Raw genomic sequence first — 57,240 nt, forward strand, 5'->3', positions numbered from 1 at the left:
CCGCCCCCCACCGCCACCCGCCCCGTCACCCGCCCCGGCTCCCGTACCCGGGCCAGCGCACGGCGGGCGCCGAGCGTCTCGAAGACCGCCGCGGCCTCCGCCCGCAGCCGTCGGTCCGCCTCCTCCACCCCGGCCCTGGTCCCCGCCCCGACGGCCACCGCCACCGCCTGGGCCTTGGCCCGCGCCGCCCAGTACGGCTGCCGCGCCCGGCCGTACAGACCGGCCGCCGCCAGGTGGTGGGCCCGGGCGCCCTCCGGGTCACCGCGGGCCGAGCCCAGCGAGGCGAGCGCCGACTGCGCCATCGCCCGCCAGGCCGAGCTGTCGAACCGGGCGGCCACCCGCTGCGCCGCCTCGGCGTGCTCGGCCGCGCCGTCCGCGTTCCCCAGCGCCGCGAACGCCTCCGCCGCCACCGGGTGGAGCAGCGCCGTACAGCTCGGGCACTCGCCGTGCCGGGCCGCGTACACCGCGGCGGACCGCGCCGCACGGACGGCCTCGCCCGGCTCGCCGCGCTCGACGGCGTCCAGCGCGGCAGTCGCGTAGAGCCGTCCGAAGGCGTGCCGGGAGAGCGGGAAGACGGCGGCCGCGGCCATGCCCTGCCGCAGGTGGCCGGCCACCTCGGCGCTGTCGCCGCGCCCGGCCGCGTGTTCGGCGAGCCGCTGCCAGGGCAGTGCGTCGGCGCGGCCGCCGATCTCCTCGTAGAGGTGGGCGCTGCGTTCGAGGCAGCCGGGCGCCTCGTCCCAGTGGCCGCGCAGCAGCAGCGACTCCCCGAGCAGACACCAGGCGAAGGCCTCCGCCCGTCGCGCACCGCGGGCGATCGCCAGGTCGAGGGTGTGCCGGGCGTACTCCTCGACGCTGTCGCTCAGGCCGTCCCCATAGAGGTGGTACTCGCCGAGGCAGCAGTGGATGTCGAAGGTCCGGGCCAGCCGCACGTCGTCGTCGGCGGTGGCTCCGAGCCGGTCGATCTCGCGCCGCAGGCCCTCCCGCCAGTCGCCCCGGGAGTGGTGGACGACGGCGAGCGTCTCGTGGACGGCGGCCAGGTCGTCGGCGGTGCCGTGTTCCCCGACGAGGGTCATTCCGGCCTCGGCCGCCTGCTGGGCCTCCGCGTAACGGCCGGACGCCCGGAGCCAGTTGGCGCGCAGGCCGAGCAGCCGGCCGGTCTCGGCCGGATCGCCGCCGGCTTCGGCGAGCGCCGTCCCGGCGGCTTCCAGGTGGGGTTCGGCACCGGCCGCCGACTCGCCGGCGAGGTGGGCGGTGGCCGCCTTGCGGTGCAGCCGCGCGGCCCGCAGGCCGGTGCCGTCGGCCGCCCGCCCGGTGAGGACGCCCGGCGAGGCGGGCAGGTCCACCACGGCCGGGGCGAGGGCGGAGCCGTACGCGGCGGCGGCGCCCACGGTGTCGCCGGCCAGCATCCGGAGGTCTCCGACGTGTTCCCAGAGTTCGCCGGTGAGTTCGGCCCGGACATCGCCGCCGGTCCTGACCTGTTCCCGGAGTCGTCGGGCGGCGGGCCCGGGGCGCTCGCGGCCCGGGGCGCGTTCCAGTGCGGCGGCCAGCCGGTCGTACTCGCGCAGCGCCTCGTGCCGTCGCCCGGCCAGCGCGTGCACCCGCATCAGCGCGAGGGAGGCGTCCTCGTGCAGCGGGTCGGCGGCCACGGCCCGGCGCAGCGCCGCCGCGGCGCCGTCCAGGTCGGCGTGTGCCTCGCGCAGGCTGCCGAGCTCGACCAGGAGTGCCAGGTACTCGGCGTGCAGGGCCTGTTCGCGCTCGGCCGCCCACTCCTCGTAGCGGTCCTCGGGCAGCAGGTCGCCGCCGTACCGGGCGACGGCCCGCTCGTACGCGTCGGGGTCCCGGCTGCGGCGGGCGTGCAGCGCGGCCTGCTCGAACTCCTGGACGTCGACCCCCAGCGGGCCGCCGTGCAGGGCGAGGCTCTCGCCCGACTCCAGGTAGCGCCGGTGGCCGGCCCGGTCCGGGTCGAGGGTGTGCCGGGCCTCGTGCAGGGCCTCGCGCAGCTGCTCGGCACCGGCCTCGGGCGGCAGTTCGGGCCAGAGCGCGGCGAGCACCTCTCCGTGGTGCAGCCGCTGGCCGGGGGCGAGCGCGAGCACCTCGACCAGGTTCCGGGACTTCCGCAGGCGCCACGCCTCGGCGGCGATCTCGCGCGGGCCCACCCGTACCCGGAAACCGCCGAGGAGACGGATACGCAGTTCGAGCATGCGCCGGACGCCTTCCGTGCGGACACTACGAACCTACGTCGGCAACGCCCCACGGGCGAGTCCGGGCGCGGCACCACCGCCGGAGCACCGCACGTCAGGCCCCCACATGTCAGGCCCCGCGCGTCACTTCCCGCACGTGACTCCCCCGCGCGCCGGCCTCGGCCGCACACCACCGGGTCACGCCATCGCGTCACGCCATCGCGTCACGCCACCGGGTCACGCCGCCGGATCACGTAACCGTGTCACGGAACCGCTTCACTCCGCCGGATCACGTAACCGCTTCACGCCGCCGCGTCACGTCACGGCGTCACGCCTCGGACAGCGCCGACGTCCCGAACTCGCGCACCGCGTCGGCCACGATGGCGTCCAGGCTGGCGTGGTGGGCGCCCCGCCAGTACGCCTGGCCGCATTCGGTGCACTGCGCGAACGCGTCGTACGAGCGCTCGGTGCCGTCCCGGAGCTGGTCCTGCACCGTCGACTTGGTGACGGAGCGCAGCACACCGTTGCAGGTGGTGCACCGGCTCCAGGGGGCGAGCGGCGGCGCGAACCGGGACAGGACGTCCCGCAGCTGTTCGGCGGGCCGGTGGCTGTAGACGTAGGCGCCGGCCCAGAGTTCGCGGCGCCGCAGCAGGCCGCGGTCGCGCGAGAGCATGACGCGCTGTTCGGCGGCCGAGCGGGCGGCGAGCGCGGCGTCGCCGATGTCCGGGTTCTCGTAGGCGGCGTCGATGCCCAGCAGCCGCAGTCGGCGCGTCAGCGTGCCGAGGTGGACGTCGAGCAGGAACCGGACGGGGGCGGCCGCGGGCTGCGGCCTGGGTACCGCCTCCACCGAGATCCGCTCGCCACCGGCGGGGGCGTACCCGACGCCCACCGGCCGACCGTCCGCGACCAGGGCGCCGACCTCGGTGAGCGGGACGCCGAGCGACTCGACCACGTGCCCGAGCGTCGAGGCACCGTCGGTTCGCAGCGCCGTGGGCGCCCCCCGCCGCGCCGAGGCGACGAAGAGGTGCAGCTCGGGGGCGAAGCTGAGCCAGATCTCCGGTCTCTCCACCCGGCCAGCATGCCAGCGGGCGGCCGCCGGCGGCCAGCGCTTTTCCCGCCGTCGGTCAGGCCGCCGGTCGGTCCGCCGGCCCCCGTCGGCACACGGGAGGCCGCCGTCCGGCGGTCCAGCGGTCCAGCGGTCCGGCGCGGTCAGGCGTGCGGCGCCCAGAAGGCGACCAGGCGGCCGGCACCGTGCTCGACGCTCTTCCAGGAGCCGGTGAAGGTGAGCACCGCGACGGCGGAGGTGGGGAAGCCGGAGCGGTTCATCCTGGCGAGCAGATCGCCGTCGGCCTCGCCGGCGAGGGCGTCGGCCAGGGCGTGGGCGCCCGGGTTGTGGCCGACGAGGACGACGTCGGCCACCTCGTCGGACACCTCGTTGAGCAGGGCGATGATTTCGCCGAGGCTCGCCTCGTAGAGCCGGTCCTCGAAGACGCTCCTGGGCCGCTGGGGCAGCTCGGGGACCATCAGCTTCCAGGTCTCCCGGGTCCGGACCGCCGTGGAGACGAGTGCGAGGTCGGGCTCGATGCCCGCACCGGCCAGCCAACGGCCGGCGACGGGTGCGTCCTTGCGGCCCTGGTCGGCCAGCGGGCGCTCGTGGTCGTCGACGTCGCTCCACTCGGCCTTGGCGTGCCGGACCACGACGATCCTACGGGTCGGTTCGGCGCTCACGACGGTCTCCTCTTCGTACGGGGATCGATACCCGGCCGACGCTACCCACCGGGTCTTCCCGTCACCGGCACGACAGCCGCCCCTCACCCGAAGAGGTGAGGGGCGGCGGGCGGCAGGATCAGCGGAAGGTGCGGAGCCGGAGGCTGTTGCCGACCACGAAGACCGAGGAGAAGGCCATCGCCGCCCCCGCGATCATCGGGTTGAGCAGCCCGGCGGCGGCCAGGGGCAGGGCGGCGACGTTGTAGCCGAAGGCCCAGAAGAGGTTGCCCTTGATGGTGGCCAGGGTCCGGCGGGAGAGCCGGATGGCGTCGGCGGCGGCCAGCAGGTCGCCCCGGACGAGGGTGAGGTCGCCGGCCTCAATGGCGGCGTCGGTGCCGGTGCCCATGGCCAGGCCCAGGTCGGCCTGGGCGAGGGCGGCCGCGTCGTTGACGCCGTCACCGACCATGGCGACGACCCGGCCCTCGGCCTGGAGGCGCTGCACGGTGGCGACCTTGTCCTGCGGCAGCACCTCGGCGATCACGTCCTCCGGCCTGATGCCGACCTCGGCCGCCACGGTCGCGGCCACGGCGGCGTTGTCGCCGGTGAGCAGCATCGGGGTCAGTCCGAGGCCGCGCAGCCGGGCGATGGCCTCGGCGCTGGTGGGCTTGACGGCGTCGGCGACCTCCAGCACGGCCCGGGCCTCGCCGTCCCAGCCGACGGCGATGGCGGTCCGTCCCGCGGCCTCGGCACGGCGCTTGGCCTCGGCCAGCGGCGCCGACAGGTACTGCGACCAGTCGGCGAGCAGCTGCTCGCGGCCGACCAGCACCGCGTGTCCGTCCACGACGCCTTGGACGCCGAGTCCGGGGACGTTCTCGAAGCCCTCCACGGCGGGCAGCTCGCCCGCCTTCCGGGCAGCGGTGGCGACGGCGCGGGCGATCGGGTGCTCGGAGGCGTGCTCCAGGGCGCCGGCCAGGCGCAGCGCCTCGGCCTCGGTGACGCCCTCGGCGGCGTGGACGGCGAGCAGGGTCATCTGGCCGGTGGTGACGGTGCCGGTCTTGTCCAGGACGATGGTGTCCACCCGGCGGGTCGACTCCAGGACCTCGGGGCCCTTGATCAGGATGCCGAGCTGGGCGCCACGCCCGGTGCCGACCAGCAGTGCGGTCGGGGTGGCCAGGCCGAGTGCGCACGGGCAGGCGATGATCAGCACGGCGACGGCGGCGGTGAAGGCGGCGGCCCAGCCCTCGCCGGTGCCGAGCCAGTAGCCGAGGGTGGCCAGGGCCAGGGTGATGACGATCGGCACGAAGACGGCGGAGATCCGGTCGGCCAGCCGCTGGGCGGCGGCCTTGCCGTTCTGGGCGTCCTCCACCAGCTTGGCCATCCGGGCCAGTTGGGTGTCGGCACCGACCCGGGTGGCGCGGACGACGAGCCGGCCGCCGGCGTTGACGGTGGCGCCGGTGACGGAGTCGCCGACGGCGACCTCGACCGGCACGGACTCGCCGGTCAGCATCGACGCGTCCACGGCGGAGGCGCCCTGCTCGATCACTCCGTCGGTGGCGATCTTCTCGCCGGGGCGGACCACGAACAGCTCGCCGACGGCGAGTTCGGCGGTCGGGATGCGGACCTCGGCGCCGCCGCGCAGCACGGTGACGTCCTTGGCGCCGAGTTCGAGCAGCGCCTTCAGCGCGGCGCCGGCGGTGCGCTTGGACCGCGCCTCGAAGTAGCGGCCGGCCAGGATGAACGCGGTGACGCCGGCCGCGGCCTCCAGGTAGATGTTGGACGAGCCGTCGCTGCGGGCGATGGTGAACTCGAAGCCGTGCCGCATCCCTGGCATTCCGGCGTTGCCGAGGAACAGGGCCCAGAGCGACCAGAGGAACGCGGCGCCGGTGCCGAGCGAGACCAGGGTGTCCATGGTCGCCGCGCCGTGCCGGGCGTTGGTCCAGGCGGCCCGGTGGAACGGCCAGGCGGCGTAGGTGACGACGGGCGCGGCCAGGGTGAGCGAGAGCCACTGCCAGTTGTCGAACTGGAGGGCCGGCACCATGGCCATCGCGATGACGGGGACGGCGAGGGCCAGCGCGGTGATCAGCCGCTGCCGCAGCGGGGCGAGTTCGTCCGCCTCGGCGGCCCCGGCCGCGGCGCCGGCGGGCTCGGTGGCGGCGGGGCGGGGCAGGACGGCGGTGTAGCCGGTGGCCTCGACGGTGGCGATCAGGTCCGCCACCTCGACGCCGTCCACCACGACGACCTTGGCCTTCTCGGTGGCGTAGTTGACGGTGGCCTCGACCCCGTCCATGCGGTTGAGCTTCTTCTCGATCCGGGCGGCGCACGAGGCGCAGGTCATGCCGCCGATCTGGAGTTCCACCTCGGTGGAGGCGAGTGCCTGGGTGGTCATCTGGGCTCCTCGTGGGTCGTGGATCAGAGTGGTTCAGGTCCGGCCCTGGCCTTCCGGGCCTGCTCCCGGCCGGGCTCCGGGATACCCCCCAGGGGTTTTCCGGACCCCGGCGGCCGGGGCGGGCGGCGGGCTCAGGCGCGGCCGGTCAGCTCGTAGCCCGCGTCGTCGATCGCGGCGCGCAGGGCCGCCTCGTCCGGCTCGGCCTCGGCCGAGACGGTGACCAGGCCGGCCTGGACGTCGACGCTCACGGCGGTGACGCCGGCCAGGGCGGAAACCGCCTTGCCGACCGCCTGCTCGCAGTGGCCGCAGGTCATCCCGGCGACCGCGTAGACGGTGGTGACGGCGGCAGCGGGCGCCTCGACCGTGGCGGTGGTGGAGCAGGTGCCGTTCTCGGAGCAGCAGGACATGGGATTCCTCCGGTGGTAGCAGTGCCGTTGCTCGATACCCAGTGGGGGTATCGGTCGGTGCGTAGTTCCTTTATACCCCTGGGGGGTATCACTGGCAACCCCCGCCGACCGGCGCGAACCTTCCGCACCAAGTACTCCCCAGGGGTACCTACGGGGAGAGTCGATCCCGCTTGACGCAATACCCCCTAGGGGTATCTACTGCAGGCATCGAAGCGCCCACCCGACAACCGGAGGAGGCCCGCATGGCCGGCTACCACGACGACAAGGACCAGGTAATGCGCAGGCTGCGCCGCATCGAGGGCCAGGTGCGCGGGCTCCAGCGGATGGTCGACGCCGACGACTACTGCATCGACGTCCTCACCCAGGTCTCGGCGACCACCAAGGCCCTCCAGTCGGTCGCCTTGCAACTGCTGGACAGTCACCTCGGCCACTGCGTCCAGGACGCCATCGCCCGGGGCGGCGGCGAGGCCGACGCCAAGGTCGCCGAGGCCTCGAACGCCATCGCCCGCCTGATGCGCGCCTGAGCACCGCCCGCCCGGCGCCGCACGCCCCCCCGGTCAATCCCGGCCAATCCCCGCCACGCCCCCGCACACGGCCGCACCCACGCCCGCTCCCGAAGGAGCTCCGCCATGAACACCGCACTGAAGATCGCCGCCTTCGCCACCGGCCTCACCACCGCGTTCGGCGCCGCGTACGGGGTCGGCCACGCCACCGGTACCGGCCCGGCACCGCGCCCGGCCGCGGCCGCCCACACCGGCCACACCGGCCACGCCGCGGAGGCCCCAGCCGGGGCCGAGGCTGCGGGCGACCACCTGCCCGGCGGTCTCCAGGTCTCCGAACGCGGCTACACGCTCAGCCTCGACAGCCCCTTCGTGACCGCCGGCGCCCCGACCGACCTGCGGTTCCGCATCCTCGGCGCGGACGGCCGCCCGGTCACCGACTACCGCCCGGAGCACGAGAAGGAGCTGCACCTGATCGTCGCCCCGCGCGACCTCGCCACCTTCCAGCACCTGCACCCGACGCGGGCCGCCGACGGCACCTGGAGCGCGGCGACCGCCCTGCCGGCCGCGGGCGAGTACCGGGTCTTCGCCGACTTCACCCCGGCCGGCGCCGCCGAGGGGCTCACCCTCGGCACCGACCTCCACGCGGCCGGCGACCTGCGCCCCGCGCCCCTGCCGGAGACCGGACGCAGCGTCGCCGTCGACGGCTACACCGTCACCCTCGGCGGCGACCTCACCCCCGGCCGGCCCGCCCGGCTCACCCTCACCGTCACCAAGGACGGCCGGCCGGTCACCGACCTCCAGCCCTACCTCGGCGCCTACGGCCACCTGGTCGCCCTGCGCGCCGGAGACCTCGCCTACCTCCACGTCCACCCGGAGAGCACGACGCCCGGGCCGGAGGTCGCCTTCACCGCGACCGCGCCCAGCCCGGGCGCCTACCGTCTCTTCCTCGACTTCAAGCACGGGGACACCGTCCGCACGGCGGCCTTCACCGTCGCCACCGGGGACGGCGCCGCCCCGGCCACCGCAGCCCCGTCGACGGCTGCGGCCCCGTCGACGACCGCAGCCCCGTCGACCGCTCCGGAGGGGGCTCACCAGCACTGAACGACCGGAGCACCTGGGCCGGAGGCGCCTCCGCCGGGACACCTCTGCCGGGGGCGCCTCCGCCGAGAAACCTCCGCCGGGACACCTCTGCCGGGTGAGCGGCTTCACCCGGAGCGGCTCACCCGAAGCGCTTCAGCAGCTCCTCGACGTACTCCTCCAGCCGCCCGGCGAGGAGCGCGGGGGTCAGGTCGGTCCGGCCGAGCTCGCGCCAGCTCACCCCCACCTTCTCCGCGTCGGGGGCGAAGGCGAGGGCGTCGAGCAGGCGCCAGTACAGGTGGTCGGCCGGCTCCACCGCGAGGTCCCCGCCGGCCTCCAGGTAACGGCCGGCGAACGCCATCCCGGCCGGCACGCCGTACAGCAGGGCCAACGCGGTGGAGCAGTGCGCGACGTCCAGGTCGGCGGGGCCCCAGGAGGTCTCCACCCAGTCCACCACACCGGTGATCCGCAGCTCGCCCGTACTCCCGCCGCCGCTGAACAGCACGTTGCCCGGGTGGTAGTCCCGGTGCAGGAAGCGGCCCGGGAACGACGGCGGCGGGCGGCGGATCACCTCCACCGCCCGCTCCCACACCTCCGGACGCGCGCTCCCCGCCGGGCGCCGCACGCCCTCCGGGGTCACCCACGCCTGGTAGTCCCGCGGCCGCGCGTGCTCCGGCACGTCGACGCGGTGGATCCGGGCCAGTTGCCCGGCGAGCAGCCGGCAGCGCTGGTCCAGCTCCTCCTCGTCCACCCGGACGGTGCCCGGCAGCAGCGTCATCAGCAGCGACGGGTACGCGCAGAACTCCCCCGTCGCATCCACCCCGCGCAGCGTGGCCACCGGCACGCCGCCGCCGTCCGCGCCGAGCAGGGTGAGGATGTCGGCCTCCCTGGTGAGCAGGCCTTCGGCATGCCGGAGGTAGAACGGCGCGACGAACGAGCGGAGCACCAACTCCTCTGCGCCCTCCGGGCCTTCGACGCGCAGTCGGCGCATCTCCGAGGTGAACCCGCCCCGCAGCCGACTGCCCCCGGTCACCCTGCTGCCGTCGGCCAACCGCCCCTCGACCCATGCCCACGTCCGGTCCCGGTCCCGGTCCCGGTTCCGCTGCGCATCGTCGTGCGCCACTAATTCGCTCATGGCCGTCGAGCCTAGGCGAGGCCCGACTACCTCCCCGGACGGCCCCGGCGGGCTCCGCCGGACTTTCCGCCCGCCGCCTTGCCGGTACCCGGCCTGCCCCCGCCGGACTTCCCGCCCGACGCCTTGCCGCCGGCCGTCCTGCCTCCCGACGCCTTGCCTCCCGACGTCTTGCCACCGGCCGTCCTGCCGCCGCCCGACTTCCCGGCGGCCGGCTTGCCCGCACCGGTGCCGCGCGGCCGGGCGCCCGGCGTCGCGGGCTTCTCCTCGGGCTGGGCGGCGCCCGCGCGGCCGCGGGAGCTGTTGACCGTCCGGCCGCGGACGATGCCGATGAACTCCTCCACCAGGTCGGTCGTCCGCTCCTCCAGCCAGGAGAGCGCCACCTGGGACTGCGGCGCGTCCGGAACGGGCCGGTAGGTGAGGTCCCGGCGGTGGTGCAGCCGGGCGAGCGACTGCGGCACGAGCAGGACGCCGACGTTCGCCGCGACCAGCTCGATCGCGTCCGCCGTGGTCGCCGGACGCTCGAATGCGGGCCGCCCGGGAAGGTCCTGCCAGCCGAGGGAGTCGTCCATGGAATGGAAGACGACCTCGTCGGCCAGGTCCGCCACCGGCACCTCCTCGGCCGCCGCCAGCCAGTGGTCCTTCGGGAAGACGACCACGGTGGTCTCGGTGTAGAGGGGGATCGCGCTGAGGCTGCCGCGGTCGACCGGCAGCCGGACGAGCCCGGCGTCCGCACCGCCGCCCAGCAGCGTGGGCTCGCCGTCCTCCACCGGCACGGCGAGCAAGGTGAGCGGGACGTCCGGCAGCCGCTGCTCCCAGACGCGCACCCACTTACCGGGCGTCACGCCGGGAACGTACACCAGCCGGAACGAGGGGTTCGCCTGCATCTCTGTCACGCAGCAAGGCTACCGACCGTGATCGGGGCCGCCACTCACTCGCTTACCCTAGTGACCATGACATCGCTCAAGCCGAAGACCACCCAGACCATGAAGCCGGCCACGGCGGCCAAGAAACTGGGCATCTACCTCGACGCCGCCCCTGCCGACTTCCAGGAGGGCGTGGTCTCCCGCGAGGAGCTGAACGCCCTGCAGGCCGAGCCGCCGCAGTGGCTCCAGGATCTGCGCCGCAACGGCCCGCACCCGCGCCCGGTCGTCGCGGCCAGGCTCGGCGTCTCCGTCTCCGGCCTGGCCCGCGGCGGGGTCGCCGAGGCCCTCACCACGGAGCAGATCGACGCCCTGAAGGAGTCCAACCCGGACTGGCTGGCGCGCGAGCGCACCATCCAGGCCGAGGTCCGCCGGGAGGCCGTGCGGGTCAAGGAGAAGCACGAGAAGGAGCAGCAGAAGCAGGCGGCCCCCCAGGCCACGCCGGCCAAGTCGGCCAAGAAGCGCTGACGCACACCGGTCGGCCGGCTCCGGCGGGCACCGGACCGCCGGGCCGGGGCTGACCGGGACGACGGGCGGGCCGGTGCCCCGGGGCGTCCGGCGCCGACGCCCGGGCAGCGGCCCACACGTCCGCAGGGGGATCCGCATGACGAACGACCGCGTCGGCCTGGCCGCCCTCACGGAGTTGCTGCGCGCAGCGCACGCCGAGCACCGCCACCGGCTGGGGCTCTGGGACTGCGACCTTCCCGCCCGCGCCGAGCGCAGCCGTATCCCCGCCGGGACACCCGTCGCCGTGGCGGACCTGCTGGCCGCCTCCGACGGCCTACCTGAACCACTCCACCCGGTTCTTCCCCGCGGACGAGCTCGACGGGCAGCAGTTCTCCGAAGGCCTGGTCGGCGCCGAGCTGCCCGGCGGTGCACCACTCGATGACGCCTCGCGCTTCCACTTCTTCGGCCGGGCCCGCGGGAACCCGCTGCTGGTCGACCGCGACGGGAGCGTCTGGCGGGTGCCCGACGACGGCTTCGTCTGGTACACCGGCTGCCGGCTGGAACGGCTCACGGACGACGTCGGGACCTTCTTCACCGACTGGGTGGCCGCCCCCGGCTTCCGCGACCTGGCCGGGCTCGGGCCCGAGGACCTCGCGACCAGCCACTGGTACCGGCTGCTCCGGCTGACCGCCCTGGCCTCGTGACGCCCCGCCCCGGCCGGCCATCCCGTCCCGGCACCGGCCGGCGAACGCCCCTGCCCGCCCCCGTCCGGCCCTGACATGTCGCATGCCCGAAAGGGCAGACCGAACGTTCCGTCGGCCCGTGCCGCGTCTCCCGGAATCCCGTCAGGACGTCCCGCCGCCGGGCCGCGGACGCGTGCCGTTCATGCGGCCGCCACCCGGGGCGAGGCGCTGACCAGCGCCGTCGCGCACCCCGCGGCCCCTTACAACCGCCCCGATGGGCACGATGCGCCCAGGGCCGTTCATTTCGCACCCCAGGCGGTCGAATCGGGCGCGGGGAAACGCGAAACCCGCCGGCACCGCCGACCGGCGTGTGAACTGCGTCACTTGACGCTTATTTCGTGCTGGGCTTCACTTTTTCCGGCGACGAGAAGCGGAACGCAGAATTCTGCGGACTTACCCACCGCCCCCCGTCGGCCTTTGCATGATTCGTCCGGTTCACTCTCAGACGGAGGTACTGTCATGAAGCTCGTGCATTTCGTGAAGAAGGTCATGCCGGAGAAGAGCCTGAAGGCCTACGCCTGGTACGGCTGGATCTAATCGGGCAGTTCGCTGCCAGGCCCGTGCCCGGTGGAATCGGTCCACCCGGGCACGGGCCGCTCACCCTTGGAGTTCACCGATGTCTCTGTCCAGGACCGGCGGGAACACCCGGGCCACCGTCTTCGCGCCGCGGATCGACGCGCTTCTTCGCACGTACCGCGGGTCTGACCTCTTCCGCCTGGAGGACGACACCATCGGGGTCGCGGGCGTCGACCTGATGGACAGCCTGCTCCTCAGCAGGCCCGCCAACGACGAGGAGCGGCCGACCTTCAAACCCGTCCAGGGGAGGTCCGTCCCCCGGACCGACGCGTCCGCGCTCATGCAGGCCGTCTCGGCCGACGTCCGGGCCGCGCTGAAAAAGCCCCTGGGCGATTCGGTCGACCTCACCGGGAAATGGCCGCACGTCGCCCACGTCTATCTCAGGGATCTCGTCTTCGGCCGCGAGAGTTTCCGGTTCCGCGTCCTCGTGGACCGCCGGCTGGAACTCACCCCGAAATTGACCTGGATGGCCGTGGCGGCCGGCACGGCCATGCTCGGAAAGCCGGGGACGGAAATTCCGCTGTCCAATCTGGCGGCCCGCGTGCTGAATGCGGAAACCTATGACGACCGCCGGTACGCGATGTACCTGTACCGGCGGGTGGCCGCGCCGGTCTGCTTCACCGTGTCCGCGCTCGTCACCAATGCGCTCTGGCTGGGCTCGCCCTTCGACGAGGGCGTGCCGAACCGGGACATCCTGCTGGAGGCGCTGCGGCTGCTGCCCCCGTCCTGGAACATCCTGCGGATGGCCTCCCCGGAGTACCTCGCCGTGGACGACCGGATCGGCCCGAAGGACGACATCCTGATGCTCCCGCTGCTGACCCACCGGGATCCGCGGCTCTGGGACGACCCGGACACGTTCCGCCCCGAACGGTGGGCCGGCCTCGACCCCGACGACCAGCCCGGCTACCTCCCCTTCGGCCACGCCAGCGAGCGCTGCTGGGGGCGGCACATGGTCATGCCGCTGGCCGAGCGGCTCCTCGACATCGTGCGCCGCGACGGACTCGTGGTGAGCCCGCAGCAGACCGTCGGGAAGGTCGAGCTCGACGGCCTGCTGGAGGTCGCCGGGGTGCGGATGGTCCGGCGTTGACCGGGGGCGGCGCCACCGGCTGACGAGCCGGTGGCGGAGGCGCCGCCGACGCAGGGGCTCCCCGGCCGTGGTTCCGGCCCGGGGAGCCCAACGGCGTCCACTGAGATGACGGTCCGTCAGATGTGGTCGGACCAGGAGAAGGAGACGATCCGCCAGCCCTCGGGGGTACGGACGAACTGAAAGGCCTTGGTCCCGCCACCCTCGTACGGCTCGCCGTTCATGATCCCGGACTTGCCGTACTCGCCGAAGCGCGTCGCGAGGTCGCCGACGATCTCGGTGCGCTCGGCCGTCTCCCACTCGGAGAACTCGACCAGCCGGCCATCGCTCAGCAGCTGCTCGCGGGGCTCGATGAACTCGTCCACGGTGTAGACGGTCAGGCTCGGGCCGGTGTTGACGATCACTCCCCCCGGCACGATCAGCCGGCGGAGCCGGGCGACGTCGGCGGGCTTGCCACCCCGGTTGTCGAAGGCGCCGAAGAACTCGGCGGTCAGCGCGTCAATCTCGACCTTGGACATGAGCGGAACAGTAACACTGCAATGTCACCGAGGCCCAGGTCCGCCAGGTCTCGATCCGTCCGTCAGGCCTCGATCCACACGTCAGATCTCGGCCCCTCCGTCAGACCTCGATCCAGTAGCGCCGCACCGCACCGAACCTCGTCTCCCGGACGCCCTCGAACACGCCGCCGTGACGCGTGATCGTCCTCGCCGAGGCGGTGTTCCCGACCGCGCAGGTGAGCAGCACCCGGTCCAGGCCCAGCCCCCGCGCCTCCTCCAGCATCCGGCCCAGCGCCCAGGTCGCCAGTCCGCGCCGACGCGCGGACGGCCGGATGCCGTAGCCGATGTGGCCGAACTCCGGTACCCGATCGCCGTTTCCGTGCCGCAGCGCGATCCCGCCGAGGACCTCGTCACCCTCGACGATCCAACGGTAGGTGCACCGCGCCCGGTCCAACGCCTCCCGGACCGCCGGGTCACCTCCCGCCAGGACACCCTCCGCCGGGTCGCCCGACGCGTCCGCCAACCGCGCCACCCAGACGGCGAACCCCTCGGACGATGCGGTCTCGTCGGACGGCAACAGCCCGAACCCGTCCTCGTGGTGGCCGGGCCCCCACTCCTCGTGCGCCCGGGTCCAGGCGGCGTGGAGGCGGACGGTGGGCGCTATCAGTTCGGGCATACGGCGACGATACCCACCGGCACCGGCGCGATCCACGGCCCGCCCGGCCGCGGGCCGTTGACGCCCCGGACCGCCCCGGACCGCCCCCCGATCACCCCCGGATCATCCCCGGGGCCGCAAAAGCGTTGGACAACTCGCCTGCCGTTGCACACCGTTGAGGGAATGGAACAGGATCAGGTCTGGGACGACCACGCCGCACGGAACTACGACACGCCGGGCACGGGCATGTTCGCCCCCGAGGTCCTGGAGCCGGCCGTGGACCGCCTCGCCGAACTCGCCTACGGCGGACGGGCGCTGGAGTTCGCCATCGGCACCGGCCGGGTGGCCGTCCCGCTCGCCGGGCGCGGTGTGCCCGTGACCGGCATCGAGCTCTCGCTCCCGATGATCGGCCGGCTCCGCACGAAGGCGGACGAGGCGGAAATCCCGGTGGTCGTCGGCGACATGGCGACGGCACGGGCCCCGGGGGCGTACACGCTCGTCTACCTCGTCTACAACACGATCTCCAACCTGCTCACCCAGTCCGAACAGGTCGCGTGCTTCCGCAACGCCGCCCGCCACCTCGCGCCCGGCGGCAGGTTCGTGATCGAGCTCTGGGTACCCGAGCTGCGCAGGCTCCCACCGGGCCAACCGGCGACGGTCTTCCACTCCGAGCCCGGGTACATCGGCCTCGACACGTACGACGTCCTGCAACAGCACGTCGTGTCCCACCACTTCAGGTTCGACGGCAGCCGGCAGGCCGAACTCTTCCGCAGCCCGCACCGCTACGTCTGGCCGGCCGAACTCGACCTCATGGCCCAACTCGCCGGCTTCGCACTGGAGAGCAGGCACGCGGACTGGGAGGGCTCCGACTTCACCGCCGACTCGCGCTCCCACGTCTCGGTGTACCGCCTCCCGGCGGCCCCGGAGCGGTAGGACTCCGGGGCCCTGCACGGCCGCACGCTCAGCCGGCGGCGGCGCCGAACCACGTCGGCAGCGCGCCGAGCAGCTCCTGCTGGTCCTCGCCGACCCACGCCACGTGGCCGTCCGGCCGCAGCAGCACCGCGGGCGCGTCCAGCTCGTCGCTGACGTCGACCACGTGGTCGACCCGGTCCTCCCAGCCGGCCACCGAGAGCCGGCCGGTCTGGTCGAGCAGCAGACCGCGGCCGCCGTGCATCAGCCCGTAGAGGCGGCCCCGCTTCAGCCCGATGTCCCGCATCCGCCGGCCGAGCAGCTCGTGCCCCTCGCCGAAGTCGTAGCGGAGCCCGATCGCGATGAGCTTCCCGATCAGGTACCGGTTCACCTCCTCGAAGTCCATCAGCTCCGACAGCAGCCGGCGCACGGCCTGGGGGCCGGGTTCGACGGACATCAGCTGAATCTGTGCGCGGGTGTTGTCCAGGACGGCCGCGGCCACCGGGTGCCGCTCGGTGTGGTAGCTGTCCAGCAGCCCCTCCGGTGCCCAGCCGTTCACCTCGGCGGCCAGCTTCCAGCCGAGGTTGAACGCGTCCTGGATGCCGAGGTTGAGGCCCTGCCCGCCGGTCGGCGGGTGGATGTGCGCGGCGTCGCCGGCCAGCAGCACCCGGCCCACACGGTAGCGCTCGGCCAGCCGGGTGGCGTCACCGAAGCGGGAGAGCCGACGCGGCGAGTGCACGCCGAAGTCGGTGCCGGCGTACGCCCGCAGCTGCTCCTTGAACTCGTCGAGGGTCGTCTCGGCCGCGCGGTCCTCGACCACCCCCTCGGCGGGCACGATCACGCGGTAGAACCCGTCCCCGAGAGGCATGAAGCCGAAGCGGGTCTGGGTCTTGCGGACCTCGGCCGACACCGCGGCCAGGGTCTCCGGGTCCGCCGTGACCTGCATCTCCCCCAGCAGCGTCTCGACCCTGCTGGGCTCGCCCGGGAAGTCCACGCCGAGCAGCTTGCGCACCGTGCTGCGGCCGCCGTCGCAGCCGACCAGGTAGCGCGAACGCAGCCGCGTGCCGTCGGCGAGCTCGGCGGTCACCCCGTCCTCGTCCTGGCTCAGCCCGACCAGCTCGCAGCCGCGCCGGATCTCGGCGCCGAGCCCGACGGCGTGCTCGGTCAGCAGGCGCTCGGTGACGGGCTGCGGAATACCGAGGACGTACGAGTGGGCGGTGTCCAGCCCCTCGGGCCACGAGGTGCCGAGCCCGGCAAAGAAACCGCCGACCCTGTGCTGCCGGCCCAGCGCGAGGAACTGCTCCAGCAGGCCGCGCTGGTCCAGCACCTCGACGCTGCGCGCGTGCAGGCCCAGCGCCCGGACGAATTCGAAGGGTTCCGCCAACCTGTCGAGCACGGCCGTACGCACCCCGGCCAACTGCAGCTCGGCGGCCAGCATCATCCCGGTCGGTCCACCGCCGACGACGATCACGTCGAACATCAAAAGCCCCCATTGATTTCCGCAGGCCCCGGATTTCCGCAGGTCCTGGCAACGGTCGGCAATTCTGCGCCACGAAGGGGGCCTTGCCGCAAGGCCCCCCGTACGCTATAAGTTGAGAGTGGCGGAGAGTGGGTGTACCTCCCGTCCCGATCCCGGAATTCCTCCCGTCCCGGAATTCCTCCCGTCCCGGAATTCCTCCCGTCCCGGAATTCCTCCCGCCCTTCAGTGTCCGCCGTTAACGGGCCCGGCGGGCGCCGCGAAGGTGCCTTCGATCCAGTCCGCATCGGTCAGGTAGCGGCGGTCGTGACCCTCCGCGACGTGCCGCGCGAACGCGGGGTGACCGGCCTCCGCCTGCTCGTGCATCCACGCCACCAGCGCCCGCAGGCGCTCGGCCGCGACCCGGGGCAGCTCGGCCCGCTCCGCGCCGGACAGCCCGTAGCCGTCCGCGAACAGGGCCAGACGGCGCAGGGCCTCCGGCACCTCCAGCGTGAGCTCCACCTCGTCCGGAGCGTAGAGCGGCACGAAGCGGTACGCCGTGTAGGCCGCGTCCCAGAGCCGCGGAGCCGGATGTGCGGTGTCGAAGTCGATGAAGGCGACCGGGAGTTCGTCGCGGAACACCGTGTTGTAGGTGGCCGCGTCGCCGTGGCAGATCACCTCCGCCGGCTCGCGCGCCGGGAAGTACCACACATCGCCCGGCTCGCGCGCGAAGCCCGCAGTGGCGTCGTGGAGCCGGCGCAGCAGCCGGGCCACCGCCACCAGCGAGGCGTCGCTGCGTACTTGGGGGGCGCCGAAGTCGTGCCCGACCTCGCCGGGCAGGTACCCGACGATCTCCTCCGCACCGTCCGCGGCCAGCCCGTACGGCCTCGGCGCGCCCGTGAACCCCGTGTCGGCCAGATGCGCGAGCAGCCGCTGCACCGTCCCGCTCCATGGCCCGGCCGGGCGGCGCACCCGATCCCCTTCCCGGACCACGTGGTTGACTCCCCCGGCGAGCACTTCGCGATCTTCCATCGGGGCAGGATAACGGCCCCGCCGCGCCCGCCGCGCACGGGAAGTCGGACCGTTCAACCTCCTATTGCGTGGCGGGCACTTCCCGCCTTCGGCATGGTTCCTTTTTTTCTGACCTGTCGCCAGTTCATCCCGCCGGCAGTGGTGTTCAGAACGGTGGGGCTCGCAGCGGCGGCCGGGACCGTGCCGAAGCTGCCGGTGGGGGCGCTGTTAACCTGTTCAGCATGATCGCGAAGAGCGCCGGGCTGCGGATACCCGGCTTAGCGGGCCCCAGCGGCCCCCAGCGTGCCCTCATCCTCGCGAGCTTCGTCAACCGGGTGGGCAACGGGCTGTTCAACACCGCTTCGGTGCTCTACTTCACGCTGGTGGTGCACCTGCCCGCCGCGCGGGTCGGGGTCGGCCTCACGGTCGCCGGCCTGGTCGGGCTGCTGGCCGGGATCCCGGCCGGGAACCTGGCCGACCGGTACGGGCCGCGCACGGTCTGGCTGACGGCCTTCGCGACGCAGGCCGCGGCGATGGCCGCCTTCGTCTTCATCGACGACTGGATCACGTTCACGCTCATCGCCACCCTGGACCGGCTGGCGGCGACGGCGGGCGGCGCCGCAGGCGGTGCGCTCATCGCCCGTGCCGGCGGGGAACGCCCGGCCGCCTTCATGGCGAAGCTCCGCACGTTCGTCAACCTCGGCGTGGTCCTGGGCACCGCCGGCGCCGCCTTCGCCGTCGCGGTCGACACCCGCGCGGCGTACACCGTGCTCATCCTCGCCAACGCCGCCAGCTTCGCCTGCGCGGGCCTGATCGCCCTGGGCGGCGTCCCGAACTACCGGCCCCTGCCCCGGCCGGAGGAGCACCGCCGCTGGGCCGTCCTGTCCGACCGGCCGTACGTGTCCTTCGTCGCGCTCTACGGCGCGATGGGCCTGCAGTACCAGACCGTCTCCCTGCTCCTGCCGATCTGGCTGTCCGCCCACACCGACGCGCCCCGCTGGACCGTGGCGGCGGTCTCCGCGGTCAACAGCGGGGTCTGCGTGCTGCTCCAGAGCAGGATCGGCTCCCGGGTGGAGACACCGCGCCAGGGCGGCCGGGCGTTCCGCCTCGCGGGGCTGCTCTTCCTGGTCAGCTGCCCCTTGATGGCCCTGACCGCGGACGTTCCGGCCTGGGTCGCGCCGGGGCTCGCCGTCCTCGCCGTCTGCGTGCACAGTCTCGGCGAGGTGTGGGAGTCCTCGGGCGGCTACGCGCTCGGCTTCGGTCTCGCCCCCGACCACGCCCAGGGGCAGTACCAGGGCTTCTTCGGCGTCGGCTTCAACGCCGGCCAGGCCCTGGCCCCGGTGGTCCTCACGACGGCGGTCCTCGGGCTCGGACACGCGGGCTGGCTGCTGCTCGGCGCGTTCTTCGCGGCCGTGGGCGCGGCGGGCCCGCCGGTGACCGCATGGGCGGAGCGCACCCGGCGCCCGGGCGGCGACACGGCGGGCACAGCAGACAGCCGACCCGACGAGGCCCCGCTTCCCGAGACCGCGTAGTCCTCCGTGGGCCGCCGGCTCCACGCCGCAGAAAGTGAGTGCAGATGCAACCGACGTTCGTACTGGTCCACGGAGCCTTCGCGAACTCCTTCTCCTTCGCGCCGCTCCAGGCCGAACTCGGCCTCCTCGGCCACCGCTCGGTCGCCGTCGACCTGCCGGGGCACGGGTTCGCCGCGACGTACCCCCGGGCCTACCAGGCGCCGCAGGACCTCGGCGGGCTCGCCACCGAGCCCGGGGCCATCAAGGGCGTGACGCTCGCCGACAACGCCGCGCACCTCATCGGGATACTGGAGCGGGCCAAGCGGAACGGGCCGGTCGTCCTCGTCTCGCACAGCCGCGGCGGCATCACGGCCACGGTCGCGGCCAACCGGCGGCCCGACCTGATCGACCACATCGTCTACGTCTCCTCCTGGTGCCCCGTCACCCTCGACGTCGGCGCCTACTACGCCGAGCCCGAGATGGCCACGGTCGACGCCGCGGGGCTGGCCTCGGCGATGGTCGCGAACCCCGCCGAGCTCGGGCTGCTGCGCTCCAACTTCCGCACCGCCGACCCCGGCGTCCTCGCGGCCTTCAAGGCGGCCTTCCTCGCCGACGGGACGGACGAGGAGTTGTTGGTCTTCCTCAACACCCTCCAGCCCGACGAGAACCTCGACGCCGGCACCTCCGACGACCGGGCGCAGGCCGACACCTGGGGGCGGATCCCCAGGTCGTACGTCCGGCTGACCGAGGACACCAGCGTGCCGCTCACCATGCAGGACCGGATGATCCGCGAGGGCGACGCGCTGACGCCGAAGAACCCGTACGACGTCCGCACGCTCACCAGCAGCCACCTGAAGTGGCTGGTCGACCCGGCACCGGCGGCCCGGGTCCTGGGTGAGATCGCCGCGCTCCTGCCCGCCGGATCGTGACCGGAGCCGGATGAGGCCCGAGGGCCGGCCGTCCGCCGCGTGAACTCCGGTGCGGATGGGCGTGCGGGCGCGAGACGATCATCTCCCGGCAACTCGCAACTCCCCTGGGCGGGATCACCATCTCGCGTCGGTGCCCCGCCCCGCCCGCACGTGAGGACCCCCGCCCGGCAGCCGGTCGGGGGTCCTCACGTGCGGGCCGGGTCAGACAGCGCCGAACTCGCCGGCCTGGACGCCGGCGACGAACGACTGCCAGGCGGCGCGGGGGAAGACGAGTGCGGGGCCCTCGGGATCCTTGGAGTCGCGGACGGGGACGGCACCCGGGAAGCTCGCGGAGACCTCCACGCACTGACCACCGTTGTCGGAGTACGACGACTTGGCCCAGGACGCGCCGGACAGGTCAGAGTTCATGGGGCTAGCTCCTTCCGAGCCTTGTGGATCAGTGCCAGGGAGGCCGCCTTGGGCAGCGCTTCCACCACCAGTTGATCGTACTCTCTCTCCCAGGCCACGACCGTTTCGCGGGCTCGTTCGAGATGACCGCGAGCATGTGATTCGGCGTAACCGACGACCGTGCCATCAGGGAGATCCAGCAGGGTCACCGGCATTTTGAACGGCAGGTTCTCCCCCAGATGGAACGGCGCCACCTGGAGGGTGACGTTCGGCCGGGCCGCCAAGTCCGCGATGTGTTCCAACTGTTCGAGCATGACGGCCTGTCCGCCGATGGGCCGGACCAGGCAGCTTTCGTCCAGCACGGCATGGATCAGCGGAGGCTTCTTCCTGTCGAGCACGCGCTGACGCGCAGCCAGGAACTCCACTCGCTGCTCCGCCGCGGACTGCGTGATCGCCCCGCGCTCGACGGCCGCGTACGCCAGCGCCTCGGCATACCCGGGCACCTGGAACAACCCGGTGACGATCGTCAACGCGAACTCGCGCAGACGCCGGCACCGCGCCTCTGCGTCCGCGAACTCCGGGAAGCCCTCCAGCAGGCTGGCCTTCGAGTACCGGCACCAGAGTTCATGGAAGGTCCCACCGGTTTCGAACACCTCATCGGCTTTAACCGCGAAGTTAGAAGTTACGGCCTTCTTCGCTCTTTCGACGTACGACACCATCGCGTTGGAGTAACCCATCCGCCGCCCGAGCTCGGTCTGCGACCATCGCATGGCCCGGCGCGACCTGCGAAGTTCCGCACCGAAGCGGACGAGTGCTGATGAGCTTGCGTCAGATTCGCTGTGCTTCATGGTCGTTGCCCCCATTTAACCAGACGGAACGTTCAAGGTTAGACCCCTGGCCATCGTAGGCCAGTGGGGTCACCATGGCTACACCGGGTAAGAGATCCGGAACCCAGAGCTACCATCGGAGCCAACGTGTCCAGCTGCCCCCGCATGCCCGTCTACACGCCCAAGGTCGGCGAAATCGTCCGCGACCTCGCCCACCGGACCGCCGACGGGGAGCCCGCCGAGGGCGTCCACATGGAAACCCTCGCCGGCCTCGCCTACCTCCGGCCCGTCGGCGGCGGCTGCGAGTGGACCACCAAACCCGAACACGTCCAGCGGCTCGACCACCCTCACGACGTCACCGTCCAGCACCCCGGCAGGCCCCGCGCGCACGACGTCGCGTGAGCCCAACCCTCAGGCTCCTGACGACGGTCCTCGCCGTGCCCGCCCTCAGCAGCGGCACCGCCGCACTCGCCTGCCGACTGATCCGCGACGGGCCCCTGGCCCCGCGCCTTCTCGTCTTCGGCCTGATCCTCGCCACCGGCCTGACCGTCGGCCTCCCCACCTGCTACTCCCTCCTGCCGGCCACACCCGACCCCTCCCCTCGGAGCCCGACGTGCTGTACCCCCTCCCCGACATCCTCACCAACCCGCCCCGCCGCCGGCTCGACCACCAGGCGCTCGTCCTCAACTCCGACGGCGCCGTCCTCCTCCTCGAAACCACCCTCCGCAACGGCCACACCCTCCCCGGCGGCAGCGCCGAACGCAACGAACTCCCCCACCTCGCCGCCCGCCGCCACACCGAGACCCAGACCGGCCTCGTCCTCCCCCTGCGCACCCTCCTCGCCGCCGACCACACCGACGAACAACTCCTCCCCGAGGCTGTTCACTTCGTCTACTGGGGCGGCCGCCTCACCCGCGCCCAGGAGACCACCCTCACCCGCCACCGACCGCCCGACCACGTCCTCGGCCTGCACTGGGTCCCCGACACCCGCCTCGCCGACGTCATGACCACCGGACAGCACCGCCGCGTCACCCAGGCCCTCACCGCCCTCGCCCGCGGCGCCCACCTCCCCTTCCTCCTCCGCGGCATCCCCGCCCGCTAGTGCCCATCAGGCAACGTTCGCCCTGTTGTTCACCGCTCTGCGCGGCTACGCCCTGCGCCGCTACGCCCTCGACGGCACCGACCACGCCGGCCGCAGGGAGCAGGGCAGCGTGATCCGGCGGAACAGACGCCGACGAACGGCTACGCGACGTCGTGGCCCAGGGCGGACGTCGCCTGATGCCGCGCCAGTCAGGGCCTGTCCCAAAGTCCGGCCCAGGTGGCCCTGTGGCAAGATCGCGGGATGCTACGACTCACCGACTTCATTATCGACTGCCCGGACACGATGAAGCTGGCAGCCTTCTACTCCGAGGTGACGGGGCTCCCGGTCAAGGAGAGCAGTAACGAGCACTGGGCCGGCATCCAGTTCGGCGGGATCGAACTGGCCTTCATCCAGGTGGAGGACTACCGCGCCCCGCAGTGGCCCGACAGCGAGCACCCCAAGCAGTTCCACCTCGACTTCGAGGTCGACGACATCGAGGCCGAGCAGCACCGCGTCCTTGCTCTCGGCGCGACCCTGCAGCGGGACTGCATCGAACCCGACGGCTACGGCTTCCGCGTCTACACCGACCCCATTGGCCACCCCTTCTGCCTCTGCCGCAACAAGGGTGTCATCTGGACCGATCAGGGCCCCGTCTGGCCCAAGCACGACCAGTAGGCCGTGTTTCGAATTGACTGCTCCCCCGCCTGAGGGCGGGGGATTCCGCCTTCGTCTGGGGGATTTCTGACTCGGGCTGCATGGTGGCCCTGCGGACCACCGCGCCTGACGCCCTCAACGTCAGCCGGGTACGAGTCCAGCCCGGATGACCATCACGTGTGCGGAGTTCTTGTCCCTGGGGGAGGAGACTCCGCACGCGGTGCAGGTGTAGGTGCGCATTCCCAGCGGCAGTGCATGCTTGGCTCTCGTCATGCAGTGCGCGCAGTCCATCGTGGTGTGCGCGGGGTGTACGAGCCGGACGTCTCGTCCGTGCTTGCGGCCCATCTCGATCAGGGCGCGCTTGGTCACGCCGATGGCGGCGTCGGCGGCTTTCCTGGCCATGGTGGTCTTGGCGAGGAACTTCGGCTTGAAGTCTTCGACGGCTATCGCGTCGTGGTCGCGGACCACGGCCTTGGCCCACTTGCGGGCGGTGTCCTGGCGCTGGTCGGCGACCTTGCAGTGCAGCTTCGCCGCCTGGCGCTGCGCCCGGCGGTAGCCCTTGGATGCGGACTTGCCCTTCGGGGGCCTGCGCCGGGCCATGCGCCGCTGGTACTTGGCCAGCGCCGCGGCGGCGTTCCTGCCGTGTTCGGGGTGCGGGAGGTCATGCGCGTCACTGGTGGTGGTCGCAGTCTCCTTGACGCCCCAGTCGATGCCGATCACACGTCCGGTCGCGGGCAGCACTTCGGTGGTGGCGGCGACGACGAACGACGCCCACCAGTGCCCTACCGCGTCCCGGTACACGCGCACGCTCGACGGCACGGACGGAAGGTCGCGCGACCACACCACTGTCAGCGCGATGCCGCCCGCCAGGTGCAGGCGGCCGTCCTTGAATCGGAAGCCGCGCTGCGTGTAGTTCAGGCTCGGCAGAGCCTCACGCTTATTCTTCGGCTTCGGCATACCGGAGCGCCGACGCGGGGGCAGCTTCGCCTTGATGTCCTTCAACGCCTTCGCGCGAGACTTGGCGAAGTCCCGGATGATCTGCTGCTGGGGAACCGACGCGCCATCGCGCAGCCATGACATGGCGGCACGGGCCTCGGTCAGCATCTTGTCGAGCTGAGCCGGGCCGCACGTTACCTTGGCCGCGCCGTCGGGGCAGGTCCGGTTGAACACGCCGGCCTTACGGGACTGGTGGACACACTCGTTCCAGATCCACCGGCACCGGCCCCATTCGGCTTCAAGGGCTGCGAGCGCGGTGGACGACACGCGCAGGCGGTAGGTGTACCGGGCGTGGCCGGTCTCCCCCACAATCTGTGGTGTCGTCATGGTGTCATCCTAGCAATAGGATTGAGGCATGAATCAAGAAGCGCGCATCACGCTACGACTCCCCACCGACACCCACACCTGGCTGACCTCCCAGGCCAAGCGTGAGCGGAGGTCTCTCAACTCACAGATCGTCCACCTGCTGGAGGTCGCTCGCGGCTCCGCCTCTTCCGATACGCCGTATCGCCTTGACGGCGATACGGCTACCTCCGACCCGCTACGCGGGAAGCCGGATTCCTCCCCGGCCTGAAGGCCGGGGCATCCTCGGTTCATCCGGTGATCCGCTGCGTCCCGGCCGGGATGAAACGGAGGCGGTGCGGGGTTGGGTGTGGCGACAGGGCGGACGGGTGGTCGTCGTGTCGCCACCGGACTGCCACCGAAAGGCAACCTCATGCCCCCGCTGCGCCTCGGCGTCTCCCTTCAACCGCGCTGGCCGCTTGACGACGGAGCCGGCGTGCTCCACGCCGCCCGCCACGCCGAAGACCTGGGCTTCGATCACGTCGCGGTCGGCAATCGCCTCCTGGACAGCGGGTTCGGCCTCGACACGGATCCGCTTGTTCTGCTGTCGGCCGTCGCAGGGGCGACGACGCGTCTGCGGCTGCTGACGTCCGTACTCGTCGCGCCGTACTACCCGGCGCTGGTGCTCGCCAACCAAGCGGCCACTCTGGACGTCGTCTCCGGCGGCCGCCTGGTCCTGGGCGTCGGCACCGGCTGGAACCCGGACGAGTTCGCTGCCGTCGGCGTACCCGCCCGTGAACGTGGTGCGCGGACCGACGACCACCTCGCCGCCGCCAAGGCCCTGTGGACCAGGCGCCCCGCAGACTTCGAGGGGCCGTTCACGACACTGCACGGGGCGCGCCTGGGAGTGCCTCCGGTCACCGCCGGCGGTCCGCCCGTGTGGGTCGGCGGCCACAGCGACGCCGCCCTGCGCCGTGCGCTGCGGTTCGGCGACGGTTGGTACGGCACCGGCGCCGACGCCGGGGAGGTCGGCGACGTCCGGCGCCGCCTGCACGGCCTCGCCGGCGACACGGGGAACGCCGACCGCCTGACGCTCGCTTCAGCCGCGTTCCTCACTCCGCCCGGCATCCCCGCGGTGGTTGCGCCACCGGGACGACCACTCGGTGGCGCTGCACCCACCGCGGCGAGCGTCGCCGCCGACCTCAGGGAGCTCGCCGAGGCAGGGCTTTCCGCTTGCACCCTGTGGCTGCCTGTCGCGGCTGAGCATGTCGGAGAGGCGATGGAGTGGGTTGCAGCCGAGGTCGCCCCGCGACTCACCTGATGCCGTGGCCGGGGAGGCCGCCGGGTTGATCGAGCTGCCGACTTCAGGGCTGCCAGGCGTTGGCGGCGCCCTCGTGGCTCCACCGCGCCGGTGGCGCACCGAGTTGGTGCTGCCACAACACCGGCCCGGCCGCCTTCGGCCGGCGGCGACGGCCGGCCCCCGGACGCGGGGGTCGGCGGCGGTCAGACCGGCCGGACCGGTCAGACCAGGAAGCGCTCGATGGCCTCGCGGGCACGGGCGTTCGAGGCCGCGACCTCGGCCAGCGACCGGGCCAGGGCGTCGATCCACTCGTCCAGGCCCACCTGGCGCCGCGAGAGCACGATGCCCCGCACCTCGTGGCAGATCTCCCCGGACACCCGCCCCCGGTCCATCCGCAGCGAGAGCCGCTGCTCCCCGAGCGCGACGTCCAGTTCGGTGACCGATCCCTCGCGCCCGGCCATCCGGTCCGTGACGGAACGCCTGCGCTTGACCCGTACGGCGCCGGGCGGCAACGAGTCCGCGAGGTTCGCCGACAGCACTTCGGCGTAGAGGTTCAGGTCCGCGCTGTCCCGGCGCAGCGCCGCGGCCAGCAGTTCCACTTCGGTCTCAGGCATCGAGGCTCAGCACCATGGTCGGCCGGTCGATGACGTGGTCGTCGCGAAGCGGGCGCACCGCCGTCCCGATGGCGAAGAACTCGGTGGTGTGCGACCCCCAGGTGTGCGAGTGCTGCCGCAGCTGGACCGCCACGATCCCCTCGGCCTCCAGGGCCTTCCCCTCCGCCTGCATGCGGCTCATCGCCAGCTCGCGTGCGTCGTAGAGCGCCTGGGTGAACTGCTCGACCTCGACGTTGCGACCCGCGTTGCCCAGTGCCTGGGTGAAGCCCTGGTGCGCCACGTGGTAGACGCAGGACCCCATGACCATGTCCAGCGGTGCGTATCCGGCCCGGATCAGCGTCCAGAAGTCCTGACCGGACAGGTCCGAGGTGAACGGCTTGCCCTTGTTGTTGAGCCAGGTCCCGCCCGGGCCCGGGTCCGCGCCGTCCGCCTTGACCGCCGTGCCGACCGCGATGAACTCGGCGATGTCCGAGCCGAACTCCTTGAACTCGATGTCCAGCCGCACCCCCACGATCCCGTCCGCCCCCAGGGCGCTCGCCTCCGCCTCCATCCGGCCCATCGCCAGCTCGCGCGCGTGGTACATGGCCTGTGACAGCTTGGTCAGTTCCTGGTTCTTCGACCACCGGCCGAGCTGGATGCCGACGTGGTAGACCGAGGAGCCGAGGACCAGGCCGAGCGGGCGGAAGCCGGCCTCGCGCACCAGCAGGAACTCGTTCACCGTCAGGTCCGAGGTGAAGAGCGAGCCCTTCTCCCCCGGCCGGAGCTGCGCAAGCCGCCGCATCGCGTCCTCGGGTACGCCCTCCGCAGCCGGCTGCGCGGCTCCCCCGGTCAAGTCCCGCCCCGTTCGCTCGGTCATGTCAGCGCTCGCGCTCCAGTCTCATGATGGTCAGTGGCCTGGGCCCGGCGGGCCGCCCGGAGCGGCCGAACCGGGCGATGGAGGTGCCGATGAGGACCGCCTCCGCGCTGAGGTCGCGCGAGTACCCGAACCCGGGGCACTCGCTCTCGCTCACCGTCAACTCCACCTCGTCCACCACCACCCCGTCGCCGCCGTGCTTCGCGGCGTCGAGGGCCAGCTGGTTCCGGGCTTCGTGGCGGACGTGGTTGATCAGCTGGGTGTAGCCGTCGACCTCCTGGTTCCCGGCCGTCCACCGGATCCGGCGGGAGGTGCGCCAGTCGTCGTGCCGGATCGCGAGGGCGATGCCGAAGGCGAGTCCGGTGGGAACCCATCCGGTGTGGATGAGCTTGGCGAAGTCCTGGCCGCCCAGGTGCGACGTGAAGGGCAGGTGTGGCCGGATTCGCGAGCGGGCCCGGACGGCGGTGCCCCACGCGGTGAACTCCAGACCCCCCGCCGGGAACGCCTCGATCCGCAGCTTCACCCCGACGATCCCGTCGCCGCCGAGCGCGCGGCACTCGGCGACCGCGCGGGCCAGCGCCAGCCTGCGCGCCCCGTACAGCGTCCTCACCAACGGCGCGAAGGACGACTCCCACGCCGAGGACGGCGCCTTCACGCCGTCTTCGGCCGACCACGCGCCGGGACAGCCCCAGACGCCGGTGTACCCGATGGTGAAGACGGCCGTGCCCAGAACTTGTCCGACCGGATCGAACCCGACGCCCTTGACCGCCGCGAACTCCTCGGACGACAGCGTCGAGTCCCAGGGGTTGCCGGCCCGGGACTCTGCCGTCCCGTCGGCAGCGGCCCCCGGCGGACCGGCGTCTCGTCGGTGTGTCATCGACTCCCGTGCCATCGTGCTCCCGGCTCACCGTGCGGATCGCGTCGCCGTTCGGCAGCTTATGTCATCAAAGTGATCGGCGGAACGGTGATCACGAACTCCAACGGCTCGTCCCGTCCTGGCTTCTGAGTGCGCGTTCGAGCACGCGTGTGACTACGCGTTCGGCGCCTTCGGGCGGCAGCGGGCGGGGGCGGCCGCGGCCCTCGCGAAGCGCCGTCTCACCGGGCCCACGGTTGCAGGGCGCTCCAGGTGCCGCCGGCCGCCGCGAAGACGAGTTCCGACCCTTCGAAGACCTCCTCGGCACTCGCGGGCCGCCCGGCACCGAAGCGTTCGGCGCAGAGATCCACCTGCAACAGTCCGTCGAAGTGCGTGAATTGCGGCGGGTCGTAGAGGACCCAGCTGAACGCGACGCTCTCGTCGATGCGAAACCGCTGCACGTCCACGAGGTCCAGGCACACGGGCTCCCAACGCAGCTCGTCGCTGACGACCCTGGCGTCGATCACGAGCCTGACGAGCCGTCCTCGTGCCGCCCGGGCACCGTACTCCTGGTCGAGGATGACGCGACGGAGGCAGGAGTCACCGAACTCGTAGCGCGCCAGCAGGGACGCGATTCCGTCCTCGTTCAACGGATACGGCCCGAGCCTGCGCTCCGGCACCGCTGTGGTGGGCTCCACTGTCCTCCCTCGTCGACGCCGCAAGCGTAGGAGGCGGCCCCTGTTCCGGTGTCACCGGGCCTCGCGGACGGACAGCTCCCCGTCGACACGATCGAGCGCGGGCTCTGACGCCCCTGCAGCCCCGCCGGGGGGACGGCGGGGCTGCACGGGGGCCTCCGGCCGGGCGTCACGCCTCCGCGACGGCCTCCAGCGGGCTCAGCGCGGCCGCCCGGCGGGCCGGGACGGCGGCGGCGGTCGCGCCGACCGCGAGGGAGAGCGCGCACACGAGGAGCAGCGTCCCCCAGGGCAGCACCAGCGCGTACTGCTTCATCGCACCGTTGGCGAGCGCGCCGACCGCCCAGGCTCCGGCCAGTCCGCCGGCCAGGCCCAGGAGGGTGCCGAACGCGGCGACCATCACCGCCTCCAGCCGGATCATCCGCCGGATGCCGGCGCGGTCCATGCCGACGGCGCGCAGGACGCCGATCTCGCGGGTGCGTTCGGCGACCGACATGGCCAGGGTGTTCGCGATGCCGAGCGCGGCGATCACGACGCCGATGGCGAGCAGCCCGTACATCAGGGTCAGCAGGTTGCCCATCGCGCCCGCGGCCTCGTGGACGAGCTCGGGCCGGTCCTGCACCTTGACCAGCGGGTTGTTGCCGACGGCACCGCGCAAACGGTCCCGGGTGGCCGCGGAGACCGCACCGGGTTCGGTGCGGACGAGGACCCGCTGGACGGAGCCGGGCTTGAAGGCGCTGCGCTGGACGTCGCCGCGGGCGCCGAGCGCGTCGTGCGCGGTCGGGTTGTCCCGGTAGACGCCGACCACCGTGTACCCGGCGAAGTCCTGCTCCCAGCCGAGGCGGGCGCTGACCCGGCCGCCGGTGGTCACGCCGTTCTCCCGGGCGACGGTGCTGGAGAGGGCGATCCGGCCGGGCCCGAGGTCCTTGGCGGAGCCGCTGACGAAGTCGAGCCTCATGACGTCGTCCACGGTGCCGGGGTCGACGCCGGAGACGTCCCGGACGCCGCCGCCGATGAACAGGGCGGAGTCCGCGACGGCGCTCGCCGTCCGCACGCCGGGGGTGGCGGCCACCCGCTGCACCGCGGCCGGGTCGATGCCGGTCGTGGTGGTGCCGGTGCTGATCACGTAGTCGGCGCCGAGGCCGGCTGCGGCCTGGCGGTCGAGGGCCCGCCCGGTGGATTCGCCGATGACGGCGAGGCCGGTGACCAGTGCGGTGCTGATCAGCAGGGTGGCGGCGGTGGCGGCGGTGCGCCGGGGGTCGCGCAGCGCGTTCTGGCGGGCGAGGTGGCCGGTGATGCCCATGCGCCCGGCCGGCCGCCCGGTCAGCCGGATCACCGGGACGGCGAGGATCGGCGCCAGCACGGTCAGGGCGACGACGAGGGCGCCGCAGCCGAGCATCGCGCTCCGCAGGTTCTCCTCGGAGGCGTCCTTCGCCCCCGTGAGCGGGACCAGCAGGCCGACGCTGGCGGCGAGCAGGCCCAGACCGGCCGCGGCGCGGGTGCGGAACCGGCCGGTCGCCGGCTGCTGGGCGGTCCGCAGCGCCTCGATCGGCGCGACCTTCGCCGCCCTGCGGGAGGGCAGCCAGGCGGCGAGCACGGTCACGCCGACCCCGACGAACAGCGCTGCCGCGACCGGCCGGGCACCGATGACCAGGGGGCCGTGGGGCAGGGCGTCGCCGTCGGCGCCCAGGACGTCCGGCAGGACGGAGGCGATGCCGAGGCCGAACAGGAAGCCGGCCGCCGAGGAGGCGAGGCCGACCAGGAAGGCCTCGGCGAGGACGGAGCGCACCACCTGGCGGCGGGAGGCGCCGATCGCCCGCAGCAGCGCGATCTCGCGGGTGCGCCGGGTCACGAGCATGGTGAAGGTGTTGACGACCAGGAACGAGCCGATGAAGAGCGACACCCCGGCGAAGACCATCGGCGTCTTCCGGTAACCGCGGGTCAGGGTGTCGACGTAGACGGCCTGCTGGGCGGCCTGCGCCGCACCGGTGGTGGCCTCGGCCCGGCCGGCCGGGAGCAGGTCGGTGACCCGGCGGGCGAGCGCGTACTGGTCGGTGCCGGGCGTGGCGGAGAGGTCGATCGCGGTGTAGTGGCCGGGGGTGGCGAACAGCTGCTGGGCGGTGGCCTTGTCGAAGAGCGTGAGGGTGCCGGCCGCGGTGACGCGGGTGTCCTCGGTGGTGACGATGCCGGTGAGCCGCTTGGTCATGGCCGGGCCGTCGGTGGCCAGGGTGATCGTGTCGCCGATGCGGTAGTGGCCGGCGGCGGCGGTGCCGCTGTCCACGGCGATCTCGTCGCCGCCGGACGGGGCGCGGCCCTCGACCAGGGGGTGGCGGGCGTCCTTGCCGTCCTTGCCGGGCAGGTAGGCGGCGGCGGGGTTCGCCCCGGCCCTGACGCGCAACGGGCTGCCGTCCGCCGCGTTCAGGGCGGCCTGGCCGTCGGCGGAGGGCCGCACGGCGGCGACGCCGGGCACGGCGGCCAGTTTCCGTACGAGCGCGTCGTCGAGCGCGTTGTCGAGCGCGCCGCCCCGCTGGTCGGCGGCCGCGCCCGGCGGGGGCGCCTTCGCCGTCACGGTGACCGCGACGTCGGCGAAACTTCTCGACGCCGCGGCGCGGTAGGCCGCGGCGGTCGAGTCCGCGAAGACGAGGGTGCCGCAGACGAACGCGACACCGAGGCAGACCGCGAGGACGGTCATGACCAGACGGGCCTTGTGCGCCAGGACGTTGCGCAGGGCTGTTCTCAGCATGGGCGGCTTTCGAGGAGGTCCGGAGGGTGGATCCGCGGAGGGAGGTCCGGGAGTGAGGTGAGGTCCGGGCGTGAGGTCCGGGAGGGGCTGCGGGGCGCTCCGCGCGGCTCAGTCGGTGCAGGCGGCGGCCTCGGAACTCCCCCCGGAGAGGCGCAGCATGACGTCGAGGACCCGGTCCGGCGTGGGGCGCGTCATCTCGTCGACCAGGCGGCCGTCGGAGAGGAAGACCACGCGGTCGGCGAACCCGGCGGCGACGGGGTCGTGGGTGACCATCACCACGGTCCGGCCCAGCTCGCGCACCGAGTCGCGCAGGAACCCCAGGACCTCGGCCCCGGCGCGGGAGTCGAGGTTGCCGGTCGGCTCGTCGCCGAAGACGATCGCGGGCCGCGAGGCCAGGGCGCGGGCGACCGCGACGCGCTGCTGCTGCCCGCCGGACAGCTGGGCGGGCCGGTGGTCGAGGCGCTGCGAGAGGCCGACCATCGAGACCACGCGGTCCAGCCACTGCCGGTCGGGGCGGCGTCCGGCGATGGCCAGCGGCAGCGTGATGTTCTCCAGCGCCGTCAGGGTCGGCAGCAGGTTGAACGCCTGGAAGACGAAGCCGACCCGGTCACGGCGCAGCTGGGTCAGCTGCCGGTCGCCCAGCGTGCCCAGCTCGGTGGTGCCGATGCGCACGGAGCCGGAGGTGGGCGAGTCGAGGCCGGCGGCGCAGTGCATCAGGGTCGACTTGCCGCAGCCGGAGGGGCCCATGATCGCGGTGAACTCGCCCTCCCGGAAGCCGATGGTGACCCGGTCCAGGGCCACCACCCGGGTGTCGCCGCTGCCGTAGACCTTGGTCAGGTCCGTGGTGGCGGCGGCGATCCCGGGCGCCGTGTGCGGCGTGTACGGGGCAAGGGGGTCGGTGAGCACGGGGACTCCTCTTCGGGTGCGGAAAGGTGCACTTCGAAGGGTGTCCGGGGAACGTGTCGGGGCCTGGGCCGGCGTGTATCGGCGTCCGCGCCGCTTCGTAGCAGTTCTGTAGGGGGACGGCCGGTGGGCCCGGGGCGCCGCCGGCGGTCGGTCAGGCGGTCGGTCAGGCCGGCAGGCGCAGGGTGGCGACGGCGCCGCCGTCCGGGGCGTTGTCCAGTCGCAGCTCGGCGCCGAGCAGCCGGGCCTGTCCCAGGGCGATGGTGAGGCCCAGGCCGTGGCCGGTGCCGCGCCCGGTGGCGCCGGTGTGGAAGCGGCGCGGGCCGTGCAGCAGCAGGTCCGCCGGGAAGCCGGGGCCGTGGTCGCGCACGACGACCGTGGGGCCGTCGACGGTGACCCGCACCGGGGCCGCCCCGTGCCGGTGGGCGTTGATCACGAGGTTGCCGACGATCCGTTCCAGGCGGCGCGGGTCGGTCTCCACGGTCGTGGCGTCCCGTGCGCCGCCTCGTGGGCCGCCCCGTGCGTCGGCGGCCTCCGCCGCTTCCGCGGCCTCCGGGGTCTCCGCCTCCGCCGCCGTCACGACGGTGACCTCGGTGGCGGGGCCCGTCCGTGCCACGGCCTCGGCGACCACGGCACCGAGCGGCACCCGGGCGCGGACGGGCTGCTCGGCCCCGGCGTCCAGGCGGGAGATCTCCAGCAGGTCCTCGACCAGGCCGCGCAGATCACGGACCCGGGCCCGGAGCAGGTCCTCCGTCTCACCGGGCGGCAGCAGGTCGGCGGCGGCCAGCAGACCGCCGACGGGGGTGCGCAACTCGTGGGCCACGTCCGCGGTGAACCGGCGTTCGGCGTGCAGGCGCCGGCCGAGGCTGTCGGCCATGAGGTCGACGGTGGCGGCGATGTCGGCCACCTCGTCGTGGCCCTCGGTGGGCCCGGTGCGGGCGTCGAGGTCCCCGGCGCTGATCCGGGCCGCGGTCTCGGAGACCCGCCGCAGCCGGCGGGCGACCAGTCCGGCCCCGTAGACCGCCAGCGGCACGGCGGCCGCGAGTGCGGCCAGCGAGGCGACGGTCATGGTCACGTCGAGCCGGTGCAGCCCGTAGAGCTCCGGACTCATGTTGACCCGGACGGCCAGCACCGGGCTGCCCGGGCCGCCGGTCCGCTGGGCGGCCCAGAAGCTCGGCCCCAGGTTCCCCTCGACGCTTCCGTCGTAGGCCGTGTGCCGGTCGCCGTCGGCGGGGTGGTGCAGCGGGGCCGGCAGCGCGGCCGGGTCGAGCTCGGCACCGTCGGCCAGCGCCCCGGTGCGCCGGTAGACGTCCATGGCCGAGTACACGGTGTTGAACGCCTGGGCCTCGGCCCGGTCCCGGATGTCGTGCGCGGTCCACAGGTGGACCAGCGCGCCCACCGCGGCCGCGACCAGGCAGGCCGTGACCGCGGCCAGCGCGGCGATCTTCCAGCGCAGGGAGGCGCGGACCGGCCGCAGCCGACGGAACGTTCGCACCGGTGTCAGCGCCTGAACTTGTAGCCGAAGCCGCGGACCGTCTCGATCCACTCGCGGCCCAGTTTCCTGCGCAGCCGCTGCACGCACAGGTCCACGACCCGGCTGTCGCCGTCCCAGCCGTACTCCCAAACGTCGCGCAGCAGGGTGTGCCGCTCCAGCACGACGCCCGGGTGGGCGGCGAACTCCAGCAGCAGCTTCAGTTCGGTCGGGGTCAGCGCCACGGGGCTTCCGGCGAGGGACACCTCCATGCCGGCGGTGTCGATGACCAGTTCCCCGAAGACGAGCACCTCCTGCGGGGACGGCGGCGGCCCGTCCGGGGCCTGCCCGGGTACGGGGGCGGGTGCGTAGGTCGCCCGCCGCAGCAGCGAGCGGATGCGGGCCACGAGCACGTAGGTGTCCACGGGCTTGACCACGTAGTCGTCCGCCCCGGCCTCCAGCCCGGCGACGACGTCGAGGCCGTCGCCGCGCGCGGACATCATCAGCACGGGCACCAGACTGGTCTCCCGGACCCTGCGGCAGAGTCCGATCCCGTCCAGCCCGGGGAGCATCACGTCCAGGATCAGCAGGTCGAAGGGCTCGTCCCGGAAGTGTTCGAGCCCGGTGAGCCCGTCGGCCGCGGCCCGCATCTCGTAGCCGTAGCGTTCCAGGGCGACGGTGAAGGAGTGGCGCATCAGGTCGTCGTCCTCCACCAGCAGGACGCGGACGGGGCGTGGGGCGGCCCCGGCCGGGGCGGACGAGGACACGGGCAGGGTGCTCCTGTTCGGACCGTTCGGGTGGGGCGCCGCCCGGCCGCACGACTGGCACGCGACCGGCGGCGCGAAAGGAACGATACGGCAGACACCGGGCACGGTGGCCTGGCCACCCGAAGGGGCCCGCGGCCCCGCCCGCACCCCTCCCCCACCCGCAAACCCCCAGGTCAGCCTGGTCGACAACGACCCGGGCAGGCCGGGGCGGTGCCCCGCCCGGGCCCCTCCGCCGCGGCCGCGGCGCACCGGATCGACGGCCGGCCGAGCGCTACCTGATACCCGCCGGATACAAACTCGGCGAGCGGCGGGCCTCACCGGCCGACCCTTCCGTCGACGCACTCGCGCAGCAGGTCGGCGTGCCCGCAGTGGCGGGCGTCAGACGCCGGGCAGGCCCGTCGTGAGGCCGTCCAGGGTGTGCGAGCAGATGCAGTCCCGGGTGGCGGGCAGGCCCTCCAGCACCTTGAACAGCACGGTGCGCAGCCGGTCCACGTTGCGCCCGAAGACCTCCAGCACCTCGGCGTGGGTGACGCCCTCGCCGCTCTCCACCCCCGCGTCGAGGTCGGTGACCAGGGCCATCGAGGTGTAGCAGAGGCCGAGTTCGCGGGCGAGGGCGGCCTCCGGGTGGCCGGTCATGCCGACCACCGACCAGCCGTTGGCGGTGAACCAGCGGGACTCGGCGCGGGTGGAGAAGCGCGGGCCCTCGATCACCACCAGGGTGCCGCCGTCGACCGGCTCCCAGGCGGCGCCGCGGGCGGCCGCCAGGGCGGCGTTCCGGCCGACGGGGCAGTACGGGTCGGCCATCGGGACGTGGACCACCTCGGGCAGCGAGCCGTCGGGCAGCGGGAGACCGTCGTAGAACGTCTGCGCACGGCCCGAGATGCGGTCGACGAACTGGTCCGGGACGAGCAGCGTGCCGGGGCCGTACTCGGGGCGCAGCCCGCCGGCCGCGCAGGGCCCGATCACCTGCCGGACGCCGAGGGCGTGCAGCGCCCAGAGGTTGGCGCGGTAGTTGATCCGGTGCGGGGGGATCCGGTGGCCGCGGCCGTGCCGGGGCAGGAAGGCGACGGTGCGACCGGCCACGTCGCCGAGGAACAGCGAGTCGCTGGGCGGGCCGTACGGGGTGTCGACGGCGACCTCGGTGACGTCGTCGAGCAGCGCGTACAGGCCGGAGCCGCCGATCACGCCCAGCTCCGCGCGCGGGGCCCGGCCGGGCTCGGTGTGATGGGCCGTCACGTCCGCCATGTCGATCAACCTTTCCTCAGCTGTACCGGGCCCGGCCAGCGTAGGCGCACGACGTCCGCGGCGGACCCCCCGATTGATATGTCGGCGGACTGCATATACTTTTCCCTGGCAGGTGCGGTATACATACTGGGTATGCAGGTCCGACCCGGCCACGGCGAACCCCGCCCGCCGGTCCACGGTCCTTCCGCCGTCGCACCCGGTCCACGGCCGGGCGCCGCGCCACACCGCCGTGCCACCTCGCCGTGCCACACACCACCGCGCCACGTCGGCGTGTCACGTCGGCGTGCGCACCACTCCGTGCCACATCGCCGTGCCACACCACCGCGCCACGCATCAGAAGCGCCGTGCCACCTCCAGAGGAGGAACACCCATGCCTCAGACCAGTCCCAGCAGGAGCGCCAACACGCCCGTGCTCCACCTCGACCACGTCACCCGGGTCCACGGCCGGGGCGCCGCCGAGGTACAGGCACTGCGCGGGGTCGACCTGAAGGTCCACCCCGGCGAGTTCGTCGCCGTGATGGGCCCGTCCGGCTCCGGCAAGTCCACCCTGCTCTCCCTCGCGGGCGGCCTGGACAGCCCGACCGGGGGTCAGGTCCTGGTCGAGGGCGTCGCCCTCGGCGGGCTCAGCCGCAAGAGGCTCGCCGAAGTCCGCCGCCGCTCGGTCGGCTACGTCTTCCAGGACTACAACCTCATCCCGGCGCTCACCGCCGCCGAGAACATCGCCCTGCCTCTCGAACTCGACGGCGCCGCAGGGCGGACGACCCGGCGCAGGGCCGTCGCCGCACTGGAGGAGATGGGCATCCCTCGCCGACCGCTTCCCCGACGACATGTCCGGCGGCCAGCAGCAGCGCGTCGCCATCGCCCGCGCCCTGATCGGCGACCGCCGCCTCGTCCTCGCCGACGAGCCCACCGGCGCCCTCGACTCCACCACCGGCGAGGCCGTCCTCACCGTCCTGCGCGCCCGCTGCGACGCCGGCGCCGCCGCCATGATGGTCACCCACGAACCCCGCCACGCCACCTGGGCCGACCGCGTCGTCTTCCTCAGCGACGGCCGGATCGTGGACGAGAGCTTCGGCCGCAACGCCGACTCGCTGGTGCAGACCGCCGCCCGCCACGGCCGCGCCCACCGGCACGAGGGGATCGAGGCCACCCGATGAAGCTGCGCTCACTCGGGGCCACCCTGCGCATCGCCCGCCGCGACGCCCTGCGCGCCAAGGGCCGCAGCGCCCTCGTCGTCGCCATGATCGCGCTGCCCGTCCTCGGCGTCACCGGCGCCGACATCGTCCACCGCAGCGGCCAGCTCACCCCGGCCGAACGGGCCGAACGGCTGCTCGGCGGGGCCGACGCGTACCTCACCGCCTACGCCCCCGGCAGTACCGTGCACCAGCTCCCGTTCGCCGACGACGGCGCCTACGCCGTCGCTCCCCGGGAGGGCCAGGCCCCGACGCCGGAGCAGGCCCGCGGCGCCGGCACCGTCCCCGCCGACCTGCTCAGGGAACTGCTGCCCGGCGCCACCCTGCTGCCGGCCGGCCCCGGGCCCACCACGAGCGCCGCGTCCCGGCACGGCCTGCTCCAGACCGACACCGCCGAGGCCGACCTCACCGACCCCGCCTGGAAGGGCCGGATCACCCTGGTCGAGGGCCGCGCGCCGAACGCCCCGCACGAGGCCGCCGTCACCCGGGCCTTCCTCGACGAGTCCGGGCTGGGCATCGGCTCGACCACCACCCTCAAGGGGCTGGAGAAGACGCCGTTCACCCTGACCGGCGTGGTGGAGCACCCCGGTGACCTCGGCAAGGTCGAGTTCGTCGGCCGCCCCGGCGAGGTCGTCGAGCCGCTCACGGCCCTGGCCCCCGCCGCCAAGGCCCCGACCGGGCTCTCCGAACAGGCCACGACGAAGGCGTCCTGGCTGGTCAAGGCCGAGGCGGGCAAGCCGCTCGACTGGGCCGGCGTCCAGCGGCTCAACCAGTACGGGTTCACCGCCACCGCGCGCACCGCCGTGCTCCACCCGCCCGCCGACGCGGAACTGTCGTACCGCCCCCAGAGGTTCAGCCTCGACGACTCCCCCCGGAAGAACGCCGCCGTGGTGGCGGCCACCGTCGCCGGCATGGCCCTGCTCGAAGTGGCCCTGCTCGCCGGGCCCGCCTTCGCCGTCGGCGCCCGCCGCTCCCGTCGGCAGCTGGCCCTGCTCGCGGCCGGCGGCGGCGACCGCGGGCACGTCGCGGCCGTCGTCCTCGGCGGCGGCCTGGTGCTCGGTGTGGCCGGCGCGGCCGTCGGTGTCCTCGGCGGCACCGGCCTGGTCGCCGTACTCCGGCCGTGGATCGAGGAGACCGCCGGCAACCGGTTCGGCCACTTCGGCCTCCGGGCCACCGACCTCGCGGCGATCGGCCTCGTCGGCCTGGTCACCGCGCTGCTCGCCGCCGCACTGCCGGCCCTCCAGGCCGCCCGGCAGAGCGTCACCGCCGGGCTCACCGGCCGCGACACCGTCAAGCCGCCGAGCCGCCGGACCACCGCCCTCGGCGCCGTGCTCTTCATCACCGGTGCGGCCACCGCGCTCCTCGCCGTGGGCACCAACGACGGCACCGGCCGCGGCATCGCCGTCTTCGCCGGCCTCGACCGGATGACCCTGATGGTGCTGGCCGGCTCGGTCACCGCAGAACTCGGCCTGCTCGCCCTCACCCCGCTGCTGGTCTCGCTCTGCGGCCGGCTCGCCCGCGTCCTGCCGCTCAGCGGCCGGCTGGCCCTGCGCGACTCCGCCCGCCACCGCGGGCGCACCGCCCCGGCCATCGCCGCCGTCATGGCCGCCGTCGCCGGCTCGGTGGCCGTCGGGCTCTACACCGCCAGCACCGAGGCGCGGGACCGCGAGACCTACCGCCCGCACACCCCGGTCAACGCCGTCACCCTCGCCGTCACCTCCGGCGACCCGCAGCTCCCCCGGCTGCGGTCGGCCGTCGAACAGGACATGCCCGGCCTCGGCGAACGGGCCGACCTCTCCCAGGCGTTCTACTCCTGGTGCCAGGGCTGCTCCAGCGAGGTGACCGTCAAGGGCGGCGTCCCCCGGGTGGGCGGCGTCCCCGGCCTCAACACCCTCGTCGTCGGCGACGCGGCCGTCCTGCACAACGCCTTCGACCTCCGCGACCCGGCCGCCGACCAGGCGCTCGCCGCGGGCAAGGCCGTCGTCTTCGACGCCTCCCGGATCCACGACGGCAAGGTGCTGCTCCAGCTCACCGGCGGGTTCACCAGCGCCCCCCAGCCGGGCTCCACCCCGGGGCAGGACATCAAGGAGATCGCTGTCGGCGCCGTCCTGGTCGACGACCCGGCGGCCGCCCGCTACGGGGCCGGCGTCGTCGGCGCCAGGACGGTCGAGGGCCTGGGCCAGGGCGTGACCGTCAAGCCCGTCGGCGCGGTCTGGCTGCCCGCTGCCGCACCCGACCACCGGTCGCAGCAGCGCGCGGAGGCCACCACCGACCGGCTCGCGCCGATGGCCCAGCTCAGCGTCGAACGCGGCTTCCAGCCCAAGGGCGACCTGCCCACCCTCGCCCTCACCGGCTTCGCCGCGCTGGTCGTCCTCGGCGCTGCCTGCATCGCCACCGGCCTCGCCGCCGCCGACTCCCGGCGCGACCAGGCCACCCTGGCCGCCATCGGGGCACCGCCGGGGATCCGCCGCCGACTCTCCGGCGTGCAGTGCGCGGTGATCGCCGTCCTGGGCGCGGCGCTCGGCACCGTCAACGGGTTCGTGCCGGCACTCGCCCTGCTCAGGACCCGGGCCATCGACTACCCGGGCGCGACCAACCCGGTCGTCGTCCCCTGGGGCGAGATCGCGCTCACCGCGCTGGCCGTCCCGCTCCTCGCGGGGCTGCTCACCGGCCTGTTCACCCGCTCCCGGGCCACGCTCACCCGCCGCCTCGGCTGACACGGCGGGCGGGGCTGCGGCCGAGGCCCGTCAGGCCCGGTGGCGCTCCCGGGGAATCCCCGGGAGCGCCACCGGGCCGAAGCCGTGCCCGGGCAGGGTGCTTGGGCCCGGTGCGGGCGGTGCGAGGTGGTGCGGGTCGGCGTGTGCGGCGCGAACTCCCTTGGCTGCAGCGGAGCAGAGCTCTCACCACGCGCCACCGCAACCTGACGTGACGTGACGTCACATCACGTCACGTCACGGAGTGGCCTCGGTCAGGCCGTAGAGCAGGTTCAGGCACTCGGAGATGGTGTCGCGGTACAGCTCGGGGCGGGCCAGCATCACGGTCGTGGCCAGCCGCAGCGCGGGCCGCAGACCGGCCAGGGCGTCGGCCGGCAGCTCCACGACCCCGGGCTCCGGCCCCACCGGCCCCGCCGGCACCCCCGCACCCGCACCCGTTCCCGTTCCCGCACCCGTGCCCGGCGCGCTCCACCGGCCGAGGCCGACGCGGAGCCGGCGCAGCGCGGCCGCCACGTCCGGGAGCGTCGGGTCCGCGTACGGCGGCGGCTGCCGCGTGGGCGGCCCGGCCCAGGAGGGCCCGGGCCGGCCGGGCGGGCGGGCCGGGAGCGGGGCGGGCGTGGCAGCGGCCCTGCACGCCTCGGCCGCGGAGGCCGCGGCGTGCAGGGCGGAGGCCTCCGCCCCCTGGAGTTGCAGGGCCTCGACCAGCCGCCGGACGGTCTGTCCGCGAGGCCGGCTGCGGTGGCGTTCCAGGTTGCTGATCGCGCGGGCGGTCAGCCCCGAACGGCCGGCCAGTTCCTCCTGGCTCAGCCCGGCGCGCCGGCGCTGGAGCCGCAGCAGCCGGCCGAAGCCGACCGGCCGGGCGGAATCCGCCGTCGCGGCCGGGTCCAGGAGGGCGAGGCCGGCCAGCAACCGGTTCAACTCGGCCTCCGTCAAAGGGCGAAGGGCCGGCTCCCCCGGTGACTCCGGCTCCACGGGAACGCCGGGCTCCGCCGAGGGTTCCACACCCTGCGCCACCCCCTGGCCGGCCTCCGGTTCCCCCCAGGACGGCGGCCCCGGTTCCGGCCCCGGTCCCAGCCCCGGCTCCAGCCCCGGTGCCAAGCCGCCGGAGGCCTCGACCCCGCGCGCCGCGCGGTGCAGTGCGGCGGCCTCGGATTCCGGCAATTCCAGCGCCTCGACCAGTCTTCGGACGGTCTGCCCCCTCGGGCGACAACAACAGCGCTCCAGGTTGCTAATCGCCCTGGCGGTGACCCCCGAGCGGTCGGCGAGTTCCTCCTGGCTCAACGCCGCCCGCCTGCGCTCCAATCGCAGCAATGGCCCGAATTTATCCGCTCTTCGACTCATAGAAGTTCCCCCGTACTCCCCCGTGAAAATTGCCGTGACCGCGCGCGAACTGTCGGCCGGATTCCCCGTCCGACCCCGCCACACGGCATACGTACGCAACTCTGCACCGCGATCCCGCGGGACGCGCCCGTGCTCCACCGCTCCGGAGGCCGACCGTTCGCCGGCCGGACCGCCTCTCGCCCGCCGGGCCCGGTGGGGCTCGTGGACGTGCGACCGCACGGACGGCCACCTCGGTGCGGGGGCCTGCGGCGGAGCGGGATCAGGGTGCCGGCGATGGTACCGGCGGACCGATTCTGCCGCATGATGACCCGTCAGTGAAGGACGATCCGGCATCACGCCGGGGCTGGCGCCCACGAACGACCGGCCCGCGGACCCGGCGGGAGGGCTGCCGGGACTCGGCCGGGAACGCCGGCGCACGGACGGCCACGGGCCCCGCGCACCCTCGTTGCGGACGGATCGCCCCGCCCTGTCCGGAATTTCCGCCCACCCGGAATTCTGCGAAGCCGGATTCCGGTACTGCACCGGAAGTTTCCCCGAATTTTCGCCGGTCCGGTCCGCTCTTCCGGTCAACTTCTGGAGGTGCTTCCTGTTCCTGTGCTTGAATGCCCGGCAGGATCAGTGCCGTGCGAACGGCTGCTGATCACGGGCAATTCGATCGGCGGAGCCGTCCGCCTGAAAGGTTCGACCCGCCGTCCGGCCAGGGCGGCGGATTCTCTCGTAACCATCAGGAGGAGCAATGCGGAAGATCGCGACGGCGGCCGCCGCCGGACTGCTGAGCCTCGGCGCCGTCGGTGCCGGTGCGGGCGTGGCCTCGGCCGGCAGCTGGGGCGGGTACGACACCCGCGACGGCGGCGTGGCCCTGCGCACCTGCGCCAACACCAGCTGCACGCTTCAGGGCCGCGGCTACTCCGACCAGTCCGCCTGGATCTACTGCTTCGTGACCGGTCAGAACATCAACGGCAACACGGGCTGGTCCTACAAGGACCACTACCTGGCGAACGGGTCCTACTGGGCCACCAACTACAGCGCCAACAGCTACATGTGGGCCTACAACACGACGTACCACTGCTGATCGCCCCCGGTCGGTAACGGCACAGGGGCGTAGCAGCCAGGGGCCACCGCGGGGCGAGCACCCGCGGTGGCCCCTGGCGGGTCGTCCGGGCCCGGACACGAACGAGATGTAAGGACGGAGACCGATCATGTTCCGTGGTGCGCGACTCGGCCGCCTCTGCCTGGCCGCGAGCGCGGTGCTCCTGGCGGCGGCGTGCAGCAGCAGCTCGAAGGACGGCGGCTCGGCCACCGAGAAGATCCCGGCGCCGGCCATCCCCGCCGTCCTCACCGAACCGGCCGACGGCGCCGCGGTGGCCCTGCCGCTCGACGGCTACGGCATCAGCTCCGGCGACAGCCTCCTGTTCGTCCAGGCCCGCGAGCAGGCGACCCGGACCTGCATGCAGGCCAAGGGCTTCGACTACACGCCCGCGGCGGCCGGGCAGAAGCCGCCGCCCCCGCCGATCGACTCCGAGCGGCTGGGCATCCTCTCGCTGGCCGCGGCCAAGCAGACCGGCTACCACCGGCCGCCGCCGTCCGCGGGGGGCGGCTCGGTGGTCACCGCCGAGGGGCGGCCCAACGAGTCGCCCGAGTACGGCAAGGCACTCAACGGGGACATGCGCCCCGGCGGGCCCACCGCCGGCACGACGGCGGACCGGGGCTGCCACGCGGCGATGGACCGGCAGCTCGCCGACGCCAAGATCCCGGAGGCCAAGAGCGACCTGGTCGGCGACCTGCGGGCGCAGGCGCACAGCCTCACCGGTGAGGACACCCGGGTCCGGGCCGCGCTGGACGCCTGGAGCAGCTGCATGAAGGGGCTCGGCTACCAGTACCAGACCCCGGTGGACGCCAGCGCGGCCGCCTGGCCCGACCCGGTCGGCCAGAAGGAGCGGGACACCGCCACCGCCGACATGGGCTGCAAGACGCAGGCCAAGCTGCTCGCCACCTGGTACGCGGTCGAGGAGGGCTACCAGAAGGCGCTCATCGCGCGGAACGAGTCCGGGCTCCAGGCCGTCAAGGACGCCGCCGCCCAGCGGATGGCGGTCGTCAAGAAGACGCTGGGGGGCGGCTGATGGCCACCTCCGGCGGACCGGCCGGGACCGGCCCGGCAGCTACCCGCCCGGCGCAGGCCGGTCCGGCGCGGGCCCGCAGGCTGCGCGCGGTGACCCTGCCGCTCGTCGCGGCCGTCCTCGTGGCCGCCGGGGCGTCGGGCTGCGGCAAGGACTCCGGCCAGGACGCGGCCGCGGGCGGGCAGCCGAAGTGGACGGCCGAGCAGGACACCGTCCGGAAGGACTACCTCGCCTACTGGGAGAGCCTGTTGCAGGCCAACGCCAACCCCGGCAAGGACGGTTCCGGCGCGGACGGCGCCGGTCTCCCGGAGCGCGCGGCCGGCAACCAGCTGGCCCAGCTGCGGCAGAACCTCCAGGCCCTCGGCACCCGCAACCTGGTCGCCAAGGGCCCGGTGGACCACACGGTGCGCGGGATCGAGGTCCGGGCGCAGACCGCCGCACTGGAGGACTGCGTCGCCGTCCGGAAATGGCTCCAGTACGACGCCGCGTCCGGGCAGCAGGACCCGGGCCAGCTGGTCGACCGGCCCAACCAGCTGGCGCACTACACGCTGGCCCAGCGGGACGGCCGCTGGCTGGTGACGGACAGCCAGGTCCTCGGTCCCTGTTGACCCGGCCGGCGGGCCCCCGTCTCCCCGGGGCCCGCCGGCCGGACCACCAGGTCCAGCGGGGAGACCAGGTCGTTGGGAGACGGTGGGTTGTTCGGGCGCGGCAGGAACGGTTCCGGCTCGGTGGGGCCGGTCGAGGAGAGCGCCGACGGGGGCGCGGGGCAGGACGCGGCAGCCGGCGGCGAGGGGCAGGACGCGGTACTCGGCAACGAGGTGCCGGAGGGCGCCGGGCCGCCCGGCCGGTCCCGGCTGGTCCGGCGGCGGCGGGCGTTCCTCCTGGTCGCCGCGGTGGCCGCGGTGGTGTCCGTCGGCGGGCTCGGCGCCGCCTCGCTGGTCAAGTCCCCCGCCGACCGGGCCGCGGCCACCGACCCGCCGCCCGCGACACTGATCACGGCCACCGCCGGGATGCAGGTGCTGAACCCCTCGGTCGTGCTGCGCGGCATGGTCTTCCCGCCGACCCAGTACGACGTGCTGCCCTCGGCCTCCTCGGCCGACGTGAAACAGCTCTACGTGTCCGGCCTGCGGGTGAAGGCCGGGGACCAGGTCGCCGCCGGGCAGCAACTGGCCGAGGTCTCCGGCCGGCCGCTGTTCGTCCTGCCCGGGCCCGTCCCCGCCTACCGGGACGTCCGGCCGGGCGACACCGGCCCGGACGTCGCCGAGGTGCAGGCCGCCCTCGCCGGGCTCGGCTACCGGACCGGAGCGGACGCCTCGGGCACCTTCGGCGCCGGCACCAAGCAGGCCGTCAAGGCGTACTACGAGCACCTGGGCTACCCGGTGCCGACCACCGGAACGGCCACCCAGCAGGCGGTGGACGCGGCGCGCAAGGCGGTGGACGCCGCGAAGCAGACGGTGGACGCGCTCACCGCCCAGAAGTCGGCGGGCACCACGGGCGGTTCCGCCGGCACCGGCACGACGCCCACGGGCACCCCCTCGGCCGGCACGACCTCCACCGGCACGACCGGCACGACGCCCACCGCGCAGAACACGGGCGCGCCCGGCGGCAGCGGCGGAACGGGCGGCACGGGCGCGCCCGGCGGCACCGCCGGCGCGGGCGGGCCGACCGTCGACCAGCAGCTCGACGCCGCGAAGAAACAGCTCACCGCCGAACGGGACACCCTCGCCAAGGCCGAGGCGGTGAACGGTCCGATGCTGCCGGCCGCCGAGGCGGTCGTCCTGCCCACCGTCCCGGCCACCGTGACGGCCGTCAACGCCGCCGTCGGCTCCCCCGCCACCGGCGTGCTGCTCTCCCTGATGAGCGGTCAGCTCGGGCTCGTGGGACAGCTCACGCCCGGCCAGGCCGCCGGGGTGAAGCCCGGGATGACCGTCGAGGTCCTCGCCGAGGCGGGCGGCGGCGCCAAGCTGACCGGCACGGTCGCCGGGCTCGGTGCGCAGACCACCGCCGCGCTCTCCGGCAGGGTCGTCCCGATCGGCGGCGGCGGGGCCGGAGGAGCGGGGGGCGGTGGTTCCTCGGGCGGCACCGGCGGATCGGGCGGTTCTGGCGGTACCGGAGGTGCGGGTGGGTCGGGCGGCTCCCAGTCGACCGCCGGGGGCGGAGGCGGCGGCGTCGCCGCGTACATCCCGGTGACCATCACCACCCAGGGCCCGATCCCGGCGGAGCTCAACGGCCAGAACGTCAAGATCACCGTGCTCAAGGGCGACTCGACCGCGCCGGTGCTGGCCGTCCCGGTCGCCGCGGTGTTCACCACCTCGGCCGGGCGCACCGCCGTCACCAAGGTCGACGCCGCCGGCACCCGGACCAACGTCACCGTCACCACCGGCGTCGCCGACCAGGGGTTCGTGGCCGTCACCGCGGCCGAGGGCGGCACGCTCGCCGCCGGCGACCAGGTGGTGGTCGGCCGGTGACCGCCCCCGCCACGACGCCCGCCACCACCGCCACGGCGCCGGTCATCCGGCTGCGCGGCCTCGGCCGCAGCTTCCCCGGCCCGCCGCCCGTCACCGCCCTCCACCCCGCCGACCTGGCCGTCCACTCGGGCGAGTACGTCGCCATCACCGGCCCCTCCGGCTCCGGCAAGTCCACCCTGCTGCACCTGCTCGGCCTGCTCGACACCCCCACCGCCGGCAGCTACGAACTCGACGGCATCGACACCGCCCGGCTCTCCGACCGCGACCGCTCCACCCTGCGCGGCCGCCGGATCGGCTTCGTCTTCCAGTCCTTCCACCTGCTCGCCCACCGCACCGCCGAGGAGAACGTGCAGCTCGCCCAGGTCTACAACCGCACCCCGCGCACCGAACGCGGCGCGGCCGCCCGCGCCGCCCTCGCCCAGGTCGGCCTCGTCCACCGCACCCACGCGCTGCCCAGCACGCTCTCCGGCGGCGAGCGCCAGCGCGTCGCCATCGCCCGTGCCCTGGTCAACCGGCCCAGCCTGCTGCTCTGCGACGAGCCCACCGGCAACCTCGACTCGGCCAACGCGGCCGCCGTGCTCGCCCAGTTCGACGAGCTCCACGAGCAGGGCTTCACCCTGCTCGTCATCACCCACGACCCCGCCGTCGCCGCCCGTGCCCAGCGCACCGTCCGGATCGCCGACGGCCGCCTCACCGAACCCGGGCGCGAACCGGCGGTCGTCGGCCCGGCCGGCAGCGGTCCGGTCGGCAGCGGGGAGGCCTGAGGTGCGCAGCGTCCTGTCCGACCCCGCCTCCCGCCTCGGCCTGCGCGACCTCCTCGCCGAGGCCATGTCCGGCACCCTCCAGCGGCCCGGCCGCTCGGCCCTCACCATGCTCGGCACCGTCCTCGGCATCGGCGCCTTCGTCGCCGTGCTCGGCCTCACCGCGACCGCCTCCGGTCAGATCGGCGAGCAGTTCAGCCTCACCAAGGCCACCACCGTCACCGTCTCCGACCACCCCTCCACCGAGGGCCTCGCCCCCGGCGCCAACCCGCCGACAGGGTTCCCCGAGGACGCGGACGCCCGCGCCGGCCGGATCAACGGCGTGGCCGCGGCCGGGGTCTGGTGGCGGGTCCCCAAGGCCGACGTGCGGATCTCCGCCACGCCCACCGGGGAGTCCGCCGGCCAGGGCCTCTCGCTGCTCGCCGCCACCCCCGGCGCGGTCGCCGCGATGCAGCCGACGCTGGCCGCCGGCACCACCCTGGACGCCTTCGCGCAGCGTGAACGGCTGCCGGTCGCGCTGCTCAGCTCGGCCGCCGCGAAGCGGCTCGGCGTCAACCGGCTGGACGCCCAGCCCGCGGTCTTCGTCGACGGTCTGCCGTTCACGGTGATCGGCGTCTACTCCGAGGTCCAGCGCCTGCCGGACAGCCTGCTGGGCATCGTCATCCCGACCAGCACCGCGCTGGACCGGTTCGGCAACCCCGGTACGGGCAAGGACCAGGAGGCCCAGCTGCTGGTGGCCACCCGGATGGGCGCGGCCCCGGTCGTGGCCCGCCAACTCGCCGTCGCCCTGCGGCCGGACGCTCCCGAACGGTTCACCGTCGTCCCGCCGCCGGACCCGCACAGCCTCCAGGACAAGGTCACCTCCGACCTCACCGGCCTGTTCCTCGCGCTCGCCGGGATCTGCCTGGTCGTCGGCGCCGTCGGGATCGCCAACACGACGCTGGTCGCCGTGCTGGAACGCACCCAGGAGATCGGCCTGCGCCGCTCCCTCGGCGCCCGCACCTGGCACATCGCCGGGCAGTTCCTCACCGAGTCCACCGTGCTCGGCACCCTCGGCGGCCTGATCGGTACCGGCACGGGCGTCCTGGTGGTCCTCGGGACGGCCGCGGCCCGCGACTGGACCGCGGTGCTGCAACCGGCCGCCACCCTCCCCGCGCCGCTGATCGGCACGGTCGTCGGCCTCCTGGCCGGCCTCTACCCGGCCCTGCGCGCCGCCCGCACCGACCCCCTCAAGGCCCTCCGCACGGCCTGAGCCGCCCGGCCCGGGCCCGGCCCGCACGGCCCTCCGCCTCCGCCTCCGACCGGCACACCGCCGGCCGGAGGCTCTCACAGCTCCGCCTCCGGGGGCAGCCGGTGCACGCCCAGGAGGTGGCTGTCCAGCTCGCCCGGCTCGAACCGGCACATGCCGACGGCGTGCCAGAACTCGCCGACCACGTCGCCCTCGTACTTGTAGGCGCCGGACGGCAGCAGCGCGGCCCAGCCGTCGGGCGCGCCGAGGAGGGTGGCGCGCGGGGTGGGGACGCCGGTGGCGGGGACGTTCCAGAGGCGGACGGTGCCGTCCTCGCCGCCGCTGGCCAGCAGCGAGCCGTCGGGGCTGAAGGTCACGGCGAGGATCCGGCCGGTGTGACCGCGGAGCCGGCCGAGGTCGTGGCCGGTGTGCGGGTCCCAGAGGCGGACGACGCGGTCGTCGCCGGCAGTGGCGAGGAGCGGCCGGCGGGGGTGGACGGCGGCGGTCCAGAGCCGGCCGACGTGGCCGCCGAGGCGGTGCCGGACGGCGCCGTCGGCCCAGACCACGGCGTCGCCGTCCCAGGAGGCGCTGGCCAGCCAACGGCCGTCGGCCGCGAACGCGACCGCGTACACCCGGTCGTGGTGACCTTCGAGCTGGGTCTCGATCCGGCCGGCCGCGATGTCCCAGATCCGGACCCGGCTGTCGTCGCAGCCGGTGGCCAGCCGCCGCCCGTCCGCGCTGAAGGCGATGGAACGGACCCGGCCGCGGTGCTCCCGCAGGGTGGCGACGTGGGCTCCGGTGCTGCGGTACCAGATGCGGACGGTGTCGTCGTCGTTGGCGGTGGCGACGAAGACGCCGTCGGCGCTGAAGGCCTCCGCCCAGACGTGTTCGGTCTCGACGTCCATCTCGCGGAGGTACTCACCGCTCAGGGCGTTCCACAGGTAGAGGTCGCCGTCGTTGCTGGCGGTCGCGATCAGCGGGCCCTCCGGGCCGAACTGCGCGGAGACCAGCCGGCTGCTGCGGGCCGCGAGTTCCCTGGCCCGGCGGCCGGTGGCGGGCTCCCAGAGCCGGACCACGCCGTCGTTGCCGCCGGCCGCGAGCAGCGTGCCGTCGCCGTTGAAGGAGAGCGAGCCGATGCGCCGGCCGTGGCCGCGCAGCAGTTGCCGGCTGCGGCCTGAGCCGGGCTCCCAGAGCCGGACGGCGCCGTCGTTGCCGCCCGTCACCAGCAGGGCCTCCGCGTCCGCCCCGGCCGGGCCGCCGACCGCCTCGCCGACCGGTCCGGCGGCCGGTCGGTCGGCCGGGCGGAACCGGCAGGCCCAGACCGAACCCCGGTGCTCGGGCGGCTGACGGCGCAGCGGCACCACCTCCCGGCCGCCACCGCCTTCGCCTCCGCCGCCACCACCGGCAGCGGCGCCGCCGCGCCTGGTGGCGGGGCCGACCCGCCAGACCCGGACCACACCGTCGCTGTCGCCGGCCGCGAGCCGGGTGCCGTCGACGTCGAAGGCCACCTGGTAGACCGCCCCGGTGCAGCCCTCCAGCTCTCCGGCGGCCGTCCCGTCGAGCGGGTTCCAGAGCCGGACCCGGCCCGCGGTGTCGCCGCTCGCGAGCAGGTCGCCGTCGGGGTGGAAGGCCAGGGTGTAGACCCGCCCGAGGTGTCCGTCGAAGGTGTGCAGGAGCCGTCCCCGGGCGATGTCCCAGAGCCGGACGGTGCCGCCGGCCACCCCGTCCGCACCGCCGTCGCCGGTGGCCAGGAGGGTGCCGTCCGGGCTGAACCGGGCGCGGTACACCGATCCCCGGTGGCCGGGCAGTTCGGCGGTCAGGCGGCCGCTGCCGGTGGACCAGACGCGGACCGCACCGGCCCGGTCTCCGGTGACCAGCCGCGAGCCGTCGGGGCTGAACACCGCGGTGTAGACGGGCGCGGCGTGGCCGGGGAGGCTGCGCAGCAGCCGGCCGGCGGCGGTGTCCCAGAGGGTGACGGTGCCCTCGGCGTCGCCGGTGGCGAGCAGGGCTCCGCCGGGGCCGAGCGAGACCGGCCAGACGCCGCCGGGGTGGATGTCGAGCCGGTGGCGGCATTCGCCGGAGACCGGGTCCCAGAGCCGGACGGTGCCGTCGGCGCTGCCGGTGGCCAGTACGTCGCCGGCGAACTTGACCGCGTAGACCCGGCCGATGTGGTCCTTGAGGGTGCGCAGCGCCACACCGGTGACGGCGTCGCAGACCAGGACCGAGCCGTCGTCGCTGCCGACGGCGAGCAGTTGGCCGTCGACGCTGAAGGCGACGGGCTCGGGCAGCCGGGTGGTGCGGACGTCGAAGCCGTAGGGGACGCCGACCTCGGAGGGGCGGAACCCGGCCTCGACGGGCAGGCCGGGGGCGATGGCGGCGGCGCGGAGCTCGGGGGCGGCGAGCACCCGGGCGTCGGTGACCGCGGAGATCAGCGCGGCGCGCTGCCAGCGGCTGCCGCGCAGGCGGGCACCGCGCAGGTCGGTGCGGATGAGCCGGGCTCCGCGCAGGTCGGCGTCGCGCAGGTCGGCGCCGGTGAGGTCGGCCGCGTCGAGGCGGGCGCCGACCAGACGGGCGCCGCGCAGCGAGGCCCCGGCGAGGTTGGCGCCGAGCAGCCGGGCGTCCGTGAGGTCGGCCCGGGCGAGGTCGACGCCGGAGAGGTCCCGGTGGGAGAGGTCCTCGCCGGCCAGGGCGGCGCCGCGCAGGTCGGTGTGGGCGGGGACGCGCAGCCGGGCCAGCACCTTGACGGCGTTGGACCGGGCGGTCTCGTCGGCGCCCGGGGAGTCCGCCGCGCCGTCCAGGACGGACCGGGCCCACTCCTGGCAGACCTGGTGGTCGGCGAGGTCGCAGAGGAACTCGACCGCCAGCCGGCTGAGCGGCCGCCGGGTGAGCAGGCCGGGCTCGCCCCGGCCGAGGCCGGCCGCGGCCGCGCGGGCGACCAGCCATTCGACCACCGAGCCGTGGATGAACTGGAACATGCCCTCGTCGGAGCGGACCAGGAGCGAGCCCGAGCCGACCGCGTGGGCGACCTGCGGGGTGGGCAGGCTGGTCTCCGCGAGGCCGGTCAGCACGCCCGCGATGTCGACCAGTTCGTCGTACGGCATGGCGCCCCGGCCGCTCTCCCAGAGCCGCAGCGCGAGCAGGGTGACGGCCTCCCAGAGCTGGTCCAGGCCGAGGCCGGGCGCGGCGCCCGGCCCGCCGTGGCCGCGCCGCTCCTCGAACCGCAGCCAGGCGGTGAAGACCTCCTGGTAGAGGCCGGCGGCGCTGAGCGCCCGGCCGGCGCCGGCGACGGCCCGCAGCCGGTCGTGGTCGAGGTCGGCGACGAAGCTGAGCAGCCGGGGGTTGCGGCAGAGCGCCAGCAGGTCGGGGATGGCCTCCAGCAGGCGCATCCGGCGGTCGGCGGCGGTCTCGTCGCCGTAGCGGTTGACCAGGTAGCCGCGGATCTGGGCGGTGGTGAAGTCCTGGACGGCGAGCAGCCGCCGCTGCGGCAGCAGGCCGACCCGCTCGCCGAGCGCGGTGAGCACCTGCTCCTGGGAGCTGAAGTGCTGGGTGCGGCTGCTGACCACGATCTTGGCGCTGTCGACGGCGGCGTCCAGCAGCACCTGGAGGTGGTCGGCGGCCCGCTCGTAGCTGACCCGGTTGAGGAGCTCGTCGAAGCCGTCGAAGAGCAGCACGATGCGGCCCTGGCGGAGCATGTAGCGGAAGGCCCGCAGGTCGATGGTGTCGAGGCCGTGGGCGGTCAGGTGGGCGGCCACCAGGCCGTCGAAGGAGTGCGCCTTGTCGAGCGCGCTGAGCTCGATGAACAGCGGGGTCAGGTGCGGGAGTTCGGTGGGGATGCGGCGGGCCAGCTCGCGCAGCGCGAAGGTCTTGCCGCGGCCGAAGTCGCCGAGCAGCAGCAGGAACCGGCCGTGGTCGGACTCCAGCAGCCGGAGCATCTCGTCGACCAGGCCGTCGCGTTCGGCGCCGCCGGGGCGTTCGGCGTCGCGGTAGCGCTGCGGGAGGTAGAGGCCGGGCTGGTACTGGCCGTCGGTGCTGAGCCGCTCGCTCTGGGCGGCCACGTAGCCGCGCAGGTCGAGCAGGCCCTGGAACTCGACGAAGCTGCGCAGCCGGACGCCGCGCCGCCGGGCGCGGTCGCGCAGCTCGCGCGGTGGCGGCGGGCCGTCGTGGACGAGTTCGGCGTCGGGTGCGGTGCCGGCGGCGTGCACGGCGTCGACGAAGTGGTCGACGTCCTCGGCGGTGGGGGTGGAGACGCAGGCGGCGACGCGCTGCTGGCGGACGAAGCCGGACTCGGTCCAGGTGACGAGGAGCTGGGGCGGTGCGCCCGTGACGACGCGGATCTGGGCGCCCTCGTGGCGGGTCCGGCAGACCTCGGCGACCCGGGCCAGCAGGGTGTCGGCGGGGGAGGCCAGCTCCCGGGCCTCCCGTTCGGGTTCGGCGGGCGGCGGGGCGGCGGGCTGCGGTTGCGGCGGGGCGGCCGGCGCGGCCGCGTCGGGCGGCGGCGGGAAGGCCCGGTGGGCCCGGCGCCAGACGGCGGGCGTCTGCTGGAGCTCGGCGCCCGGGGCGGGCCAGCGGGTGAGCCCGTCGCGGGTGAGCCGGAGCAGCTGGTGGGTGCCGGGGCCGCCGGCACCCACCACGCCGACCTCGCCGGCGGCGGTGGGCAGCGTCCGGACCGCCGTCCGGGAGTCGGACGGGCCGTGCAGCAGCAGGTGCAGCCGCGGCGCGGTGAGGCGGGTGAACCGGTCGAGGTCGCGCAGCGGTTCGGCGTCCTGGCCCGCCCGGGCCGACCGGGCGCCGGCGGGCCGGGCCGTGACCGGGTGGCGCAGCGCGCCGATCCGCAGCCAGCCGTCGCTCTCGTACGGGCGCAGCGCCTGGGCGAACCAGGCGGCCTGTTCGGGGCCGAGCCAGCCGTACCGGTCGTCGGCGCGGTGGCTGTACGCCATCGAGGAGTTGAGGCCGGCGACGACGGTGCCGAGCTCGGGCACGGGGAAGAGCGTCCACGGCTGGGCGCTGTCGAAGACGACGTCCAGGCCCTGGTAGAACTCCTGGAACAGCCGGGCGTAGTGGCGCCACTTGGGCCAGTACGGCGGGGTGGGCCGCAGTTCGTCGGCCTCGCAGGTGCTGAAGTAGGCGCGCGAGGCGGCCTGGCTGACGTCCTGCCCGCCGGGCACGACGGCCACCCGGTGGGGTTCCAGGCCGAGCAGGGAGCGGATCCCGGTGAGGAAGGCGAGCGCCTGCTCGCACTCGCGGGGGCTGCCGGAGGCGGTCAGGTCGCCGGTGACGACGACCAGTTCGGGTGCCGGGGCGCCGGCGTCGGCCAGCTCCACGAGGTCGCCCCAGATGGCGGCCTGGAGGTCCACCGGGTCGTTGCCGCGGCCGAAGGACGGGCCTGCCAGGTGCAGCACCGAGACGCCCTCGCGCTCGCCCGTCCGCTCCGGCGCCGACGGGTACTCGGGCGGGACGGACGGCCTGCGGCGGCCGGCCCAGCCCGTCCCGCCGACCGGCCGGGGCTCGGGCACCTGCGGCTGCGCCGGGGCGGCGGGCACGCCGGCGGACCCGCCCGGGTAGCCGGGCCGCAGTTCGGGCCGGGCCCGCCCGTCCATCGCCTGGCCGACCCGGGCCAGCAGCAGCCGGCGGGCGTGCGCGGGCTCGGCGACGCCCACCAGGTCGATGTAGGTGAGGGTGGCGAGCAGGCCGTCCACCGGGATGTCCTCGATGCGGACGGTCAGCAGCCGGCGGTCCGGGGCGTCCGGGTCGGAGCGCAGGGCGGCCTGCCACTCCATCCGCCCGTAGCGGGAGCGCTCGTAGTGGCGGGAGAGCAGGGCGATGGTGGCGGCGGACTCGGTGACGCCCCGGTCCATGAAGTCCACGAAGTTGGTCCCGGGGACGAAGTCCCAGGCCTGGAGGAAGGCGCGGTAGCCGGCCTCCTCCAGCGTCCAGGCGATCCAGGCCGCCCACCGCTCGTCCGCCGGTGAGTAGCTGATGAAGAAGTCGATCGGCCCGGGGCCACCCGGGGTCGCGTCCAAAGCCCCCATGGGGGAGAGCTTGTGACCGATCGGGGGCCGGTAAACCCGGTTCGGCCCGGCGGTTCGGCCTTGCTTCGCCCGCGTCCCGCCGGTGTCCCGGCTACGTCCCGCCTGTGGCCCGGCTACGTCCGGCCGGTGTCCCCTCCCCGTCGTGCGCCGCTCCCGCCCGCGTCGCGCCCCGCTCCCGCACCCCCGTCGTGCCCAGGCCGCACCTGCACCCCGATCCGGTCTCGACGTGAGAACAACCGTGTGCGACCCTGGCGGGCGTGCTTGCCTACTGGCCCACCGTCAGGCGCCTCCACCCGCTGGACTGGGTGGCCGCGGCGCTGCTCACCTGCGGACTGCTCCTCCTCGCCACCGGTCTGCTGCCGACCGCCTCGGCCGGGGCGGCGGTCTCCCGGATCGCGCCGCTGCTGGCGTTCCTCGGCACGGTCATCGTGCTGGCCGAACTCACCAGCGCGGCCGAGGTGTTCGACGTGGTGGCGGCGGGTGTGGCGCGGGCCGGGCGGGGCAGCTACCCGGTGCTGTTCCTGCTCTGCGTGGCCTTCGCCGCCGGCACCACGACGACCCTCAACCTGGACACCACGGCCGTCCTGCTCACCCCGGTGATGCTGGCCCTCGCCACCCGGGTGGGCATCGCGCCGCTGCCGCTGGCGATGACCACGGTCTGGCTGGCCAACACCGCGAGCCTGCTGCTGCCGGTGTCCAACCTGACCAACCTGCTGGCCGCCGAACGGGTCGCGCTCTCCCCCGCCGGGCTGGCCCGGGTGATGTGGGCGCCGCAGCTGGCCGCCCTGCTGGCGACGATGGCCTGCCTCTGGGGGTTCTACTGGCGGCGCGGCCGCCGGGGCGCCGACGGCTACACGCCGCCGCCGGCCCACCGGCCCGGCGACCGGGTGCTGTTCCGGGTCTGCGGGCTGGCCTGCGCCGGCTTCCTGCTGGCGACCCTGCTGACCGGTCTCCCGCTCTGGGCGGCCTCGGGGACGGCCGCCCTGGTCGCGGTGGCGGCCTTCGCCGTCCGCCGGCCGGAGGCGCTGCGGGCCTCGCTCGTCCCGTGGCGGCTGCTGGTCATGGTGCCGGGGATGTTCCTCGTGGTGCAGACCGTCGACGCGCACGGGCTGCACCGGGTGCTGGCCTCGGCGATCGGGGCGGACGGCGGGGTGCTCGGGATGTTCCGGGCGTCGGCCGTCGGAGCGGGCCTGTCCAACCTGCTCAACAACCTGCCCGTGTACCTGGCCGGGGAGGCCGCGGTGCCGGTCGCCAACCACCAGCAGCTGCTCTCGCTGCTGATCGGCACCAACATCGGCCCGCTGATCACGCCGTGGGCCTCGCTCGCCACCCTGCTCTGGTACGAGCGGTGCCGCTCGGCCGGCCTGCGGGTGCCGCTGCGGGGCGTCGCCGGGACCAGCGCGGTGCTCGCGGTCGGCGGCGTGCTGCTGGCCACGTCGGCGCTCGCGCTGACCTCCTAGCGGGGCCGTGGCGAGCCCGGCGCGGCGCGGGTCCGGCCCGCGCGGACGGGCCCGGCACGAGGCCCGGCCCGGCGCCTCACGGTCCGAAGCCGTCGTCGGGCTTGGCGGCCCGGGCGACCAGGTCCAGCAGGTGGGGCAGCACCTCCGGGCGCCCCGCGACGAAGCTCCGTGCGGTGTCCGGCTGCCCGATCCGCCCGCTGAACCGGCCGCCGTCCAGCCGGCGGATCTCCAGGCCCGCCTCGGCCGCGAGCAGACACCCGGCGGGCAGGTCGATCTCCTCCGCCCGGTAGCCGACGAAACCGTCGATGTCGCCCCGGGCCAGCATCGACCAGGTGAGCAGGGGCGCCCAGAGCTGGAGCAGCCGCCGCGAGCCGGCCTCCAGCCCCTCCTTCAGCGCCCGGCACACCGGGTCGCCGGCCGGCACCCCGTGCCCCTGCGTCCAGGCGAGCACCGGTCCGGCGGGGGCCGGCGGGCCGGACGGCCGGCGCAGCCGCCCGCGCGGGCCGAAGGCGCCGCCGCCGCGCACCGCCCGCCACGTCCGGCCGGTCACCGGGTCGTGCACGACCCCGAGGACCGGCTCGTCACCGACGCAGAGCGCGATGCCCACCACGTAGACGGGCAGGCCGACCACCACGTTGTTGCTGCCGTCGAGCGGGTCCACCAGCCAGGTCCGCCCGGAGGGTCCGCCCCCGCCACCCGCACCGGGTCCCGTCCCGCCGCCCTCCTCGGCGACGATACGGTCGGACGGGAAGCGCTCGGCGAGTCGCCGGGTGACCAGTTCCTCGGCCAGCAGGTCCAGCTCGGTGACCACGTCGCCGTCCTCGCCCTTCGGGTGGATCCGGAAGGCGCGCCGGAAACGGGAGCGCAGCAGCCCGCCCGCCTCCTCGGCGATGTCGACCGCGGCCTGGCACTCGGCCTCGAAGCCAGGGCTGCCGGTGCCGCCGGTGCCGCCGGGGTCAGTCTTCGGACGGGGGTTCACTGAGCCTCCTGGCTGCCGCTTCGGCGATCCGGGCGGTCCGGGCCGCGTCGCACTGCCGCCGCACCACCCGGCGGGCACGGCCGTCGAGCGGCCCGAGGACGACGTCCACCGGGCCGGGCACCGAACGCCCCAGCACCACCGTCGCGGCCGGTGCGCCGCCCGGCAGGACGGTCGCGTGGAACTCGCCGGCCGCCAGGGTGTACGTCTCGCCGCGCGCGCTGGTCCGCTCGCCGAGCGGCTCCCAGCGCACCAGCCTGGCGGTCGGCCGGATCTCGTCCGTGCCCTCCGCGCTGTGCACCTCGTACGCGCGGTGGGTCGGGCGGACCGGTTCGTCGTGGACCCCGACCCGCAGGTTGCCGACCCGCCCGTACAGCACGCTGCTCTTCAGCTCCCAGCTGTGGCAGTGGATCTCCCGCACGGCGCGGGCCGGGCGCGGCCCGGCGGCGTCCGGACCGAAGACGTGCACGCAGACGCCGAGCGCGCCGTCGCGCAGCACCGGCAGGCAGAAGAAGCCGAGGGGGTGGGCGACGGCCCGCACCGCTCTCGCGCCCGAGGCGACCTCCGCCAGGATCCCGCCGACCAGCCCGTCCAGCGCGGGCGAGGCCTCGGCCTCCCCGGCGGCCAGGTCGAGCGAGGCGAAGAGGCCCGCGCGGGAGCCCGTACCGGGGTCCGGGCCGCGATCCAGGTCGGGGCCCGTGAAGGGGTCCGTGAAGGGGTCCATGCGTCTCCTCCCTCCGGCGGCTACCTGCGGTACGGGTTCTCCGCGTGCAGCGCCCTGTCGATGATGTCGCCGACGTCCGCGTCCGAGAAGGAGGCGGGCAGCCGGATGCCCAGCTGCTCGAAGAGCCGCCGGGCCTCGTCGACGGTCGGGTCGTCACCGAGCGGCTCGGTGTCCCGCAGGTCGAGCTTGACCGCCTGCTCCCGGTAGTGGTGCAGCTCCGTGACGTAGTAGTCGTAGAGCGGGCGCCCGCGCTCGACGTAGAGGCTGACCCGCCGCGGGTCGTCCTGGGTGATGACCAGGCACGACGCCGAGAGGTCGAAGCGGAGCGTCGGGACGACGGACGAGAGGTGGACGTCGATCTCCAGGGTGTCGAGCCGCTGGCGGTACCAGGCGGCGGCGAACACCGTGGCGTAGGACTCCCGGCGGGT

At 74.4% G+C, this 57,240-nt stretch carries 49 protein-coding genes and 1 pseudogene (1 of these 50 only partly in view); 22 read left to right on the plus strand and 28 right to left on the minus strand.

The window, feature by feature from the left end:
* The 5 genes from C2142_RS41780 to C2142_RS33315 form a co-directional block, all read right to left on the minus strand.
* The coding region (locus C2142_RS41780; protein ID WP_194235830.1) for a BTAD domain-containing putative transcriptional regulator at positions 1-2,201 on the minus strand (2,201 nt) is incomplete at its 3' end.
* Between the two features lie 307 nt (positions 2,202-2,508).
* Positions 2,509-3,249 carry a Mut7-C RNAse domain-containing protein gene (locus tag C2142_RS33300; RefSeq protein ID WP_148646517.1) on the minus strand — a complete coding sequence of 247 codons (741 nt, stop codon included), beginning with the start codon at positions 3,247-3,249 and terminating at the stop codon, positions 2,509-2,511.
* A gap of 140 nt (positions 3,250-3,389) precedes the next feature.
* A complete protein-coding gene (locus tag C2142_RS33305; protein ID WP_148646518.1) occupies positions 3,390-3,908 on the minus strand; it encodes a histidine phosphatase family protein in 519 nt (172 codons plus the stop codon).
* 118 nt (positions 3,909-4,026) lie between these two features.
* Positions 4,027-6,273, minus strand: a complete 2,247-nt coding sequence (locus C2142_RS33310; RefSeq protein ID WP_148646519.1) for a heavy metal translocating P-type ATPase — start codon at positions 6,271-6,273, stop codon at positions 4,027-4,029.
* A gap of 131 nt (positions 6,274-6,404) precedes the next feature.
* The gene (locus C2142_RS33315; protein WP_148646520.1) at positions 6,405-6,680 is read right to left on the minus strand and encodes a cation transporter; all 276 of its coding nucleotides are present in this window, start codon (positions 6,678-6,680) and stop codon (positions 6,405-6,407) included.
* Between the two features lie 242 nt (positions 6,681-6,922).
* Between C2142_RS33315 and C2142_RS33320 the strand changes: the two genes are divergently transcribed.
* Entirely contained in the window at positions 6,923-7,204 is a 282-nt protein-coding gene (locus C2142_RS33320) for a metal-sensitive transcriptional regulator (protein ID WP_148646521.1), read from the plus strand.
* Positions 7,205-7,309: 105 nt separating this feature from the next.
* Complete coding sequence (locus tag C2142_RS33325) at positions 7,310-8,284, plus strand: hypothetical protein (protein WP_148646522.1); 975 nt, start codon at positions 7,310-7,312, stop codon at positions 8,282-8,284.
* A gap of 118 nt (positions 8,285-8,402) precedes the next feature.
* Here C2142_RS33325 and C2142_RS33330 read toward each other — a convergent pair whose 3' ends face one another.
* Positions 8,403-9,395: an aminoglycoside phosphotransferase family protein gene (locus tag C2142_RS33330; RefSeq protein ID WP_148646523.1), complete on the minus strand. Its 993-nt coding sequence runs from the start codon at positions 9,393-9,395 to the stop codon at positions 8,403-8,405.
* Positions 9,396-9,421: 26 nt separating this feature from the next.
* On the minus strand, positions 9,422-10,288 hold the full coding sequence (locus C2142_RS33335) for a LysR family substrate-binding domain-containing protein (protein WP_148646524.1): 867 nt from the start codon (positions 10,286-10,288) through the stop codon (positions 9,422-9,424).
* 57 nt (positions 10,289-10,345) lie between these two features.
* Between C2142_RS33335 and C2142_RS33340 the strand changes: the two genes are divergently transcribed.
* The 3 genes from C2142_RS33340 (at position 10,346) to C2142_RS33350 (ending at position 13,168) form a co-directional block, all read left to right on the plus strand.
* Entirely contained in the window at positions 10,346-10,783 is a 438-nt protein-coding gene (locus C2142_RS33340; RefSeq protein ID WP_148646525.1) for a DUF5997 family protein, read from the plus strand.
* 497 nt (positions 10,784-11,280) lie between these two features.
* A complete protein-coding gene (locus tag C2142_RS33345) occupies positions 11,281-11,466 on the plus strand; it encodes a hypothetical protein (RefSeq protein WP_148646526.1) in 186 nt (61 codons plus the stop codon).
* Positions 11,467-12,121: 655 nt separating this feature from the next.
* Positions 12,122-13,168: a cytochrome P450 gene (locus tag C2142_RS33350; RefSeq protein ID WP_148646527.1), complete on the plus strand. Its 1,047-nt coding sequence runs from the start codon at positions 12,122-12,124 to the stop codon at positions 13,166-13,168.
* Positions 13,169-13,284: 116 nt separating this feature from the next.
* Here C2142_RS33350 and C2142_RS33355 read toward each other — a convergent pair whose 3' ends face one another.
* Both C2142_RS33355 and C2142_RS33360 read right to left on the minus strand, forming a co-directional pair.
* Positions 13,285-13,683 (minus strand): nuclear transport factor 2 family protein, encoded by a 399-nt coding sequence (locus tag C2142_RS33355; RefSeq protein WP_148646528.1) that lies wholly within the window; start codon positions 13,681-13,683, stop codon positions 13,285-13,287.
* Between the two features lie 100 nt (positions 13,684-13,783).
* On the minus strand, positions 13,784-14,338 hold the full coding sequence (locus C2142_RS33360; RefSeq protein ID WP_148646529.1) for a GNAT family N-acetyltransferase: 555 nt from the start codon (positions 14,336-14,338) through the stop codon (positions 13,784-13,786).
* Positions 14,339-14,500: 162 nt separating this feature from the next.
* Here C2142_RS33360 and C2142_RS33365 point away from each other — a divergent pair, with 162 nt between their 5' ends.
* On the plus strand, positions 14,501-15,250 hold the full coding sequence (locus tag C2142_RS33365) for a class I SAM-dependent methyltransferase (RefSeq protein WP_148646530.1): 750 nt from the start codon (positions 14,501-14,503) through the stop codon (positions 15,248-15,250).
* 28 nt (positions 15,251-15,278) lie between these two features.
* On the opposite strand, the gene rox is transcribed toward C2142_RS33365, so the two are convergent.
* Positions 15,279-16,706: a rifampin monooxygenase gene (gene rox, locus C2142_RS33370; RefSeq protein ID WP_148646531.1), complete on the minus strand. Its 1,428-nt coding sequence runs from the start codon at positions 16,704-16,706 to the stop codon at positions 15,279-15,281.
* Positions 16,707-16,928: 222 nt separating this feature from the next.
* Positions 16,929-17,714, minus strand: coding sequence for a phosphotransferase (locus C2142_RS33375; protein ID WP_148646532.1), 786 nt, complete (start codon positions 17,712-17,714; stop codon positions 16,929-16,931).
* A gap of 221 nt (positions 17,715-17,935) precedes the next feature.
* On the opposite strand from C2142_RS33375, the gene C2142_RS33380 reads away from it, so the two are divergent.
* Together C2142_RS33380 and C2142_RS33385 are read left to right on the plus strand one after the other, a co-directional pair.
* Positions 17,936-19,225, plus strand: a complete 1,290-nt coding sequence (locus C2142_RS33380; RefSeq protein ID WP_148646533.1) for an MFS transporter — start codon at positions 17,936-17,938, stop codon at positions 19,223-19,225.
* Positions 19,226-19,269: 44 nt separating this feature from the next.
* A complete protein-coding gene (locus C2142_RS33385) occupies positions 19,270-20,133 on the plus strand; it encodes an alpha/beta hydrolase (protein WP_148646534.1) in 864 nt (287 codons plus the stop codon).
* 201 nt (positions 20,134-20,334) lie between these two features.
* Here C2142_RS33385 and C2142_RS33390 read toward each other — a convergent pair whose 3' ends face one another.
* Positions 20,335-20,541 carry a DUF397 domain-containing protein gene (locus C2142_RS33390; RefSeq protein ID WP_148646535.1) on the minus strand — a complete coding sequence of 69 codons (207 nt, stop codon included), beginning with the start codon at positions 20,539-20,541 and terminating at the stop codon, positions 20,335-20,337.
* Entirely contained in the window at positions 20,538-21,368 is an 831-nt protein-coding gene (locus C2142_RS33395) for a helix-turn-helix transcriptional regulator (protein ID WP_162002612.1), read from the minus strand. Before C2142_RS33395 ends, C2142_RS33390 begins: the two co-directional genes overlap by 4 nt.
* A gap of 126 nt (positions 21,369-21,494) precedes the next feature.
* Here C2142_RS33395 and C2142_RS33400 point away from each other — a divergent pair, with 126 nt between their 5' ends.
* From C2142_RS33400 to C2142_RS33410, 3 genes are all read left to right on the plus strand, one after another.
* Complete coding sequence (locus C2142_RS33400) at positions 21,495-21,749, plus strand: hypothetical protein (protein ID WP_162002613.1); 255 nt, start codon at positions 21,495-21,497, stop codon at positions 21,747-21,749.
* A 211-nt stretch (positions 21,750-21,960) separates the two neighbouring features.
* On the plus strand, positions 21,961-22,449 hold the full coding sequence (locus tag C2142_RS33405) for an NUDIX hydrolase (RefSeq protein ID WP_162002614.1): 489 nt from the start codon (positions 21,961-21,963) through the stop codon (positions 22,447-22,449).
* A 240-nt stretch (positions 22,450-22,689) separates the two neighbouring features.
* The gene (locus C2142_RS33410; protein ID WP_148646538.1) at positions 22,690-23,103 is read left to right on the plus strand and encodes a VOC family protein; all 414 of its coding nucleotides are present in this window, start codon (positions 22,690-22,692) and stop codon (positions 23,101-23,103) included.
* 120 nt (positions 23,104-23,223) lie between these two features.
* Here the strand turns inward: C2142_RS33410 and C2142_RS33415 are convergent, their stop codons facing one another.
* Complete coding sequence (locus C2142_RS33415) at positions 23,224-24,405, minus strand: RNA-guided endonuclease TnpB family protein (RefSeq protein ID WP_148646539.1); 1,182 nt, start codon at positions 24,403-24,405, stop codon at positions 23,224-23,226.
* A gap of 28 nt (positions 24,406-24,433) precedes the next feature.
* Between C2142_RS33415 and C2142_RS33420 the strand changes: the two genes are divergently transcribed.
* Both C2142_RS33420 and C2142_RS33425 read left to right on the plus strand, forming a co-directional pair.
* The gene (locus C2142_RS33420; RefSeq protein WP_148646540.1) at positions 24,434-24,652 is read left to right on the plus strand and encodes a hypothetical protein; all 219 of its coding nucleotides are present in this window, start codon (positions 24,434-24,436) and stop codon (positions 24,650-24,652) included.
* A 204-nt stretch (positions 24,653-24,856) separates the two neighbouring features.
* Positions 24,857-25,681 carry a TIGR03619 family F420-dependent LLM class oxidoreductase gene (locus C2142_RS33425; protein ID WP_241002925.1) on the plus strand — a complete coding sequence of 275 codons (825 nt, stop codon included), beginning with the start codon at positions 24,857-24,859 and terminating at the stop codon, positions 25,679-25,681.
* Between the two features lie 200 nt (positions 25,682-25,881).
* Here C2142_RS33425 and C2142_RS33430 read toward each other — a convergent pair whose 3' ends face one another.
* The 9 genes from C2142_RS33430 to C2142_RS33475 form a co-directional block, all read right to left on the minus strand.
* Positions 25,882-26,274 carry a hypothetical protein gene (locus tag C2142_RS33430; RefSeq protein WP_148646542.1) on the minus strand — a complete coding sequence of 131 codons (393 nt, stop codon included), beginning with the start codon at positions 26,272-26,274 and terminating at the stop codon, positions 25,882-25,884.
* A complete protein-coding gene (locus C2142_RS33435; protein ID WP_206671070.1) occupies positions 26,267-27,130 on the minus strand; it encodes a heavy metal-binding domain-containing protein in 864 nt (287 codons plus the stop codon). Before C2142_RS33435 ends, C2142_RS33430 begins: the two co-directional genes overlap by 8 nt.
* 1 nt (position 27,131) lies before the next feature.
* Positions 27,132-28,004: a heavy metal-binding domain-containing protein gene (locus tag C2142_RS33440; RefSeq protein ID WP_162002615.1), complete on the minus strand. Its 873-nt coding sequence runs from the start codon at positions 28,002-28,004 to the stop codon at positions 27,132-27,134.
* A gap of 218 nt (positions 28,005-28,222) precedes the next feature.
* Entirely contained in the window at positions 28,223-28,678 is a 456-nt protein-coding gene (locus tag C2142_RS33445; RefSeq protein WP_148646544.1) for a hypothetical protein, read from the minus strand.
* 166 nt (positions 28,679-28,844) lie between these two features.
* The gene (locus C2142_RS33450; protein WP_148646545.1) at positions 28,845-31,415 is read right to left on the minus strand and encodes an FtsX-like permease family protein; all 2,571 of its coding nucleotides are present in this window, start codon (positions 31,413-31,415) and stop codon (positions 28,845-28,847) included.
* 108 nt (positions 31,416-31,523) lie between these two features.
* Positions 31,524-32,321, minus strand: coding sequence for an ABC transporter ATP-binding protein (locus tag C2142_RS33455; protein WP_148646546.1), 798 nt, complete (start codon positions 32,319-32,321; stop codon positions 31,524-31,526).
* A gap of 163 nt (positions 32,322-32,484) precedes the next feature.
* Positions 32,485-33,813, minus strand: a complete 1,329-nt coding sequence (locus C2142_RS33460) for a HAMP domain-containing sensor histidine kinase (RefSeq protein ID WP_148646547.1) — start codon at positions 33,811-33,813, stop codon at positions 32,485-32,487.
* A gap of 5 nt (positions 33,814-33,818) precedes the next feature.
* Positions 33,819-34,556, minus strand: a complete 738-nt coding sequence (cseB, locus tag C2142_RS33465; RefSeq protein ID WP_148646548.1) for a two-component system response regulator CseB — start codon at positions 34,554-34,556, stop codon at positions 33,819-33,821.
* A gap of 378 nt (positions 34,557-34,934) precedes the next feature.
* Entirely contained in the window at positions 34,935-35,801 is an 867-nt protein-coding gene (locus tag C2142_RS33475; RefSeq protein ID WP_148646549.1) for an S-methyl-5'-thioadenosine phosphorylase, read from the minus strand.
* 370 nt (positions 35,802-36,171) lie between these two features.
* Here C2142_RS33475 and C2142_RS33480 point away from each other — a divergent pair.
* Together C2142_RS33480 and C2142_RS33485 are read left to right on the plus strand one after the other, a co-directional pair.
* A pseudogene (locus tag C2142_RS33480) lies at positions 36,172-36,958 on the plus strand (ABC transporter ATP-binding protein).
* Entirely contained in the window at positions 36,955-39,711 is a 2,757-nt protein-coding gene (locus C2142_RS33485; protein WP_148646550.1) for an FtsX-like permease family protein, read from the plus strand. The pseudogene C2142_RS33480 and the gene C2142_RS33485 overlap by 4 nt, the downstream one beginning before the upstream one ends.
* A 234-nt stretch (positions 39,712-39,945) precedes the next feature.
* On the opposite strand, the gene C2142_RS40750 is transcribed toward C2142_RS33485, so the two are convergent.
* Positions 39,946-40,626, minus strand: coding sequence for a helix-turn-helix transcriptional regulator (locus tag C2142_RS40750; protein WP_241002926.1), 681 nt, complete (start codon positions 40,624-40,626; stop codon positions 39,946-39,948).
* A gap of 1,159 nt (positions 40,627-41,785) precedes the next feature.
* Here C2142_RS40750 and C2142_RS33495 point away from each other — a divergent pair.
* The 6 genes from C2142_RS33495 to C2142_RS33520 all read left to right on the plus strand — a co-directional run bounded on the left by C2142_RS33495 (position 41,786) and on the right by C2142_RS33520 (position 47,647).
* On the plus strand, positions 41,786-42,121 hold the full coding sequence (locus C2142_RS33495) for a hypothetical protein (RefSeq protein ID WP_148646552.1): 336 nt from the start codon (positions 41,786-41,788) through the stop codon (positions 42,119-42,121).
* A gap of 127 nt (positions 42,122-42,248) precedes the next feature.
* Positions 42,249-43,169 (plus strand): hypothetical protein, encoded by a 921-nt coding sequence (locus C2142_RS33500; RefSeq protein WP_148646553.1) that lies wholly within the window; start codon positions 42,249-42,251, stop codon positions 43,167-43,169.
* A complete protein-coding gene (locus tag C2142_RS33505) occupies positions 43,169-43,774 on the plus strand; it encodes a hypothetical protein (RefSeq protein ID WP_148646554.1) in 606 nt (201 codons plus the stop codon). Before C2142_RS33500 ends, C2142_RS33505 begins: the two co-directional genes overlap by 1 nt.
* A 120-nt stretch (positions 43,775-43,894) precedes the next feature.
* Positions 43,895-45,634 carry a peptidoglycan-binding domain-containing protein gene (locus tag C2142_RS33510; protein WP_148646555.1) on the plus strand — a complete coding sequence of 580 codons (1,740 nt, stop codon included), beginning with the start codon at positions 43,895-43,897 and terminating at the stop codon, positions 45,632-45,634.
* Positions 45,631-46,398, plus strand: coding sequence for an ABC transporter ATP-binding protein (locus C2142_RS33515; protein ID WP_148646556.1), 768 nt, complete (start codon positions 45,631-45,633; stop codon positions 46,396-46,398). Before C2142_RS33510 ends, C2142_RS33515 begins: the two co-directional genes overlap by 4 nt.
* A gap of 1 nt (position 46,399) precedes the next feature.
* On the plus strand, positions 46,400-47,647 hold the full coding sequence (locus C2142_RS33520; RefSeq protein ID WP_241002927.1) for an ABC transporter permease: 1,248 nt from the start codon (positions 46,400-46,402) through the stop codon (positions 47,645-47,647).
* A 74-nt stretch (positions 47,648-47,721) separates the two neighbouring features.
* Here the strand turns inward: C2142_RS33520 and C2142_RS33525 are convergent, their stop codons facing one another.
* Complete coding sequence (locus tag C2142_RS33525) at positions 47,722-53,652, minus strand: TIR domain-containing protein (RefSeq protein ID WP_148646557.1); 5,931 nt, start codon at positions 53,650-53,652, stop codon at positions 47,722-47,724.
* Positions 53,653-53,909: 257 nt separating this feature from the next.
* Between C2142_RS33525 and C2142_RS33530 the strand changes: the two genes are divergently transcribed.
* Positions 53,910-55,112 (plus strand): SLC13 family permease, encoded by a 1,203-nt coding sequence (locus C2142_RS33530; RefSeq protein WP_241002928.1) that lies wholly within the window; start codon positions 53,910-53,912, stop codon positions 55,110-55,112.
* 76 nt (positions 55,113-55,188) lie between these two features.
* Here C2142_RS33530 and C2142_RS33535 read toward each other — a convergent pair whose 3' ends face one another.
* The 3 genes in view from C2142_RS33535 to C2142_RS33545 are tightly spaced (at most 20 nt apart) and all read right to left on the minus strand, a layout consistent with a single transcriptional unit that may run on beyond the window.
* Entirely contained in the window at positions 55,189-56,091 is a 903-nt protein-coding gene (locus C2142_RS33535; protein WP_148646558.1) for an inositol monophosphatase, read from the minus strand.
* Positions 56,069-56,812 (minus strand): hypothetical protein, encoded by a 744-nt coding sequence (locus tag C2142_RS33540; RefSeq protein ID WP_241002929.1) that lies wholly within the window; start codon positions 56,810-56,812, stop codon positions 56,069-56,071. Before C2142_RS33540 ends, C2142_RS33535 begins: the two co-directional genes overlap by 23 nt.
* A gap of 20 nt (positions 56,813-56,832) precedes the next feature.
* Positions 56,833-57,240, minus strand: the final stretch of a protein-coding gene (locus C2142_RS33545; protein WP_148646559.1) for a hypothetical protein. It continues 555 nt past the right edge of the window; the window shows 408 of its 963 coding nt (coding positions 556-963); its start codon lies beyond the right edge, outside the window; the stop codon is at positions 56,833-56,835.

The sequence above is a fragment of the Streptomyces sp. CB01881 genome, from assembly GCF_002953255.1.
Taxonomy (GTDB): domain Bacteria; phylum Actinomycetota; class Actinomycetes; order Streptomycetales; family Streptomycetaceae; genus Kitasatospora.

Excerpts from the sequence above, each read along its gene's own strand:
- C2142_RS33310 (WP_148646519.1), bottom strand. The coding sequence starts at position 6,273 with ATGACCACCCAGGCACTCGCCTCCACCGAGGTGGAACTCCAGATCGGC.
- C2142_RS33330 (WP_148646523.1), bottom strand. The coding sequence starts at position 9,395 with ATGAGCGAATTAGTGGCGCACGACGATGCGCAGCGGAACCGGGACCGG.
- C2142_RS33320 (WP_148646521.1), top strand. The coding sequence starts at position 6,923 with ATGGCCGGCTACCACGACGACAAGGACCAGGTAATGCGCAGGCTGCGC.
- C2142_RS33390 (WP_148646535.1), bottom strand. The coding sequence starts at position 20,541 with ATGAACTCTGACCTGTCCGGCGCGTCCTGGGCCAAGTCGTCGTACTCC.
- C2142_RS33415 (WP_148646539.1), bottom strand. The coding sequence starts at position 24,405 with ATGACGACACCACAGATTGTGGGGGAGACCGGCCACGCCCGGTACACC.
- C2142_RS33375 (WP_148646532.1), bottom strand. The coding sequence starts at position 17,714 with ATGGAAGATCGCGAAGTGCTCGCCGGGGGAGTCAACCACGTGGTCCGG.
- C2142_RS33355 (WP_148646528.1), bottom strand. The coding sequence starts at position 13,683 with ATGTCCAAGGTCGAGATTGACGCGCTGACCGCCGAGTTCTTCGGCGCC.
- C2142_RS33440 (WP_162002615.1), bottom strand. The coding sequence starts at position 28,004 with ATGACACACCGACGAGACGCCGGTCCGCCGGGGGCCGCTGCCGACGGG.
- C2142_RS33485 (WP_148646550.1), top strand. The coding sequence starts at position 36,955 with ATGAAGCTGCGCTCACTCGGGGCCACCCTGCGCATCGCCCGCCGCGAC.
- C2142_RS33315 (WP_148646520.1), bottom strand. The coding sequence starts at position 6,680 with ATGTCCTGCTGCTCCGAGAACGGCACCTGCTCCACCACCGCCACGGTC.
- C2142_RS33475 (WP_148646549.1), bottom strand. The coding sequence starts at position 35,801 with ATGGCGGACGTGACGGCCCATCACACCGAGCCCGGCCGGGCCCCGCGC.
- C2142_RS33340 (WP_148646525.1), top strand. The coding sequence starts at position 10,346 with ATGACATCGCTCAAGCCGAAGACCACCCAGACCATGAAGCCGGCCACG.
- C2142_RS33325 (WP_148646522.1), top strand. The coding sequence starts at position 7,310 with ATGAACACCGCACTGAAGATCGCCGCCTTCGCCACCGGCCTCACCACC.
- C2142_RS33380 (WP_148646533.1), top strand. The coding sequence starts at position 17,936 with ATGATCGCGAAGAGCGCCGGGCTGCGGATACCCGGCTTAGCGGGCCCC.
- C2142_RS33540 (WP_241002929.1), bottom strand. The coding sequence starts at position 56,812 with ATGGACCCCTTCACGGACCCCTTCACGGGCCCCGACCTGGATCGCGGC.
- C2142_RS33505 (WP_148646554.1), top strand. The coding sequence starts at position 43,169 with ATGGCCACCTCCGGCGGACCGGCCGGGACCGGCCCGGCAGCTACCCGC.
- C2142_RS33430 (WP_148646542.1), bottom strand. The coding sequence starts at position 26,274 with ATGCCTGAGACCGAAGTGGAACTGCTGGCCGCGGCGCTGCGCCGGGAC.
- rox (WP_148646531.1), bottom strand. The coding sequence starts at position 16,706 with ATGTTCGACGTGATCGTCGTCGGCGGTGGACCGACCGGGATGATGCTG.
- C2142_RS33350 (WP_148646527.1), top strand. The coding sequence starts at position 12,122 with ATGTCTCTGTCCAGGACCGGCGGGAACACCCGGGCCACCGTCTTCGCG.
- C2142_RS33365 (WP_148646530.1), top strand. The coding sequence starts at position 14,501 with ATGGAACAGGATCAGGTCTGGGACGACCACGCCGCACGGAACTACGAC.
- C2142_RS33450 (WP_148646545.1), bottom strand. The coding sequence starts at position 31,415 with ATGCTGAGAACAGCCCTGCGCAACGTCCTGGCGCACAAGGCCCGTCTG.
- C2142_RS33420 (WP_148646540.1), top strand. The coding sequence starts at position 24,434 with ATGAATCAAGAAGCGCGCATCACGCTACGACTCCCCACCGACACCCAC.
- C2142_RS33525 (WP_148646557.1), bottom strand. The coding sequence starts at position 53,652 with ATGGGGGCTTTGGACGCGACCCCGGGTGGCCCCGGGCCGATCGACTTC.
- C2142_RS33395 (WP_162002612.1), bottom strand. The coding sequence starts at position 21,368 with ATGAAGCACAGCGAATCTGACGCAAGCTCATCAGCACTCGTCCGCTTC.
- C2142_RS33385 (WP_148646534.1), top strand. The coding sequence starts at position 19,270 with ATGCAACCGACGTTCGTACTGGTCCACGGAGCCTTCGCGAACTCCTTC.
- C2142_RS33360 (WP_148646529.1), bottom strand. The coding sequence starts at position 14,338 with ATGCCCGAACTGATAGCGCCCACCGTCCGCCTCCACGCCGCCTGGACC.
- C2142_RS33435 (WP_206671070.1), bottom strand. The coding sequence starts at position 27,130 with ATGACCGAGCGAACGGGGCGGGACTTGACCGGGGGAGCCGCGCAGCCG.
- C2142_RS33500 (WP_148646553.1), top strand. The coding sequence starts at position 42,249 with ATGTTCCGTGGTGCGCGACTCGGCCGCCTCTGCCTGGCCGCGAGCGCG.
- C2142_RS33495 (WP_148646552.1), top strand. The coding sequence starts at position 41,786 with ATGCGGAAGATCGCGACGGCGGCCGCCGCCGGACTGCTGAGCCTCGGC.
- C2142_RS33410 (WP_148646538.1), top strand. The coding sequence starts at position 22,690 with ATGCTACGACTCACCGACTTCATTATCGACTGCCCGGACACGATGAAG.